The sequence below is a fragment of the Pseudoalteromonas sp. GB43 genome (assembly GCF_054923805.1).
The window spans coordinates 115,343-173,013 of the sequence record NZ_JBPCHJ010000003.1 but is presented as its reverse complement, the minus strand read 5'-3'; the positions used below and the strand labels follow the sequence as shown (position 1 = coordinate 173,013).

Annotated in this window: 42 protein-coding genes and 7 pseudogenes (1 of these 49 cut by a window edge); 35 read left to right on the top strand and 14 right to left on the bottom strand. The window is 37.8% G+C overall.

Going from position 1 to position 57,671, the window contains the following annotated elements; translation table 11 throughout:
- Positions 1–879 precede the first annotated feature (879 nt).
- The 6 genes from ACRWSG_RS22890 to ACRWSG_RS22865 all read left to right on the top strand — a co-directional run bounded on the left by ACRWSG_RS22890 (position 880) and on the right by ACRWSG_RS22865 (position 6,110).
- Positions 880–1,302 carry a hypothetical protein gene (locus tag ACRWSG_RS22890; protein ID WP_138602603.1) on the top strand — a complete coding sequence of 141 codons (423 nt, stop codon included), beginning with the start codon at positions 880–882 and terminating at the stop codon, positions 1,300–1,302.
- Between the two features lie 350 nt (positions 1,303–1,652).
- Positions 1,653–2,030, top strand: a complete 378-nt coding sequence (locus ACRWSG_RS22885) for a hypothetical protein (protein WP_462167659.1) — start codon at positions 1,653–1,655, stop codon at positions 2,028–2,030.
- Between the two features lie 1,415 nt (positions 2,031–3,445).
- Complete coding sequence (locus ACRWSG_RS22880; RefSeq protein ID WP_285222107.1) at positions 3,446–3,682, top strand: hypothetical protein; 237 nt, start codon at positions 3,446–3,448, stop codon at positions 3,680–3,682.
- Positions 3,683–3,820: 138 nt separating this feature from the next.
- Positions 3,821–4,045 carry a hypothetical protein gene (locus ACRWSG_RS22875; protein WP_138602738.1) on the top strand — a complete coding sequence of 75 codons (225 nt, stop codon included), beginning with the start codon at positions 3,821–3,823 and terminating at the stop codon, positions 4,043–4,045.
- Between the two features lie 448 nt (positions 4,046–4,493).
- Complete coding sequence (locus ACRWSG_RS22870; RefSeq protein ID WP_462167658.1) at positions 4,494–5,489, top strand: tyrosine-type recombinase/integrase; 996 nt, start codon at positions 4,494–4,496, stop codon at positions 5,487–5,489.
- 168 nt (positions 5,490–5,657) lie between these two features.
- The gene (locus ACRWSG_RS22865; RefSeq protein WP_462167657.1) at positions 5,658–6,110 is read left to right on the top strand and encodes a helix-turn-helix domain-containing protein; all 453 of its coding nucleotides are present in this window, start codon (positions 5,658–5,660) and stop codon (positions 6,108–6,110) included.
- A gap of 47 nt (positions 6,111–6,157) precedes the next feature.
- Here ACRWSG_RS22865 and ACRWSG_RS22860 read toward each other — a convergent pair whose 3' ends face one another.
- Positions 6,158–6,745: a hypothetical protein gene (locus ACRWSG_RS22860; RefSeq protein WP_138602728.1), complete on the bottom strand. Its 588-nt coding sequence runs from the start codon at positions 6,743–6,745 to the stop codon at positions 6,158–6,160.
- Between the two features lies 1 nt (position 6,746).
- Complete coding sequence (locus tag ACRWSG_RS22855; RefSeq protein WP_462167656.1) at positions 6,747–7,085, bottom strand: hypothetical protein; 339 nt, start codon at positions 7,083–7,085, stop codon at positions 6,747–6,749.
- A 633-nt stretch (positions 7,086–7,718) separates the two neighbouring features.
- On the opposite strand from ACRWSG_RS22855, the gene ACRWSG_RS22850 reads away from it, so the two are divergent.
- The 8 genes and pseudogenes from ACRWSG_RS22850 to ACRWSG_RS22815 all read left to right on the top strand — a co-directional run bounded on the left by ACRWSG_RS22850 (position 7,719) and on the right by ACRWSG_RS22815 (position 14,651).
- Positions 7,719–8,033 carry a hypothetical protein gene (locus ACRWSG_RS22850; protein WP_462167655.1) on the top strand — a complete coding sequence of 105 codons (315 nt, stop codon included), beginning with the start codon at positions 7,719–7,721 and terminating at the stop codon, positions 8,031–8,033.
- Between the two features lie 751 nt (positions 8,034–8,784).
- The gene (locus ACRWSG_RS22845; protein WP_462167654.1) at positions 8,785–8,934 is read left to right on the top strand and encodes a hypothetical protein; all 150 of its coding nucleotides are present in this window, start codon (positions 8,785–8,787) and stop codon (positions 8,932–8,934) included.
- Positions 8,931–10,823, top strand: a complete 1,893-nt coding sequence (locus ACRWSG_RS22840; RefSeq protein WP_462167653.1) for a two-component system response regulator — start codon at positions 8,931–8,933, stop codon at positions 10,821–10,823. The genes ACRWSG_RS22845 and ACRWSG_RS22840 overlap by 4 nt, the downstream gene beginning before the upstream one ends.
- Before the next feature lie 63 nt (positions 10,824–10,886).
- A complete protein-coding gene (locus tag ACRWSG_RS22835; protein ID WP_462167652.1) occupies positions 10,887–11,810 on the top strand; it encodes a GGDEF domain-containing response regulator in 924 nt (307 codons plus the stop codon).
- A gap of 83 nt (positions 11,811–11,893) precedes the next feature.
- Positions 11,894–12,357, top strand: a pseudogene (locus tag ACRWSG_RS22830) (twin-arginine translocation signal domain-containing protein); the annotation flags it as partial.
- A 608-nt stretch (positions 12,358–12,965) separates the two neighbouring features.
- Positions 12,966–13,478 carry a DNA replication terminus site-binding protein gene (locus tag ACRWSG_RS22825; RefSeq protein ID WP_462167651.1) on the top strand — a complete coding sequence of 171 codons (513 nt, stop codon included), beginning with the start codon at positions 12,966–12,968 and terminating at the stop codon, positions 13,476–13,478.
- Complete coding sequence (locus ACRWSG_RS22820) at positions 13,475–13,828, top strand: DNA replication terminus site-binding protein (RefSeq protein ID WP_462167650.1); 354 nt, start codon at positions 13,475–13,477, stop codon at positions 13,826–13,828. The genes ACRWSG_RS22825 and ACRWSG_RS22820 overlap by 4 nt, the downstream gene beginning before the upstream one ends.
- Before the next feature lie 73 nt (positions 13,829–13,901).
- Positions 13,902–14,651, top strand: a complete 750-nt coding sequence (locus ACRWSG_RS22815; RefSeq protein ID WP_462167649.1) for an RES family NAD+ phosphorylase — start codon at positions 13,902–13,904, stop codon at positions 14,649–14,651.
- A 1,829-nt stretch (positions 14,652–16,480) separates the two neighbouring features.
- On the opposite strand, the gene ACRWSG_RS22810 is transcribed toward ACRWSG_RS22815, so the two are convergent.
- From ACRWSG_RS22810 to ACRWSG_RS22785, 6 genes are all read right to left on the bottom strand, one after another.
- Positions 16,481–16,783: a hypothetical protein gene (locus ACRWSG_RS22810; protein ID WP_462167648.1), complete on the bottom strand. Its 303-nt coding sequence runs from the start codon at positions 16,781–16,783 to the stop codon at positions 16,481–16,483.
- Positions 16,784–16,955: 172 nt separating this feature from the next.
- Positions 16,956–17,135 (bottom strand): hypothetical protein, encoded by a 180-nt coding sequence (locus tag ACRWSG_RS22805; protein WP_462167647.1) that lies wholly within the window; start codon positions 17,133–17,135, stop codon positions 16,956–16,958.
- A 47-nt stretch (positions 17,136–17,182) separates the two neighbouring features.
- On the bottom strand, positions 17,183–18,313 hold the full coding sequence (locus ACRWSG_RS22800; RefSeq protein ID WP_462167646.1) for a conjugal transfer protein TraH: 1,131 nt from the start codon (positions 18,311–18,313) through the stop codon (positions 17,183–17,185).
- Positions 18,313–19,296 (bottom strand): conjugal transfer protein TraF, encoded by a 984-nt coding sequence (traF, locus tag ACRWSG_RS22795; protein WP_138602718.1) that lies wholly within the window; start codon positions 19,294–19,296, stop codon positions 18,313–18,315. Before traF ends, ACRWSG_RS22800 begins: the two co-directional genes overlap by 1 nt.
- A 10-nt stretch (positions 19,297–19,306) precedes the next feature.
- Positions 19,307–19,960 (bottom strand): hypothetical protein, encoded by a 654-nt coding sequence (locus ACRWSG_RS22790; RefSeq protein ID WP_462167645.1) that lies wholly within the window; start codon positions 19,958–19,960, stop codon positions 19,307–19,309.
- A gap of 2 nt (positions 19,961–19,962) precedes the next feature.
- On the bottom strand, positions 19,963–20,295 hold the full coding sequence (locus tag ACRWSG_RS22785) for a hypothetical protein (RefSeq protein ID WP_036973899.1): 333 nt from the start codon (positions 20,293–20,295) through the stop codon (positions 19,963–19,965).
- Between the two features lie 640 nt (positions 20,296–20,935).
- Between ACRWSG_RS22785 and ACRWSG_RS22780 the strand changes: the two genes are divergently transcribed.
- Both ACRWSG_RS22780 and ACRWSG_RS22775 read left to right on the top strand, forming a co-directional pair.
- Positions 20,936–21,367: a hypothetical protein gene (locus ACRWSG_RS22780; protein WP_462167644.1), complete on the top strand. Its 432-nt coding sequence runs from the start codon at positions 20,936–20,938 to the stop codon at positions 21,365–21,367.
- A gap of 298 nt (positions 21,368–21,665) precedes the next feature.
- Positions 21,666–21,881: pseudogene (locus ACRWSG_RS22775) on the top strand (tyrosine-type recombinase/integrase); the annotation flags it as partial.
- Between the two features lie 152 nt (positions 21,882–22,033).
- Here the strand turns inward: ACRWSG_RS22775 and ACRWSG_RS22770 are convergent.
- The gene (locus ACRWSG_RS22770; protein ID WP_462167643.1) at positions 22,034–22,531 is read right to left on the bottom strand and encodes a GGDEF domain-containing protein; all 498 of its coding nucleotides are present in this window, start codon (positions 22,529–22,531) and stop codon (positions 22,034–22,036) included.
- Between the two features lie 80 nt (positions 22,532–22,611).
- Between ACRWSG_RS22770 and ACRWSG_RS22765 the strand changes: the two genes are divergently transcribed.
- A complete protein-coding gene (locus tag ACRWSG_RS22765) occupies positions 22,612–23,559 on the top strand; it encodes an IS30 family transposase (RefSeq protein WP_074989424.1) in 948 nt (315 codons plus the stop codon).
- Between the two features lies 1 nt (position 23,560).
- On the opposite strand, the gene ACRWSG_RS22760 is transcribed toward ACRWSG_RS22765, so the two are convergent.
- A complete protein-coding gene (locus tag ACRWSG_RS22760; RefSeq protein ID WP_462167642.1) occupies positions 23,561–24,430 on the bottom strand; it encodes a CHASE domain-containing protein in 870 nt (289 codons plus the stop codon).
- 599 nt (positions 24,431–25,029) lie between these two features.
- On the opposite strand from ACRWSG_RS22760, the gene ACRWSG_RS22755 reads away from it, so the two are divergent.
- Positions 25,030–25,734, top strand: a complete 705-nt coding sequence (locus tag ACRWSG_RS22755; protein ID WP_462167641.1) for a hypothetical protein — start codon at positions 25,030–25,032, stop codon at positions 25,732–25,734.
- Positions 25,735–25,966: 232 nt separating this feature from the next.
- On the opposite strand, the pseudogene ltrA reads toward ACRWSG_RS22755, so the two are convergent.
- Positions 25,967–27,438, bottom strand: a pseudogene (gene ltrA, locus ACRWSG_RS22750) (group II intron reverse transcriptase/maturase).
- A gap of 828 nt (positions 27,439–28,266) precedes the next feature.
- Between ltrA and ACRWSG_RS22745 the strand changes: the two are divergent.
- Genes ACRWSG_RS22745 through ACRWSG_RS22730 form a run of 4 tightly spaced genes read left to right on the top strand, consistent with a single transcriptional unit; the run spans position 28,267 to position 34,789 of the window.
- Positions 28,267–31,617 (top strand): glycosyltransferase family 2 protein, encoded by a 3,351-nt coding sequence (locus ACRWSG_RS22745; RefSeq protein ID WP_462167640.1) that lies wholly within the window; start codon positions 28,267–28,269, stop codon positions 31,615–31,617.
- Positions 31,618–31,620: 3 nt separating this feature from the next.
- The gene (gene ribA / locus ACRWSG_RS22740; RefSeq protein ID WP_118845496.1) at positions 31,621–32,679 is read left to right on the top strand and encodes a GTP cyclohydrolase II RibA; all 1,059 of its coding nucleotides are present in this window, start codon (positions 31,621–31,623) and stop codon (positions 32,677–32,679) included.
- Positions 32,667–34,103, top strand: a complete 1,437-nt coding sequence (locus tag ACRWSG_RS22735; protein ID WP_462167639.1) for an asparagine synthetase B family protein — start codon at positions 32,667–32,669, stop codon at positions 34,101–34,103. The genes ribA and ACRWSG_RS22735 overlap by 13 nt, the downstream gene beginning before the upstream one ends.
- The gene (locus ACRWSG_RS22730) at positions 34,100–34,789 is read left to right on the top strand and encodes an arylamine N-acetyltransferase (RefSeq protein ID WP_462167638.1); all 690 of its coding nucleotides are present in this window, start codon (positions 34,100–34,102) and stop codon (positions 34,787–34,789) included. The genes ACRWSG_RS22735 and ACRWSG_RS22730 overlap by 4 nt, the downstream gene beginning before the upstream one ends.
- Positions 34,790–35,347: 558 nt before the next feature.
- Here the strand turns inward: ACRWSG_RS22730 and ACRWSG_RS22725 are convergent.
- Positions 35,348–35,895, bottom strand: a pseudogene (locus ACRWSG_RS22725) (DeoR/GlpR family DNA-binding transcription regulator).
- Between the two features lie 20 nt (positions 35,896–35,915).
- Between ACRWSG_RS22725 and tnpB (ACRWSG_RS22720) the strand changes: the two are divergent.
- The 12 genes and pseudogenes from tnpB (ACRWSG_RS22720) to ACRWSG_RS22665 all read left to right on the top strand — a co-directional run bounded on the left by tnpB (ACRWSG_RS22720) (position 35,916) and on the right by ACRWSG_RS22665 (position 51,076).
- Positions 35,916–36,089, top strand: a complete 174-nt coding sequence (gene tnpB / locus ACRWSG_RS22720; RefSeq protein ID WP_462167637.1) for an IS66 family insertion sequence element accessory protein TnpB — start codon at positions 35,916–35,918, stop codon at positions 36,087–36,089.
- Positions 36,028–36,597, top strand: a pseudogene (gene tnpC, locus ACRWSG_RS22715) (IS66 family transposase); the annotation flags it as partial. The gene tnpB (ACRWSG_RS22720) and the pseudogene tnpC (ACRWSG_RS22715), both read left to right, overlap by 62 nt.
- A gap of 284 nt (positions 36,598–36,881) precedes the next feature.
- On the top strand, positions 36,882–40,457 hold the full coding sequence (locus ACRWSG_RS22710; RefSeq protein WP_462167636.1) for a putative Ig domain-containing protein: 3,576 nt from the start codon (positions 36,882–36,884) through the stop codon (positions 40,455–40,457).
- A 228-nt stretch (positions 40,458–40,685) separates the two neighbouring features.
- Positions 40,686–40,982, top strand: a complete 297-nt coding sequence (tnpA, locus tag ACRWSG_RS22705) for an IS66 family insertion sequence element accessory protein TnpA (protein ID WP_462167635.1) — start codon at positions 40,686–40,688, stop codon at positions 40,980–40,982.
- A complete protein-coding gene (gene tnpB / locus ACRWSG_RS22700; protein ID WP_462167634.1) occupies positions 40,982–41,329 on the top strand; it encodes an IS66 family insertion sequence element accessory protein TnpB in 348 nt (115 codons plus the stop codon). The genes tnpA and tnpB (ACRWSG_RS22700) overlap by 1 nt, the downstream gene beginning before the upstream one ends.
- A gap of 86 nt (positions 41,330–41,415) precedes the next feature.
- A pseudogene (gene tnpC, locus ACRWSG_RS22695) lies at positions 41,416–42,899 on the top strand (IS66 family transposase).
- A 1,394-nt stretch (positions 42,900–44,293) separates the two neighbouring features.
- Entirely contained in the window at positions 44,294–44,785 is a 492-nt protein-coding gene (gene mobI, locus ACRWSG_RS22690; RefSeq protein ID WP_462167633.1) for a conjugative transfer protein MobI(A/C), read from the top strand.
- Entirely contained in the window at positions 44,775–45,518 is a 744-nt protein-coding gene (locus ACRWSG_RS22685) for a hypothetical protein (protein ID WP_462167632.1), read from the top strand. The genes mobI and ACRWSG_RS22685 overlap by 11 nt, the downstream gene beginning before the upstream one ends.
- A 42-nt stretch (positions 45,519–45,560) precedes the next feature.
- Complete coding sequence (mobH, locus tag ACRWSG_RS22680; RefSeq protein ID WP_462167631.1) at positions 45,561–47,804, top strand: MobH family relaxase; 2,244 nt, start codon at positions 45,561–45,563, stop codon at positions 47,802–47,804.
- The gene (locus tag ACRWSG_RS22675; protein WP_462167630.1) at positions 47,788–49,809 is read left to right on the top strand and encodes a type IV secretion system DNA-binding domain-containing protein; all 2,022 of its coding nucleotides are present in this window, start codon (positions 47,788–47,790) and stop codon (positions 49,807–49,809) included. Before mobH ends, ACRWSG_RS22675 begins: the two co-directional genes overlap by 17 nt.
- Before the next feature lie 50 nt (positions 49,810–49,859).
- Complete coding sequence (locus ACRWSG_RS22670) at positions 49,860–50,393, top strand: hypothetical protein (protein WP_462167629.1); 534 nt, start codon at positions 49,860–49,862, stop codon at positions 50,391–50,393.
- The gene (locus ACRWSG_RS22665; RefSeq protein ID WP_462167628.1) at positions 50,390–51,076 is read left to right on the top strand and encodes a DUF4400 domain-containing protein; all 687 of its coding nucleotides are present in this window, start codon (positions 50,390–50,392) and stop codon (positions 51,074–51,076) included. The genes ACRWSG_RS22670 and ACRWSG_RS22665 overlap by 4 nt, the downstream gene beginning before the upstream one ends.
- A gap of 734 nt (positions 51,077–51,810) precedes the next feature.
- Here ACRWSG_RS22665 and ACRWSG_RS22660 read toward each other — a convergent pair.
- Both ACRWSG_RS22660 and ACRWSG_RS22655 read right to left on the bottom strand, forming a co-directional pair.
- Positions 51,811–53,012, bottom strand: a pseudogene (locus ACRWSG_RS22660) (IS256 family transposase).
- 236 nt (positions 53,013–53,248) lie between these two features.
- Entirely contained in the window at positions 53,249–55,675 is a 2,427-nt protein-coding gene (locus ACRWSG_RS22655; protein WP_462167627.1) for a PAS domain-containing hybrid sensor histidine kinase/response regulator, read from the bottom strand.
- A 391-nt stretch (positions 55,676–56,066) separates the two neighbouring features.
- On the opposite strand from ACRWSG_RS22655, the gene ACRWSG_RS22650 reads away from it, so the two are divergent.
- Positions 56,067–57,671, top strand: partial view of a GGDEF domain-containing protein gene (locus ACRWSG_RS22650; RefSeq protein WP_462167626.1) — the 5' portion only. Its footprint extends 162 nt past the window's final position; the window shows 1,605 of its 1,767 coding nt (coding positions 1–1,605); its start codon is at positions 56,067–56,069; the stop codon falls past the right edge of the window.

The following is a 57,671-nucleotide window of genomic DNA, read 5'->3' as shown; positions in this document are numbered from 1 at the left end:
AATTCGGGGCTAAAAAAAATAACTATGAGAGAAAATGTGAATCCGATATAACAGTATTTAAGTCTGTTGGCACAGCGTTAAGTGATTCTTATAACTGCCCATTATATTTATAAGTCATTAAAAAAATGAGTAGCTTATTACTTTTATTATTAGGGCTTTGTTTCGTTATGTTGAGCTTACTAACATTTATAAGATGGCTCAGGATTCGTTATGATAAGCAACATTGGCGAGTTTGTAAAATTGTAAACATTAACAATGTAATTGATAATAACGTGCGCAATTTAGAGCTTTTGCACTACAAGAGGATGTTAGTCAGCTATAAATTCAAAGGTAATTTTTATAGTGTTTTTGTTGCTTTTGATCAGCAGCTTATAGCCCAGTTTAAAAATGGGATTGATTGTACAATTTTAATTGACTCTAACAATCCTAATGTCACTTATCTTAATAGTAATTGCTGGGTGAAATACTGTGGAGTTTGGCTTTTTTCGGGCATTATTTTTATAGCTTCAAGTTTTTTAACTTCTAATTAAATTGTAATGTCTAAGTTAGGTGGTTGGTTGAGTGTATAATTGTAGATGTCAACATACTTTCATCTCAAATGAGAATTGTTAGAGTATGGCTTTCATACTGCCGCATTAAAATTCGTGATGATGAACTGCGTTAGTGGATATAATAGAAATGGCAAAATTAGTTGGAAAGATGCTAATAATTATCAGTTAATGCATGTCTACTCAGCTTCTCATACTTGAAAGAAGTGTTGCTTGTTTTCTGAATAGTAATGAGCTATGCCAGTTGAATAGCACCATTACAAGTCTAAATACTTAGTATAGCTAAAGTTGTTAGTAATTTAGAAATTCATAATGTTTAAAATTTTAAAAATTGATCGTAGAATTAAAAAAATTCTGTGTAAGACACTTTAAACAAATGTCCCAAGATAAATACGTATCAATTACAGAAGCAGCAAGATATGCTCGAGAGAAAAAGTTATCCTCAATTAAAGAATGGCTTGAGGCCAGTGAAGGTGATGAATTTCCAGAGTCTATGCCTAAGCGCCCACCTAATGTATATGGCTGTAAATGGTCAGAAGTTTTAGCTCCTAAAAACTCACCTGGTTGTGGGCGATTCGTTGAGTTTCATGAAGCTTGTCGAATTGCTCGGACATTGGGTGTTGAGACGATGACGCAATTTAGGGAGTTGAGTAAAGAGGGTGGTAGGCCTGCTAATATACCATCAAATCCAAATCTTCATTACAAAAGTGAATGGAAAGGTTGGGTTCATTTCTTAACTGGAAAAACTGAGTAAAGATTTTAGCTGTTATTAGTATTAATCATCAGTCTTTTTTCAAATCTGTTTTTATTTCAAGCACGCAATGGAGTTGTAGTTAATACTTAGACTGTTAATGGTAGTATGTCATGTCGGAGTTTTGTCACCTAGCAGAGCCACTATTTTGGTTCGAGAATCGGAAAACCAAACCTTCAGCCGTAAAAACTAACTCCACTTTCCCTAAATTATCTGTCAAAAATAGATTTTTTTCAGGCATTTCTGAAATCCATTTCAAGTAAATTAATAATCTCAACTTAATAGATTTTCAAATTTGTACCAAATTCAAAAAGGAATTCTATTTAGAATAACAACTTACTTTGGGTTCTAAAATGCTATTTCGTAAACTATTACTACTAGCCTTGGTATATATATCTTTAAGCACTAAAGCTGAAACCACAGTACATGTTGATCCTGTAAACACCTTGTCTTCTAAAAGCTTACTAAGTAGTAAAACGGATGAGCCGTTTACAATAATAAAGGTACCAACATTGTATACCTTGGAGGGAAATAAGGCTTTTGGTGAACAGCAGATTACATTTAAGTTACATAGTGACGCACCAAGCTCTGTTGTTGTAAATGGAATTACTGTAACAAAAGGGCAAATTGTTCAATTTGATAAGGCTGTTAACTCAGCTGGCGGTCTAGATATTCCAATTTACCCAGGGAAGTTGGATCATCAGGAGCTGCAAATTATACCATCACTCTAAGTGTCAAAGGGGCAACATGTCCTGAAGGCTACATTTTATCTGGCGGAATGTGTTACAGAACCACGACTCAACCAGCAATTAAAGTATGTCCATCAGGTTATTTGTACAGTCTCAATTCGGGTGATTGTTCTAAAACATACACAGTAGACGCCACTAAGAACTGCCCTGCAGGTACAGCGTATTCAAATGGTGTATGTATGGGTTCATCTAGCTCGCCAGCAAGTTCATCATGCCCGGCTGGATATACGCGCTCAGGAAGCAACTGTTATAAAGATATTCAAATTGACGCTACTAAGAATTGCCCACCTGGTACCACATACTCAAACGGTTTATGTCTAGGTTCATCTAGCTCGCCAGCAAGTTCATCATGCCCGGCTGGATATACGCGCTCAGGAAGCAGCTGTTTTAAAGATATTCAAAAAAATGCAAACACGTCATGTCCTGCAGGTTCTACCCTGACAAATAACAAATGCATGATATTGACAACTTCAAACGTAATTCAATCATGTCCTACTAGCTACTTATTGGACGAAGGGGTTTGTACTAGAACGTCAGAAAGAGCCGCGATACCTTATTGTGATGAACCTCGTTGGCAACTCAATAGTGACAAAACAAGCTGTGATGATGTAGGTTGGGGGATGTATCCACAGCCAGTTAAGAATAAATGCGACGCGGGTTATAGCATTGTGACTTATAGAGAAGATTCAAATGATATCTTTTCAGCTTCAAAAGTTAAGTGTGTTAAGACCGAAAACACACCAATTACTCTTAAGTGCCCATCTGGATATAGTTTAGGTCCTGGAGGGTGTACGAGGCTAGAAGAAACAAACGAAATATACTACTGTGATAGCGGTTACTCTCTAAATGGTACATTATGTTATCAAAAGATTTCAGAGAATTTGATTTACTCATGTTCGGCTGGTGGTTCACTAAATGGCACCGACTGCGTTAGCTCCACATCTACCGCTGTGACATACTCTTGCCCGTCACAATATAGTTTGTCAGGGTCGAAATGTAATAAGAGAGAGAATGCGAGTTTAGTTTACTCATGTCCGGCTGGTGGCTCACTAAGTAGCACTAGCTGCGTTAGCTCCACATCTACCGCTGTAACTTACTCTTGCCCAACAGATTATATTTTATCAGGGGATCAGTGTAGTAAAACTGAAGAAGTTCCAAGTATCAATACTTGCCCTACAGGTTGGAACCTAGAAGGGGAGGAGTGCACCAAAACCGAATCAGTTTCACCATAACGCCTTTCGCCAAGTCCAATTTTAAAAATTGGACTTGGTTTAAAAACACTTCGACCAGAAACATTTTAAAAAATAGATTAAATTTAAAATTTGCTCTTTTTCCCGCCTTTTAATTAGAAACAAGCTGTAAATTATAAGTAGTTATTCGACCTTGGTATTTTACATATGTCATTGAAAGATATTAAAAATCAAATTCAAAAGGCTTTAAATGTATTTTTAATGCCTTATCCAGAGCTAATTAAAAATGGGGTTGGGACCAGTAAACAAGAGATGAATGACATTGGTTTTGCTATTTTCTCGGAGCTGAAATCGGCAATGGATATCATTTCTGAATTAGGAAAAACGCCAATCGTAGAGCCCATGAATTTAAACCAATTCACAATTCCTGCGATGTATTTTTAAAAAATGAAGATGTAAGAAACGCAATTCTAAAAAACAATCCTGATTTCACTTTAGAATCTTTAGCTGAAATGAACGTCCTATTTATAAACCCAAAAACAGGTGATGTGTTTAAGAAACATGCTCAGCTAAGGATTTAATATGGAACTAAATTTGTCAAAAGGCTTTGCTGAAGCAGAGAAAAACTTAAAGTCTGCTCAATCATTATTGCTTGCTAAGTATGATGTCTCTTGGATATCCAACCCGGGAAAAATAGATTTAGATCGAATAACGTTAATAGATAAAGAAACTTTAACCGAAATTAATGACGCTCTTGAAATGATTGCTCAAGCCAAAGATGCTCATGAATTAGAGAGGGAATTATGAAAACTCAGTTCTTAATTTGGTTTTTAATTGGAGTAATTATATTTCTTTTGGACTTCATTAAATTTGATACAGAAAATATAAAATGGCTGTTCGCTGTAGTGGTTGGTGAATTTATAATTGCCTTTTTTTTCTTATCAAGTAAAGTTGGCAGCTTTAAGTAATCCTTGTAAATCAGTTGCTTAAGTCCGACACTGGTTAGTATCGGACTAATCTCCCGATTCGAAAGTTAATATGCTCTTACTAATAACTCTCACTTAGGAACTAAAACATCCCCTTGTACCTAGATAAATCTTTTTAATTAATAGAGTCTAATTTCCCAAGATTCTATTTTACAGTTGATTTAACATAACATATTAATTGCATAAATGGGCATTTACACAAGTTAGCTTAAGGTGTATAAATGCACAGTACTTATGTATTCGTATGAATTTAAATTATGAACAGCAGATTGGAAAAGATTATCGATTTAAAACAGTCTCAATTACTGGCTACCAAGGTTAGTCAAAAATTAAATGAGATTTATGTAAACCCTAAATGTCCGATATTCAATTATGTTAACTCTTTGGCGGCGGATACATCCAAAGAGACCGTCACTCGATGCTTGCAAGCAATTGCAAAACATACTGGCTACGCAGATTTTTATGAAATTAATTGGGCAGAAATTACTTCAACTGATTTAAATAGCCTTATCCATAACCTAAAAGCCAAGGAACTATCTCCAAAAACGATTTCATTATATGTATCCGTTGTAAAGGGTGTATGTGAGCATGCCTATTTGTTAGGACAGATTTCTAGATTGCAGCTAGATGGTATTCTAAAAGTGAAAGGAGAAACCGGCTCTAGAATTAAAAAACATCAGGTAATTTCTCGTTCTAGTTTCCAAGGGCTTTTGGAGAGAATAGCAAGCTCAAACCCAACTAATAGAAATAAAATGCTTAGAGATTTGGCGCTTTTTCATATTTTAATTGGTACCGGGTTAAGAAGAAGTGAGTTGGTCACAATAGATATTTCATCATTAGTCTTAGAGCTTAGTAACGAAGATAGAGTTACAGTAAATACTCAGTATTTGAAGATTATTGGTAAAGGTAATAAGGAAAGATATGTTGCGATCCACCCTGTTACAAAAATTGCTTTAGAAGACTGGTTGAACGTTCGAGGTATAAAGCCAGGTCCGTTATTTGTCAAAGTGCCACGTAGTGGAAACATTGATGTTGAAAATAGTAACCCTTTAACTGGCAGCGCTATTTATGAACTTTGTAAAAAATATAACACTGTTGCTCCCCATTCTCTAAGGCGATCATACGCGACTTGGCTCGATGAAAAAGGCGTTAAGATAAGCAGAATTAGTAAACTTCTTGGCCACTCTAAAGAAGTTACAACTGCAATGTATATTGTAGATGAAGATTCAAAGGCATTTGAGGATGTGTTGAATAATTTGTTTTAATCTCAAATATTTTGTTCTTTGTTGTCTGTATTGGCTGCAATTTACTGATATATAGGATTTTATTACATAACAAGATGTGACAAGGAACAACATGATTTTATTTGTTCATTTTAAATTTATCTTTTTTTGTTAGAATATAAGTTAGTGATTCTATAAGAACAACCAAACATGGCTGATACATACTTTAAAAATCTAGATGATGACTCAAAGAAAAAATACGTCTCGCAAGTTTTAGAACGATGCAAACAGGTGTGGGGTGTTGATGAGCTACATGAAATTGAAGATGAGAATGGACGTCGAGCTTTAGGGCATAATGCGAGCACTATGAAAATGTGGTTGAGCCGCCCTTCTATGCCATGGGATTTTATTTTAACTACTGCGATTAAAAAAAATGTAAGCCTAGACTACCTTCTTCTGAACATAAATGAAAACACAAGTCTAGAAGATGTTAGACCTGAAGAGCTTCTTGAAACTGTAAATAAAGTAGTTGCAAGTTCGTTAGAAGAAAGTGCTGATTACGGAATTATTGACCCTACTTTTGTTCCAACAATTATTAAGAAGATTAAAACGTCATTAGAAGGTGCTTTAACAATTAAAGCCAAACCCTCCAAATCAGCCTAGGCAAAATCAAATTAGCAAGAAAATGACCAGAAAGACCTTGGCCATTTTTAATCCGACTGGCGTAAAAGAAATTTTTCCGTAAAAAGAAGTTTTACTTTGGTAATAAAAGTTGGTGCTAGAAATGCACAAAGTAATATCAAGTCGTTTATATTTACAGTAATAGAGTAAAAAAAGCCTAAAAAAGGGTTAAGGGAATTTTGCGTAATATAATTTAACATCAAAATTAGGTGCAAGACTGAATTTATCAAAAAGATACACATTGTGATTACTGAACCATCTGAGTATCCTTTACCCTTTCTTATAAAAGGAAACAGTAAGGCAATGATAAGCGCTGTAATGCTATCAAAAAGAGAGAACATCAAATACATATTGACTATACCATCTATAAAACCACCCGCTTCTCTTAAGTACTCTAAAGCCATTAAGTAATCTGTTGATAAATAGGATATTGTAACGAATGTTACTAAACACATGTGTGAGAATGATGTTTTTTTGAAGTAGGCTTTAATGATAGTTAGGCAGAAAACCATAAAAAGTAAGCCTGAAAAGCTCATCAAGTATTTAAAAAAGAAGTCACTAGCTCCTGCAGTAAATAACTTGTTATAAGAAACTACAAATGCATTTATATGTTCCATATTAAGCTCTGCGTTTGTAGCTGGCTAAATTAACAACATTTTTGAGCTCTATCTTGGATGTATAGGCAGGGGTAATACTACTCTTTTGAGGAAAGCCTTCTATTCCAGCAAGTTCAGCTTTAATTTCTTGAATTCTACGGAAGACAGCAGAACGCTCATCATTAACTGGCAGTCCTTTCATGTAGACCTCCAGTTGAATCGACTCTTGAACCAACTTTCTAACGCGCTGCGCTATTGCAAGAGAACGAATAAATTCACGCTTTAAGAATACAGCTAAAGAAATCACCCAAAATATGAAGCAGAATAATAAGCTCATTAAGGCTATAGGCGAAGCTCCCATACAAACATCCAACTCTAACTACTACATCGAATTTCATAATAATGTACTGAGAGTTTACCAGCAATAGTCCTTTATTATTGCTTTTATATGACCAACAGTTATCTTTTGCCTGCGTATTTGAGGAGAAAAATTTACATCTGTTTAGATGAGAAGGAGTCATAGTGTGGCGAAAATAGCACTAAAAACGCCATTAGCTTCATTAAAGTTATAATTTCTGGCAGTCTTTTCTCAGCAAGCTTACAAACTTTCAAATCCATTTGGCTTAAAAAGTGAAATTTTAATTAAAAACAGACTTAATATGTTCCATTGAAATTTATCATTGAGTGATGTTAATTGGAGGTTCAAATGTTACTCATTAAAAAAAAGCAAAGCCCAGTACGGGGGATATTTTACATTTCACTTTGTATTTCATTATCTATTGTAAGTTGCAGCTTGAATTCATACTTTCGATACGGTATGACTTTGCCGCTTGAATTTTACACTCCCTTAATCATTACTTTGATATTGATTCTATTGAGCTCAAAGCAAGGAACTGTCTGTTTCGGCCCAGTTAAATTGTTTAATTCTGGAAAATAGCGTGATTTAAAGAGTGTGATAGCCTTAGATTTAAATGCTCGATGTGGAAGACTTTCAATGCAAAATAGTACAGCACTAATATCAATAATCTTAGCGTGCTTATCTAGCGAAGCTACAGCAATTATCCATGGGGATAATACTGCATGTTATCCATTATCATATGATAGAGCTGCAATCGAAAAGCAAATAAAAGTGGATTTGTTTACTACGTATACGGCCTTAAACACTATAAGTGGAGAGGAAAAACTATTGAATGACACTTACTCAGCTGAACTTGAGAATATAAAAGTGGTATCTACTGAGTTTCAATATTTTAAATTTTCTTACTCTGAGCGTGATGGCCATCTTTGTGGTTCAATAATAAAAAAGTGATTAACCTAAAATAAGACGGTAAAGATGAAAGAGTATTACGTTATAGAAATTGGCTTTAATGGTGCTGGAGGTCTAGGGGCTGATGTAGCCAAAAGCTTTAAATAAGATAAAAACAAAGTTCATTGTTTTGCTGAAGTATTTTTCGAGCCTAAATACATTAGATAAAGAATCTAGTTTTGTAAAAAATATTGGCTCAGATAAAACTCTTTCTTTAGCGCTTTTTTAATATTACTCTGCCCCTTTTAAAAGTATCAAACTGCCTTTGCCATTAATAATTCAATTACCCCATCTAAGGCCTTCGAGTCCACCCCCTCGAAATCGACCTTCAGATGAAATGTCACCTGTAAAATTATGACTGTATTACGAATTTAATAAAAAGCAGATATGTGAGTAGAACAAAGTTTCATACTTAATTTTTAGCTTGAATCACACAGAGTACGCTGCCATTTATAAAACGTTATGCCCTAAAAGGAGTTAACCTAAATATTGTTTAGCTCTGTTTTGAGCGAAGACTTTGTGAAATCTGCTTCTTTCTTTAATTTCTTTAGCTCTAAGTTAGAAGTTGTTGAAGGTGAATGCGACTTTATTATTTTCTTATTCTCTGAATGTGCTGTTTTTCGGGCAAAGTAAATCAATCTAAAAAACTACTTAGAAAACTAAAAAAATATTTTAAGACTAATGAAAAAGTGTGTCGCAAATATACTGTTTTAGCGTTATTGTTAGTAGGTTCAAAGTATTGTAGGAAATTTAAATGGACAATTGCAGTGTTCTAATCATTGATGATGAAGAAATTAATACCTTACAACTGGAGCATGCTTTAGAAGGAATTGGAGATATTTCAACTTCTAACAATAGCTCTGAAGCAATACTGCTTATTGAAAAATTAAACCAGACATTTTGATTCTTGATTTAGAAATGCCTAAAGTCAGTGGTTTTGACATTTTAGAAGTGATACAGCAAAAGCCTACTTTGGCACAAACTAGAACTGTTGTTATTACGTCTCAAAGCGATCCTGCGATTGAAGAAAAAGCCTTATCTTTAGGCGCGATAGACTGTATTTCTAAACCGCTAAACCTCAGACTCTGTCGAATTCGTATTGAAAATCATATAAAAATCAGAACGCAAGAAAAGGTATTACAGCAAACACAAGAAGAACTATTTGCTGAAAAAGAGCAGTTGAGAATTACGATAGATTCGATTGCAGATGCAGTTATTTCTACTGATAAAAACGCAAATATTGTGTACATGAACCCTGTAGCACAAAGGCTAATAGGGTGGTCACAAACTGCAGCAAAAGGTCGCCATATTGAAGAAGTCATGAAGTTATGCGACGCGACAACTAAAAAACCGTCCATTAATCCTTTATCTGTAGCTTTAAAAGAAAATAGACCTGTCGCCATGGCTTTAAATACGCAATTGATTAGTAAGCAAGGAATTGAACATCGAGTTGAAGATAGCGCAGCTCCAATTCTTGATAAAAACCATAATCAATGCGGCGCTGTTATGGTATTTCAAGATGTGAGCGAAGCCTTAGCTATGTCGATGCAGATGACATATCTATCACATCATGACCAATTAACATCATTACCAAATCGAGTATTACTTCACGATAGGCTCACGCAGGGGATTGCTAGGGCTGCTTTTAATGGCACTAAGTTAAGCTTGATGTTACTTGATCTAGATAAGTTTAAGTTTATTAATGATGCCTTAGGGCATCATGTCGGTGATGAGATTATTGCACATATTGGTCACAGCTTGGACCGATTCGCATGTAACGATATTACAGTCGCACGTGTTGGGGGAGATGAATTTGCACTTGTTGTTTCTCACTCGGCTAATTATTTAAGTTTAGAGCCACTGGTTAATCAGGTTCTTAATGTTATTGGTAAGCCTTTCAGGTCAGGTGGTGAACAGCATGTTCTTTCAGCAAGTTTAGGTATAAGTGTGTACCCTGATGACGCTTCAAGTGTAGAAGAAATGCTTCGTCATGCATATTCTGCAATGTATAAAGCAAAAAACGAATCTGCAAACAGTTACTTCTATTTTAGTGATGATTTACAGGTTGAAATGAATAGGCGTCTTGAGGTTGGAAATAAACTTAGAAAGGCATTAGATGAAAATAATCTCGAAGTTCATTATCAACCTAAATATGATTTAAACACTGACACACTAGTTGGTGTAGAAAGCTTAGTTCGTTTAAAAGATGGACAAGGTGGCTTTATTTCTCCTGTTCACTTTATTGAATATGCAGAAGAAACGGGGCTTATTTTTCGCTTAGGAGAACAAGTTCTTGAAAAGAGCTGTATTGCAGCGAAAACTTGGCTTGATAAAGGTCTACCTATTAAAGTAGCAGTAAATATATCTGCTAAACAATTCTCAGATACTAAACTTGTAAATACTGTCGCCGAAATTCTTGAAAGAACCCAATTACCAAGCCGTTATTTAGAGTTAGAAGTGACAGAGTCTGCGTTGATTGAAAACTTTGATTATACTGTAAGTCAATTAAAGCTTATCTCTGGCATGGGGGTCAGTATTTCTCTTGACAACTTTGGAACTGGATATTCCAGTCTTTCATACTTAAGATTGTTCCCAATAGATGTACTAAAAATAGATCAGTCTTTTGTACGCGATATGCTTAACGATGAGCAAGCTCTCAATATTGTAACGACTATAATTGAACTAGCTCATTCTTTAAAGTTCCAAATTGTGGCTGAAGGGATTGAAACTTTACAGCAAAAAGAATCGATTGCAAGAGCTTGGCTGTCAAATAAACCAAGGTTATTTATTTAGTAAGCCATTGAGCTTCGACAACGCTGATAAACTAATTCAAACCAGTAAAGCTGAAGGAATATTATGTCCTTAAATTTAAAACCATTATCACAATGTAAAGTATTCATTGTTGATGACGATGAGATGGTCAGGTTAAGTCTAGGTGTTATTTTAGAAGATCATTTTTCCGTGGATGCATACTCTTCTGGTCAGGCTGTTTTAGAAGCCTGTGAGGACTCACTTCCAGATTTGATTTTACTAGATATTAATTTACCGGATATAAGTGGTCTGGATATTTGTAGGCGACTTAAGGCTAAAGCTACATTCGAAAATATCCCAATAATTTTCATCACTTCGACTTACGATACAGAGTGTCAAAATGCATGCTGGGTAGCCGGAGCTACCGATTATATTGGTAAACCCATCACAGCATCCACGTTGATACATCGTACAAAAAATCACTTAGAGAATAAGCTTCGATTAGAAAAACTAATAGAGCTTACCTATAAAGATCCATTGACCGGCTTATTTAATCGGCACTATTTAGACCTTGAAGTTGCTAATGTTTTTAAACAAACTTCAAGAGAGAAGAAACCGTTCAGTTTGCTAATGCTTGATCTAGATTTCTTTAAGTTATACAACGATCAATACGGGCACCCGCAAGGAGATGCTTGCCTGAAACTAATTGCTGATGTTATTGAGCGTTCTATTCAACGACCTCAAGATATAGCAATACGATATGGTGGCGAGGAGTTTCTTATCATACTGCCATACACTGACTTCGAAGGTGTTAAATTCATATGTGACCGTATATCAACTGAGCTAGAGACGATTAATATCCCGCATGTTAAGTCTATTTGGGGCCGCGCGACAGTCAGTATCGGTGGGGTTATCTATGAGCATCAAAATAAGGTGAGCTTTGATGAGCTAATTAATTGCGCAGATAAAGCGCTTTATGCGGCTAAAAGTGATGGGCGAAACTGTTTTAGGCTTAGTTTTTGTGATTGATTTAGGCTTTTCTTACTGCTTTTTGTAGAAACATCAGGAGCATAGCCTATACTTTGGAAATTGTTAACTTACCAAGAAATACAATGGAACATTCCCAAAAGCGTCGAGATTTTCTAAAAACACTCGGTGTTGGTGCTGCGGCATCAACACTTGCGTTTAAAGCCCCTTGTGTTTTTGCAAAAAACAAAGTAACCCTTCGTGTAATGGGAACACATGTTACGTTGCAAGAAGAGCTTAAACAAAGAGCAATGCGCGAACTAGGTATAAACATTGAGTTTTTACCTATGGGTAGTGCCGCAGTTTGCAAAAAGCAGCAGCAGACCCTAGTTCTTTTGATTTGTATGAGCAATGGTCTGACTCTGTTAATATTTTGTGGCACGCAGATGCCATTCAGACAATCGAGGTTGATAGACTCGTTTATTGGGATGAAATAAACCCACTTACCAAGACAGGCAAAATTGTACCGGATGCAAAGTTAGGTGCAGGCTATTCACCAAATAAGCTTCTTTATGTACAGCCGGATGGTTCGTTAGGAGCAACACAAACAAGGGAATAGTGAAGAAGTCCTTCAAATAGCGCATGCGTTAAAAGAGATGTGTGGTGAAATAAGCGCTAACAAATTAAGAGAGTTATTCTCTGATATTGAGGTGATAGCAGAGAAAGGTAATTTGGATATAGGCGCTCAACTAAACTCGAACAAATGGTTCCTAAGTTAGTAGAGGATGTTAAAAATAGTACAATTTCTAACAAGTAAACTCAGCTTAAGCCTTAGAGCGTCGAGTACTAATAAAAGCGTTACCACCTTATGAAATGATATAGAGCCGTCCTTCGCCTCTAACTAGCTTTTGCCCAAAAGTGTGTTTGAATGGGATCGATAAATCAGGATTCTCAAGACAGTCAGTATGGAACTTTATTCCTCTCCTACATCAGGTAAATCCATTCCTATACCATCATACTAATATCTTTAATGAATACTCACCCACCCTTAATGCCATTTAACAGCCCGATTGAGTTGCGACCTACTTCAGGAAGGTAAAAATAAATAAAAGAAAAATTAAATTAACTAAAGGACATAGACGTAGATGCTGAGGTGTATGCTTTATATACAATTAATGGTATGATGGTATAGAAATTAACAGCTTAAGTGAATTGCCTATGTCTTTGTATAATGATGTTGAGTTTGCATTTAACCAATTAGTTAATGCGACTGAAGTACTTAACCAATTCCTTCATGAATGTGAGGTGGTTCATGCTGAATGCTATAAGTTACCACCTTCAGCTGGTGACATGTCCGATACTAGTGGCTGGGAATTAGTAACCCCTGAAAAGCATACCGGCTTTACTGCATTAAGTATGGCAACAGGTTCTTTTGCTCGATTTACGCCAGATTATAACCACTCACCTAAATACCCTTTTAGACTACCTGGCTTTATCCAATTAGCGCCAATTCATTATCAATCAGCTTCACAGCTGGTGAATGCATGTAATTTACAAAAAGTGATAATAAAAGAGCTCATCAACAGCAGCAAACTCAATCAAGGTCAAAAGCGAGAGCTAATACAGTCAATTTGCCCTAACGCTATTACCTTACAAATATACAGGCTGATCAAAGTTGCTGATGACCAGTTAAACGAGTTGGTTTTACTTGGTGTAACAAAAACAGTATGAGAACTATTAACAAAGAAGAGTTTCTTACGTATTTAGCCGGCAGTAAAAATAACCCACCTTCAGGTAAAACTAGATCTGAATGGGCGCCATGGGTTGAAAAAGAAATTGAGTTAGTGAAATCAAAACCTGGCCAATTTATCAAGGTGAAAAGACCTTTGCCAATTACACCTAAGCTTAACGTTTCTTTCACTGATGACACTAACACGGTTATGTTTTATGGCCATGTACCTATCATTGTATTCGGTGATGAGCCTTGTAAGATCTCACCATTAAAGAGTTGTATCAGGTCAACAAATGAAGCTGAACAATATAATTACTTAATCAAGAGACTTTATGTAATGAATGAATGAGACCTTTTACTTGTTATACGCTTAATGTGTGAATTGAATAAATTGGGTACTTACTAATACCTGAAGGAATTTTATGAGTTTTAAATCCTGGGCTAGTTATAGTCAATTCAGTCAATCAGTAAGAAATAAATCAAGATACGTTCTAGACTGTGATTTACAGGACTTTTTAAAAGGCATTAAGGACACATGCACCAGTCGAGTTATGATTATCCCTCCAAGCTCAGAGCTTTGGCGAGCACAAATGGGACATAACACCAAACCTTATATGCAGGATAATATTGAAGTAGACAATATATTTGTTCCTTATCCAGAACCCCGTATGAGACCTTTGAAAGATAGCGCCACAGAGGGTAGAGCCAACCCCAAGGGAATTCCTTGTTTATATGTTGCCTCAGAGAGAGAAACTGCTATGTCTGAGATACGCCCTTGGATAGGCTCAACTGTTTCAGTTGCTAAGTTTTCAAATAAAAATGAGCTTAGACTAATCGACTTTTCAAAACATCCTAATGTTACTTTACCGCTTTTCTTTGCAGAGCCTGATGATGCTAAGAAAATAGAAGCTGTTTGGAAGCATATTGATAAAGCCTTCTCTGAACCTGTAACTAATAGTGACCAAAAATCAGACTATGCTCCTACACAAATTATTACTAAGTTAATAAAATCGTTAGGTTATGATGGAATCGCATTTAAAAGCTCTTTAAGCGAAGGGATTAATCTTGCTTTATTCGATTTGGATTGTGTCTATTTTATAAGATCCAATCTATTTAAAGTTAATGGGATTAATTTTTCATTTGTAAACCATGGTGATGAGCGTTACATGTAACAAACAAAAACTTTCGTTAAACTCAGGATTGCTCCAGAGCCTGCCATTACTGAGCTGCTATTTTTATAAAGTAAGAACTATTGATGTTTAGATACCCTATTTCAATTGACAAGTTCAATTCCTTATTTAAAAGGTTTGCCATCGAGTGCAAGTCACACTCCCAAAAAAAGGTATCAATTACAGAGCGTGTTTCACTGTTTATTCTGTGGACAATGAAATTATCGAAAGTCGAAATACCTCATTAAGTGTATTTTGCAATATTCATCCAAACCCCGGTGCTTAGTAAACTGCTCTTTAAAGTGTCAACAAATCACATGCCCTCTTTGTGATACTGGAAAAAGCTTCACACTTGAGCAACTACAAAATCTTATCCTTGAAAGCAAGACATTCCTGTTTAAATTGTTCGATAAATATCTAGCGAAGGTAGAGAACCAAAGCAACTTAATATTGGTTAGCAAAGATAAAATTGACCTAATATGCACAAAAAGTCTTGGCTCAGGCGTGAAATGCGGAAAAAAGTTTCACATAAACTGAGTAATATTAAGCATGCCATTCTAAAGAATAATACCCACATTACTTGCCAGGACCCCTGCGATTCAAAGTTAAAAGGTAAGTCCTCTCGACTAAGTATCATTGAATTAAAAGAACGGTTAATGTTGGCCAAGGGTTCGGAATATAGCCTACATTCATACAAAGGGGTTGGAGGCTACGCAATATTTAAGCACAAATGCGGTTTATTAATTAACAAGAAAATTCACCCCTTTTTAAATAAGGATAAAGTAACCCCTAGAAGCAATAAACACCTCACCGATTGTCCTGCGTGCGCCAAATCTATAAGCCCAAGCATTGTAAATCTCGAGCACTGGACATCACTAGTAACTAATCAGCAACTTGCATTACTAGATTTAAAACCAACTTTTTTATGTCGCTGCGGTAATGAGTTTCAAACTGGTTTTGAAATTATACTTAGCCAAAAACACCACGGTTGCGCTGAATGTTACAAAAAACATCACAAGAAAAGAGATATTTTCATTTTAATAAGCTTAGAGAAATTGTTAGTAAAAGAGGGTTTATATTGTCTCCACCGCTACCCAAAACATACAATTGTAATCTTCATGTAAAACGCACAGGAGATAACCACGAGTACCCAAATACCCTTAGCTTTCTTCAACAATTTCCAGCCAGTAAAGATGGATTTAATCCCAAGTTTGAAGTTAAAAACTCGCTTATGGCCGCTTTTCAGTAAATGATGAATGTTTTTCTAAAGAATCAATTGAAAGTGCGTTCTGGGCTGGCTTTATTGCTGCAGATGGATGGGTTGATGGTGATAAACGCATTGGCCTTTCTCAACACATTAACAATGAGCCCATTTTGATAGATTTTGCTAAGTATTTAGATTTTGGTAACACCTTAAGTTACCGGTTTTCTGCAAGTAACGCGGTTATGGTTGAACTTAGATTTACCTCTAAGGTAATTGCTAAATCACTAAAACAATTTGGCATTGTACGTAGGAAAAGTTTAACTCTAAGCCCACCTTAATTCTCTCAATCAACTAATGTACTGGCATTTATTGCAGGCTATATTGAAGGTGATGAGTGGGTTAGAAAATATTACCAAAGAAATAATAAATGCTTTTGTATTGGCTTATGTAGTGGTTCAAAACAGTTCATCGAATGGGCTCATAATGAAATAAAGAGCCAGCTGGGAATTACTGGATCATTTAGCACCAAACAAAATACAGTATCATTAAAATATTCAAACTCGGCTAGCATTACCTTGTTAGAGCGCTTTTAACCTGTCTCTAACCAGAATAGTAAGATTACAAAAGCTTATTCAGTATTGGCATCTACAACTGGCCATGACAAACTTGAAATTTCATCGTGATTAAAATAAAGCTTTGTTTCATCACTTTTCAAAATGTAGCTTTCCAAAGATATTGGATCTGTTCTTAATGTACCTTTGATATGACATTCAACTGATGTACAGCCTCGTAAAACTAATGTTGTATTTGGAGTACCATCACTGAGAAGAGCAACAACCCTATTTGTGAGGTAGGTATGCAAAAGATAAATTATACCTATAACAACTATCACCATATTCCAAAAGCTTCTAAGTTCCCTAGTTTCCACCATATTTCGCCTCCACTGTATTGATTTAACTCGCCTATTTTTCTAAGCGTACTTTTAATGGGTACCCTCTTTGCAATCCTCAATAAAAAGGCCTTAACAAACAAACTTTTCATATATTTGTTTGTTTAGGCGCTTTGACACAACAACTTAATCATACATGAGCATTAATTTTAAATTACTTCATTGCCTGGGTAACCGCATATGGCGTAGCAACCAACTTCAAATCTTCACCTATTTTGTATCGCATTTTATCAAGATCATCATTGAGCTTATCCAGTGATTCGATATATGGTTTAGCAACAGCCCCTTTTAGTGATACACCTACAGATGAATTTGACTTGATGTTATGAAGCACTTCCTGAAGTACCGTTATTATTTGCTGAGCTACAGCTTCCTGAGCTGTTAATGATAATGTCTTTGCGTTAACCGAGGACTTTTTAAAGCGCTAACTAACTCTGTAGCATTTAAATCTGCAATAGCTTGTAGTGCTATTTCATCTGCCGTCTGAGCTACATTCAGTCTTTTATCAATTTTGGCAACGAGCTTTTCTGCTATATCATCAAAAATGTACTTCAAGCCTCTGCTTGAGATAGTTTGTTCAATAGGGTTTAAACAATTTGGATCTGTGCTTTCACACTTCATTACTCTAATTGAGCCTGTATCAGACTCTTCGAAAATACCTCTTAATGAGACAGTTGCAGGTTTAGTTATTACATCAATCCCGGTATCGGTCGAGCTTGTGCTTCCAGACTTTCTAGAAATTGTTGTACCGGTTAACGACATGATCAGGTCTTTTAAGTTTGCTCCACCCAAACCTGAGATTGAGGAATGGGTATATGCACTGACATTTGCATTCACTAGAATATGATGAGCTGTATTAACTTCTACTTCGACACCATTTTTTTCTGCTTTAACAGCTGTATTATCTGTATCGCCTTTCGTAGCGTTTGCCTCACCTCTATCTGTTAACCAACCTGAAGCATCATTTGCGAGCCCTTCTAAAGCACCAAACTGCACTGAGCTCTTGAAAGTATCGACTGCATTTGTGCCGTCATCTAATTTCAAATCTCCCAAATATCCAACAGCCTTTTCGCAGCCATTAGCTGTCATTTGATTAAATTCATCAAGTTTTGTTTGAAGGTCTGACATTAACTTACTACATGAGGGACAAACTGAAGTTAAAGCCAAGTTAAAGGCGTATGATGGTACACCTTGTGCAATCGCCCTTCCCATTTGCACTAATTGGTCGGAGTTTATTAAACTAAAGCTTCCAGCAAAAAAGTCGATGCCACCACAGCCTCCAGATATTTTCGGAGGTTGAAAATTAACGACATTCGCTCTTATCCCTTTTACTCTGTAAGAAGCCCCACCAAAACTTATACCGTTTCTTGTTGGTGTACTGAATGAAGTAGCAGTTGTCGTTTGAAATGTTACAGCTTCATTAAAGACATCTTCCATCACAGTTGAAGCATGAATTGATGGAGACAAAGCGCTAAGTGCAATTAGCACTCTTAATTTATTAATTTTAAACATTACTGAGCCTTTGATGTCGTTGAAAGGTTAATCTCATTAAGCCGTTTTCTGAGTAGGTCAGATAGAATTGAAGGGTTGTCTTCTAACTTTTGCTTTTCAACTACTAAAGGCTCCTTTGACACAAGAATATCTTTTACTTCTTGTGTTTTAACGAATTGCTCTTCACTAATGAGGTTCATCCGTTTTGCTGCATAGAGTGCTCTTTGAACAAGTTCACTACCTGATGCCATGCCATATTTAATTGTTTGAAAGTGCTGACCATCATTTGAGACAAGCATTGTTGTAGGGGTAATGTTCACTTGAAACTTTCGAGACAAAGTCATGTTAGGGTCGATCACATGCTTAACTCCCGGGAACTCTTTATCTAAAAGAATGCCATCCATTGAGATTGCTAACACATCAACCCCCATAATCTTAGCTAAGGACTCCATCGCAGGAAATTGTTGGTGACAATACGGGCAGTCAGAACGATAGAACATCCACAGCCCAGCTTTATCAAATAAAGAATTGAACACTTTGGCTTTATCTTTATTTGTTTTTACTTTATGAGCAAATAACGCATTACTTGAATTTGGTCGGCGGTTACTCTCAGAAAGTTGCTCTTCAAACATAAAGAATTCTTTTGTTTGATCGCTAAATGCATTCGCTTTGTCGATAGCTAAACGCTGTGCGTAATAATAGTTTGAAATGTTCTCTGTACTAGGATCATCAATAGCTGTATTGAGTAATTTAGGAAGGTTTTCTTTCAACCACGCTGAATTAATTTCAACCATTTCTGGTTGTTTCTTATCATTTGGCTGTGCAGAAGGAGGCTGCGCCTTTGGAACTTCTTGCTTTTCCTCATCTACAAGCTCAGGATCTTCGTAAAAGTGCCATCCTCTACTAGGTTTTTCTGTTCCAGAAAACGGTGAGCTTCTAGCAGACACAAAACCTGCATTCATGACTCCCAATGCTACAATGATTAAACTTAAATAGAATCTCATTCCTTTCAACCTACGAAATTTTAGCTACTTGCGTGTGTTGTACTCGAACTGATTGCTCTTGAACGAAATGATGAAGATTTACTTTTTTAAGTTTGATTGTTTTCACTGATTTAGGATTAACACCACAACGACACCAAGGGCAAGAAGAAGTGAAACTTTGGGTTGTTCTTAAATAAAAGCGGTCACATGAGCATCTGTTGGGGTATAAGTCCTGCTTAGAAATTCCACAAAACAATGAATTCACTTGATTAATGTCAATTGGGTCGACCAAATCTTGGAAGCGCTTATTAAAGCTTATACAAACATTAACAAGCATATCTGCAAAAACATTGTCATTATCAAAATCAAAATTAGGGTACAGAACTTTAGCTTCATTAAATAGCAGATTCGCTATCAAAAAGCCTTCGCGGTTTGAATCAACCCATCCATAACCAACCGAATTTGCAATTTTCTTGAACTCAAATGGCTTAGAAGAAATAGTGTCTACTTCCCTTTTTATTTCTTTATAGCGTCCAATTTTGATATAAGGAAAGAGCTCTGCAACAAGAGCTGGCCTTGCATTAAGAGACATCAGCGTAACAATCAGTGAAATGTCTCTTGTTATATTATATGAAACACTTCTTCCATCCACTAAACCTATGAGTTCTGAACTAATTGCATTCATAATTAATTCCCCACCACAGCGATTGAAGTACTTGCAGCTAAGTTTTTAAGCTTGCCAAGTTTTGAATCATTATTCTCAGCACTTTTAATAGCATCTAGCATTTGTTTAATTCCATTCAAACCAAGCGATGCCGCGTTAATAACTGTTTTTTCTCTAGCTAGTCGTTGCAATGTCATTGTACTTGCATCACGTATAGCAACCACATCAGCTTCAGATTGAATACAGAAAAGGTGCGCAGCCAATTGAATATCTACAACTGCAGCTTGTTTCACTAGAAGCAAAGCACTAACTTGAATAGATATTGCTTCATCCAAAAATTGACTTCGATTTTCCATAACACAACCAATAAAAAATTATTAACAATGAAGCTACATTTTAAACAAAAGGTCACTAAACTGGCAACTACACAAAGTGTATATTTCACAATAAAATTTATAGAAAATTTAAACAGTTGATTTAATTAAATTTATTTTATTTATAAATATAAACTTTATGATTTAAAAATTAAACACAACCTCAACTACTAGCACTTTATAATTAGATAATTAGGTCGAGTACTGTTATCAAAAATCAAAGTTGGCCATTAACAATCGAAATGTAATACTCAATTCAGGTATAACTTTTAGGTTTTTAAATGAAATCTCTGTTTCACATTGCAAATAAAATTAATAAAATGCTCACAGAATATGAGCTGGGTAACCTTCAAGAATTGAGGAAAAATATTCATTCTTTATCACGAGTTCCCTCAAAGTATGTATTTGACCAAAGGGGAGTAAAAAAGATTGGGGAGCTCATTTCGGAGGTCGAGCCGAGCTTCAATTTAACATCGGCTTTGAAAATAATTCGTTTCGATACGGAGTAGCATTCTCCTTTCGCCCTAGTAGAGATCATCCAAACCTTAATGCTCTAATAGAGAAAATTAATTTATTCAATGAATACATCAATGAATTCGGAACTGAGTTTTACGATTTAAGCATGTGGCACTATGATGTTGAGCATGACGGCTCTAGAAGTGAAGACTTTCAGCCAACTATAATCAAGTCAGAATGGTGCAAAACTAATGCTTTTATTTTCCTAGGTGAAAAACAAAATCGTGAAAGAATTGATTATCAGCGAGTTTGTGATGTGTTAGATCGCTTACTACCTTTGTATCTTCACATAGAGATAGCATCAAATAGTGACAACCCTTCTACTCCCTCTTTTGTTTTCAAACCAGGTTGCAGAACAAAACTGTCATTTTCCAAAGCCTCCTATAAGAAAAATCAGCAAATAGATGTACGACTATTACACAATGATCTTCAACAGGCTTTGTATGATGAATTAGTGCAAGTCTATGGCAGGGATAACGTAGGCACTGAAAACTTTATAGGATGCGGAAGAGTTGATTCTGACTCTCCAATTGGGTGATAAGTACAGGTTGTATGAAATCAAAACAGCATTTAGTGCTAAATCATGCATACGGCAAGCAATTGGGCAACTTCTAGAGTATGCGTACTTTTATAAAGCAGGTTTCGTAGAAAAGTTAATTGTTGCTGGTCCTGTAAAATGCACAAGCGTTGAACATTCCTATCTGAATGAACTGCAAAGCAAGTTTAATTTGCCGATCGAGTATTATCAAATCAAAGGCCCATGCTTTGACTTTGATTAGGTTATAATTTCATTTTACTTTCTTAAATTGTATTTATGTTGAAAAACCCCGAAGTAAATTATCAGGAGTTGGGCTGAGCAGTTAGGGCTTGATTCTGATCTATATGGAAGTCACTCAATGCGAAGAACCAAAGCGACATTGGTTTATGCTCGAACCAAAAATATAAGGACCGTTCAGTTACTGCTTGGCCATACAAAAATTGATAACACCATTAGATATCTCGGAATTGAAATTGAAGATGCAATTAAGATATCCAGAGAGACGGATTGTTAATTTAATATAGCCAGTAACCCCAAGCTGCCTTTGCCCCTAAGTTTGCTAGCGTTGTTACTCAATAATTTTAGCTCAATGATTAAATCAATCAGTTTATATAATCCCTCAGCCCAAATTCAAACCCATATATAATTGATGTGCGATATTTCTTTTTAAATGAAAAACGCTATGTCTTTGTTCTTTGCAGATGATTTATTGAAGTACATGCTTTTATCTGCATTGGACAATACTTCATTGATAAGCTTTGGATTTGCCTTACTTTTAAAGGTGTAACTCCCGATACTTAATGAAATCCATATTTTTTGACTATTCCAGTGTAAAGGGCTGGACTCAAGGCAAAGATGCATCTTATGGATTACTTTATCCACATCCTCTTCATTTGATACTCGGTGTAAGATAACAACGAATTCGTCGCCTCCAACTCTTGAAATGAAATCAGATGAACGCAAGCAACGATTTAAGGATGAGGCTGTATGCTTCAAGACTTCATCACCAGCCTCATGCCCTAGGGAATCATTAATTTGTTTGAACTTATTTAAATCGATATTAAGAACAGTAAACTCAACGATTGAACCCTCTCTCGACATTATTTTAGTCATTTTTTGAAATAAGTAACGGCGATTAGGCCCGAATTCAGATAATAAGTGCACCACTCATGGTTAAACGGTGAGAAGAGATCAACTGCCTGTTGGTGGTACTCTGTAATCGCCAAAAAACAAGAGTAGATACCATGAGTTACAAGCAGTTGATCGAAGGGCAAAGATACCAGATTGAGGCCTACTTACGCGAGGGTTTTAGCTATCGAGAGATAGGGAAAAGGCTAAAAGTGAGCCACAGCACTATAAGTCGTGAAGTTAGGCGCAATAGTACTCGAAGTCATTACTTGCCTGAGGTTGCACATTCAAAGGCATGTAAACGAAAACATCTAGCTGCCAAGTATTCCATGCCAGCACTTACAATTGCGTTCGTTGAGTTTGGATTGGAGCAAAAATGGAGCCCTGAGCAGGTTGCGGGTGTAAGCAAAATTATCGGGCATCCTGTGAGTCATGAATGGATTTATGGCTATATTCAAAAAGATAAATTGAGTGGTGGCAAGCTATACAAACATCTGCGACAAGGGCACAGACGTTATCGTAAAGGCAGCCGAAGCAAACGTGTCATCATCCCAAATCGTGTTGGCATTGAACATAGACCTGCGATTGTTGACACTAAGACACGATTTGGTGATTGGGAAGCGGATACAGTACTTGGCAAGCATGGTACGGGAGCAATCGTTAGTTTAGTCGAGCGTACAAGTAAGTTTTACCTGATACGCAAAGTGCCAGCAAAAAGTGCAGCGCAAGTGAGCAGAGCAATGATAGGTATGCTGTGGCGCTATCGACGCCATGTTCATACGATAACCGCAGACAACGGGAGTGAGTTTTGTGAACATGAGCATGTTTCAGACAAGCTAAAAACCGACATCTACTTTGCTAACCCCTACTCATCATGGGAAAGAGGGTTAAATGAGAACTTTAATGGCTTGTTGCGTCAATATATTCGCAAAGGCACTGATTTACGAACGGTGACAGATAAGCAAATTGCGCACATAGAAAAGGCGCTCAATGCGAGGCCGAGAAAATGTCTAGGGTTTAGGCAACCAGCGGTAATATTCGATGAATTACGCAAAGCAGCCTAATTTAGCGAGTGGTGCACTTCGGACTTGAATTCGCGGGTAATTGAGTAAGCTCGTCATGTAATGACAAGTTTTGAGCACGTAAGTAGTTTTTGACTAACGCTATTAGAAGAAAATAGCCAATAGAAAAAGTTGCAATCCCAAAGGTCATGAAAATAATTTTAAATTTATATATGCTATCTATTTCACTAAAGTCTTTATATGAAGCAAATAAGGTCCAATTGTTATTTGGCAAGTATATGGGGTAGCTTATATCATAGTTCTCAACAGCAATATTGTTACCCTCAATAAGTCTATTACTCTCTCCATTTGAGTTGGTGGCAACTAGCGCAATGTTTGCGCCGATAACATCTTTTATTTTTGAAGCTTCTATTAGTTTGTCATAATTTATAACGACACTTAGGCCACCCCAGTAATTTTTGTTTTTAGGGGAGTCTGTAAATATTGGGTATCTTGCAATAAGAGCTCTTCCTCCTTGCACCAGTTCTAATGGCCCAGCTATGAAAACTTTTTGAGTATCTTTAGCTATCTGAACGGTTTCGTACTGATTTGGAACAGTTCTAAAGTCCAACCCAATCGCCTTTTCATTACCCTCTAAAGGATATGCATGAGATATGATGTCGTTGGGTGCTAGTCCGATATTTCTCACAAGCGCAGCTTTGGATAAAAATTGACTGGATATAGAGTTCCAATTTTTTGTTGCGAAATCAGGGTCTAATGACACCACCGACGCCAAGCTATCTGCAAGGTAAGTATCACGAAATATATTCGCTTCAATACTATATCTAACTAACGCTACTTCATGCTGAATTGTCTCTTTTACTTGTTGGATTTGTCTTTCGAGAAACTTATCCGTTACTAGATAGACAATCATATAACTAAAGACGCCATACATTATGGTTATTGTCCAAAACAACCAAGGGCTAAATTTATATTTATGTAACACAAGAACACTCACAACACCGCAATACAAGTTAATGGGTAACTTTCAGTAATCTCTATAGATATTAGACATAAAATTATGTATTAACTAGGCTTTATCGGTAAAATGATGAGAATAAATCAAGAAGCTACGAGCTGATTGGCTATACCCATGAATCGTCTTGGCCTCATGCCCCAACTTCATTACAAAACAACCAACAGGAAACAGCACAACAAAGTGCTAATCAACAGTTTATCTCTGGCCTTTTGTATTGATGAGGAAACGATAGCAAAACAAACAAGGCAAACGCTGATATAGCTACTTAGCCATTACTACCTCAATAACGATAATAGTATTCAACCCCAATCATGGACATACAAGCGTTTAAGGTTTAAAGATACTTTTACTAATCTGATGTTAGTGGTTTACCAGATGACGTGTAACTCACATTTGTCCAGTGACGAGTTAACATCCATCTAGGTGCAATTCAGCTTTAAAGAATTATAAAAATAGGCCGATACAAAAACATATCACTGAAACAGGGACGTGTTATGAAGGTTATTTCTGAAAATTTACCTCAGCCACTAAATAATCAAAATGTGACATTAGAATCACCCAAAGATGGGGGGGCTCTTTTAAATACTGAGCTGAAGAAGTTGGCGGATGACATATATCACAAAAGCGAGCCTCCTGAACTAGAGCAAACATATAGCAAGCCACTGACAATGACCGTGAGCAAAATAGACATGACTAAAACGGTTGATGACTTTATGTATGAACTTGGAATTGCGACTGGCGAATTATATATGCCTGGAGGGAGTGTGCCAAAGGCTGTGGAAAAAATGCTTTCTCCCTACGATGCATTACTCTCAGATATAAAAAATCAAGCCCCTTCATTGGCCTATAAAAATTGGGGAATATCAATAAACCAATCTGGTGCTTTAGAAGCGACAGGCATAATTACAGATTTTGAAAAAGAATTCTTAGAAGAAAAGCTAAATGATTCAGAGGAATTAGTAAGCACTATAGCTGATTTTAAATCTAATTTTTTAAAATATATTGTGCCTGAAAACCGAGGTTATGGAAGGTATGATGTTACGGCTGATAATTTTTCAGATGTCTTCGATTTTAAAGAAATGCTTGAAATTTCAAGGAGCAATAACGACTTCAAAAAGACATGGGAATACGAAACTAATTGGTTAAAATTAAATGATAATATCTTGTCACAGTTAAAAAGAAACGCCCCAAGTTATTAGGTTCAATGCATAAATGGTATTGTAATGTATTCACAACGTTCATTATTGAATACTACCATGTAGTAGCACTCTTTTAGGGCATAAATTACTCATGACATTAAAATACTTTAACGTATTTATGTCGGATAGACGACACCTGTTACCAAGTGTCGCCCTCCTAAGAACCGTACGTGCAACTTTCACTGCATACGGCTCAAGCCTTCACGAAGGCACCTAATTGGTACCCAGCAACTTATAAAGCAGCGAGATTAGGCTCATTCCAAGAGTTGCGGCATTGCCTCTTTGCTTTTCTCTTTGCCAAGTATTCTTGGTATAAAGGATCAAAAGGCGTAGCTTCACTCCTGATTTTCACATGTCTCTCTATTGGCACCTTAGCTATTTGAAATAGATTAAACTGACAATCCATATTCATGCTCTTCTGCCAACCGTGAAATTGCCATTAACATCGACGGTTGATAAAGTACTTCATGGCGATCTAAGTTTTTGATTTTGTTGGATGACGCCTTTTAGCCCAATGCCATAACGCTAGAAATAGTTTGTGGCTCACATATCCGAATACTTGTTTGGCAACGCAATGGCGATAGTAATTCGACCAACCCCTGAGTTTCGGATTTATCAACTTGATTAGATCGTTAACGGGGGTGGTTCCGTGCTTTTTAGTGAGTTCGCGCAAGTTACTCAGAAATATTAACGTGTTAGATTTACTCGGTTTAATGAGCAGCTTTCCTTTGTACTTCCTATGGTTAAAGCCTAGGAAGTCAAAACCACGGCTAATGTGAGTAATGTGCGTTTTCTCTTCGGAGAGCGTTAAGCCTCTGTGTGCTAAGAAGTCAGCAATCAACGGTTTGATATCGTTCTCCAGCACGTCCTTTGAAGTGCAAGTGACGACGAAATCATCAGCGTATCCTATAAAGTTGGCTCTCGCCCCATTTTTAAGTGCGGTGGACTTTATGTGTTGCTCAAGACCTGCAAGAGTCATCAGCATCAAGGTTGGAGATATGATCCCGCCTTGTGATGTTCCCTCGTCAGTGCGATAGAACAGCCCTTTGTCCATAAAACCAGACTTTAACCATTGTTCCAACATTCGTTTATCTACAGCTATATTATTCATAAGCCATTGATGCCCAATCTTGTCGAAACAGGCTTTAATATCTCCCTCAAGACCCATTGTGCGGATTGCTTTTTACTCAAACAGAGAAAACACTGAGCAATAGCATCAGCAGTACTTCTGTTGCGCCGAAAGCCGTAACTATTTGGGTCAGCAAGTGTTTCTGACACAGGCTCTAGTGCGAGAAGATGAAGCGCTTGCAGCGCTCTATCGACCATACACGGGATACCCAAAGGTCTGAGCTTGCCGTTTTTCTTAGGGATGTAGATACGCTTGAGCGGTTTGGCTTGATAAGCTTTTCTGCTCAATTGATTGACTGCTTTCATGCGGCGCGTATCCGTATTCCAGATGACGCCGTCTATTCCGGGCGTTTTACTGCCTTTGTTTTGTGATACTCGCTTAACAGCAAGAAGTTTTGCCGAATGCGAGTGAGTCAGTATCCACTGCAATGCTTTCGCTTTGCCGTGTTTACTTTCTCTTGTTGCTTTTGCAATACGCATCTGAAGCTTTAAAACGTGTGACTCAACAGTTTTCCAATTTATGGATTGCCATTGAGCACTGTCAGAAGAGGCACTAATCTCTTTTGAAATCATCATTTGCGTTTCTCCTTGAATAAAGTTCTTCAAATTCTCTTGCAACGGAAGACCAGTCGGAAGTCAGCTCACTTTCGTGCCAGACAGACGTCTGTATCTGCATCATTACAATCCAGCCTTTGCTTTCTCCAACATCCTCTACCTGCATCACTACCGGCTATATAAGCTTTCCCAAAGGGAGTGATACAGGCTTACCGTGTTCCGTATGTTGCGCAATGTCAGGTTAGATGCCCGCTATAGTGCGGAGAGTTCGGTGATCACGAAAGAGCATGGGGCAATCTCTTTCCGACTCTCGCGCCTTTTGGCTACAGCGTATTAACCACTTCCGCTGTTTCATCATATAACGCACCTTACGCGGATTCACTTATGTTCATCATACTGACTGCCTAGCACTCACCCGATTTGTGGTTATCAGGAGGATCGTCCTCTCACGATTAAGATCCCGATTGGCGCATACCAACCTTCGTTACATTGTCAGAGCCGCTAATTTATTCAGGCTCCTAGGATCATCTGGTGATACAGATGGTTCACTCATTAAGCGGTGAACAGCGCTTCATACGACTTCACGTCGCACGCCCCTTTATGAGTTTACGTAACAGAAAGGTGTTTTTGCTTAATAGAAAATTCCCCAATATTTCTTAATGACTGGTCATGCAAAACCGATGTATGGTTTATCCAAAAAGCGTTTACTTTTAACATTTCTAGTTTAGTCACACATTTGCATACCTATTCCTGAGCAGTTGAGATAAAATCCGGTTGATTTTATCAAGTTGTGGTAATTCATAAGGTCACTAGCATATTACTAGTTGTTCAGAAGTAACGGAGTATAGTTTGACGCACGCTTGGCAAGTAGCAGCAATTATTGCGACTAAAAACAGGTCTGACTTGTTGAAAAATAGAGCATTACATTCAATCTTGAACCAATCTAGATTGCCGGATTACCTTATTGTAGTAGATGACTCACCAGAAAATGTTCAACAACAGAATCGATACATTGTCGAATCTCTAGCATTAAGTAACTGCCACAAACAATATCTGATAAATCAGCGAACTCAAGGTGCTAGCGGGGCGTGGAATACAGCTGTAGACTACCTGTGTGCACAGCAAGGTAAATATTTTGACTCGTTGTTTCTGGCATTTCTTGACGACGATGATGAGTGGCATTCTGATTATTTGGAACGCTGTTTAGCGACAGCTAGTATGAAAAACTGCAACATGGTCGCCGCTGGATTTTATCGTTACGAAAGCAATGACCAACCGCCTATTGAGAGTTTACCCCCTACGTTTTTAGATGAAGACCTATTCCTGAGAGGAAACCCAGGTATTCAGGGTTCTAACTTGTTCCTGTCTCTTGATATTATGCTGATGGCCGGTTGCTTTGATGAGCATTTAGTCAGCAGTACAGACCGCGATTTGTGTATACGCCTTTGTGAGATAGGATCTCTTCAATATCACAGTATAGATGAAGTGTTGCTAAATCATTATGCAGATAGCTGCCGCCAACGTTTAAGTACACCAAATTCACCATCTAAGCAAAACGGTTTGTCTGCATTTTGGCAGAAGTACAATGGGCGGATGAATAACACACAGCATGACGCATTTCTTAAGCGTGCCCAGAACCTGTTTAATTGGCAGCCCAAATCACCCTTACTACCACAAGCAACATCAACGTCCGCAGTTCAATTTGGACTAACACTTGGAGTTGATTTAGGAAATATCTCCTTTGGTCAACTAAAGAATCTCATCATTAAAATTCACCAAGTAGATCAGCAGAACTTAGTAGGTTTTAACCTGATCTTGACCGCAGTAACTGAAGTATTGAATCTGAATGATTTGAATACATTTCTTGAATTTTTGGGAAGTCAGGGTATCACGTATTACAACTTATGCGATCAGCAAACATGTGTTGAAACGGCTACTGCAATTGTTGCCCAAGAGAACGTCGGTCATAGCGCATGGGTCTTAAAAAATAGGTGGCATCAAGAACAACTAATGGATAAAGGTGATAACGATATTTTAACACTGTTACGCCGGCTAGGCGCTTATCAGTTGAACTGCGTTACCTTTGATGATCAATTTAAAAAACAACAAAAAGAACTCGTTCAAAGGATAAAACAGTGCCGTGTTGAGGTTGCGCAATCTCGAATCTCAAAGCTATTTTGTATCGATGATCTGAAATTGCTTGGCACCGGTTCGGAAGCCATTGTAATGACCGATGGTAAACGAGTTTTTAAGTGCATCGATTACTGGAAAACTCGTATACCTACTAAGCAAATTAAGTTCCTACAACAGAGCTGCTCAAAATGGCATGACCTGCCCGGTTTATATGCTCTGAACGAAGTTTTTATCAATGGAACAAGCTTAGTCCTTACTTATCCTTACGAGGAAAGTATCCCATATCAAGGTGGTGACAGTGAACACGTTATTAACCTGCTTCACAGTTGCAGCAAAGCGGGTATTGTTTGTAATAATATCCATCCTAAAAACTTGATTAAAACCAAGTACGAGGTGAAGTTGATAGATTATGGCTCAGATATTCGACCATGGAATGAACTCGGTTTTGAACATATGGCACGGCGAGCATATCTAGCTATACATCATGCAGATAATCCTCGCCTTAAATCCTTAATGCGGCAGTCATTGCAAACTATAAACATGCCAGAAATGCAGGGTTATCAAGTTTTTCGCCAACGATTAGCTGGTATTGACTGCAATTTAGAGCAAGCAAATCGAGCGAGGCTCTCTCTGGCTCCGTCAGGACCAGTAACTCCTTTTGTGCTGACCATTGGTGTCATTACCGGAGATGCCTATAAATTGTTACCCTTGCTTAACAGCATTGCTGAACTAGAACAATGTAGTTACTTGTCCGAGGTAAACACTATCGTACTGTGTAACGGTTGCTCAACCAGAACCGTTGAAGATGTTCTTATGCATAGCAAGCGTCCATTGAGCACCATAAGAATAATCAGCGAAACACAACAAATAGAAGATACGGAAAATGGCTTATTCGGTCGATGTTTCACTAGTCGTCAGGCTGGGCAGGTAGGTATTGCACATGCTCGCAGTATGCTACAAAAGTATGTTGGTTTAGAGTGTGAAACGAAGCCAGGTAGCGTTGCTTGGATCCTTGATGATGACATGCGTTTAGATGCACGTGCGAAACAATACCTCCCTTGGTTACCAAGATTTAGGCAAAATGGTATTGATGTTGTTATTGGGCAATATGAAGGTTCCTCACCTAATCCGCCATTAAATGGGTTACGTGGTCAGTTGTTGGATCTGCTACATAACTTACGTTGGTTAGAGACTTTATCGAACGATATTGAACTTCCAGATCGAAGCAGTGAGAATACTATTCTTCGCACCAAATACCCTGATTATTACTATGATCTATCACGCAAACACTCAGGTCATGTTGAAGCCCCATTTTGGATTGAACCTGCTTATGTTGGTGAAACTGTAGCGGAAGCACGTGCTCGTTTATTTGCTTTTGCACCAATGTTAGTCACCGGGTTCCCGCTTACTCGCGGTATCATCCCGTCATGCACTGAAAATCCATTAATGGCCGCGAAAGACACCGTTAATCGCGGGGGAAATACCTTTGTTTTAAACCCTAAAGCGTTAACACAAGTACCCAACTTGATACCAATAATAAATGATCGTGAGGCCCGCCGTTCAGATATGCTTTGGGCAATAGCCAACAAGCATCATAATCGGCTGAACATTAAAAGCGCACCATTCCCTGTACAACACACTGGCCGTGTGCAAAATGAGAAAATATTAGATTTGGAGAAAGTACAGGATGAAATTATGGGTTCAGCGTTGTATGCAGGTTTACAAGAATTCTTGTCAGCAAAAGAACAACATAACCTGGTTTTTAATCCTGATGAGATCTCTGACGTCTGGCAAGCAACCAGAAATGCACGCAATACCCGTCTTGCACGCTTAACACTCAGTTATTACAGGATTAATGGATTGGCACAGGCGCTGTCCAAGTATCCAGAGCTTACTGAACTGAGTGAATATCTTGCACGCTCTTTTAATTTCAGTGCAATTGAGAAACTAAAAAATCAGGTTGAGCAAATGAATGAGCATCATATTTGCGATTTTTTAAACCAAATAGTGCCGCAAAGTGCCCGCTTTGCGAATGCGCATAAGAACACTTTTGAGATAGTTGAATAAAAAATGCCTTATAAAATTTACTGTGAGCTCCCTACACTACACGGTACATTTCGAATGTATGACACTGGCAATGAGTTGTTAAGAGTGGTTACCTTTGGCGATATCAACAACCTAGGTAGCAAGCCTATGGTAAGAATACACTCTTCATGCCTTGCCTCAGAAGTATTTGAAGCTCGAGATTGCGACTGTGCAGACCAATTACGCGAAGCTATGAAAGCCATGGCTCATGATGGAAGTGGAATTATTTTTCATTTACATCAAGAAGGAAGGGGGCAAGGTCTATCTAAGAAAATTCAGGCAGTGTACAAAATGCAGGCGGAAGCCCTGGATACAGCTGAATCATTTCAAGCTATGGGCTTAGACCAAGATATTCGAGATTACGGGCCAGCGATTAGTGTACTAAAAAAAATGGCCATCGAAGAAGTGCGCCTAGTCTCAAATAATCCGCGAAAACGAAGTGCTTTAGAACAAGCTGGTATTGCGGTAGAAGTTGTAAATACACATCCGCAAGTACGCCCTGAAAACGCAGGCTATTTGCAGAGTAAGAATGATAAATTGGGGCACTACCTGCCGTTAAGTGTTGAGAATGATAATTCCAGTCCAATTCATTTTTATCATTCAGACCAAACATGGGGAGAGTTTTCCAACTTTTCACAACATGCCGTATATATACAAGGCAAAATTTGGCGAACAACCGAGCACTTTTATCAAGCACAAAAATTTACTGATCCAGTACTACAGGAACGTATCCGCACAGCTGCGAGCCCAATGTTAGCCAAAGAAATAGCCAGTCAGTTAGAAGTAAAACACCTGCAAGAAGACTGGTGTAACAAAAAAGAGAAGGCGATGTGGCAGGCAATAACAGCGAAGTTTACTCAACACCCTGAACTCAAAGAATTATTGTTATCGACAGAGCAACGTAACATAGCAGAACATACGAATAATGATAGTTATTGGGGGGATGCAGAAGATGGCTCTGGATTAAACCGGTTAGGTGAGTTATTGATGCAATTACGTAGTCAGTTACTGGATAGCCAAGAACAGAAATTATGTGCGGAATAGCGCTGCTCTATGGCGATACTGCAAAGGATAAGGTATCTGCCACATTAACCAAACTTTCTCATCGAGGGCCGGATGATCGGCACTGTTGGATAAATGGACAACTAGCTATAGGGTTTGTCCGTTTGGCTATAAACGATGAAAGCACGTCTGGGCGACAACCATACAACGCTGGTGAAATGATTGGCGCAATTAATGGTGAAATATACAATGCTGATGCTCTTGCTAAACAATATCACCTCACGTTAAAAAGTGAGTGTGATACACATGTCGTCGTTCCTCTATTTTCTGAAATAGGTAATCAGGTCCTGGCCGAGTTAGATGGATTTTATTCAGGTGTAATCTACCAATCTGATACGCAGACTCTTTATCTATTGCGGGATCATATAGGGAAAAAGCCCCTATTTTATGGACGAGCAGATAATAACTTATTTGTTGTAAGCGAGCTCAAAGCACTGCAAGACATTGAATGGTTTGAGCAAGTCCCATTGGGAATTAGCCAGTTAGAGTTAACTTCTGGAAAGTTAACTCTAATAGCAGAGCACCCAGAATTAGTCACTACAAAGCTTAATCTTGCTATGGCAATGGAAAAAGCGGTGATTAAGCGTTTACCAAAGCAACCTGTCGGTATTTTTCTTAGTGGTGGTTTGGATAGTTCAATTATTGCAGCTTTAGCACATCAATATCATAAAAATATTACTTATTTTGTACTGGGAAATCCTGATAGCCCGGATGTAGTAATGGTTAAAAAGCTTGTTAATCACTTGGGAATAAAGCGGGTTAACTATATTCCACTGCCAACGGAACAAGAGTTACCTACTTTGATTGCCAAGATAGTACGCGCAACTGAAAGCTACAACCCATCGTTCATTAGCAATGGTTTAGCAACCTACTTATTAGCAGATTCAGCACATAAAGAAGGATTAAAAGTTGTCCTAACCGGAGAAGGTGCGGATGAGCTTTTTGCTGGGTATCACGAAATGCTATCAGAAGATGAATGGCAATCAATTCGTTCAAATCTGATAAATGATATGCGCTTTACTGAGCTACGTAGATTAGATAAATGCAGTATGGCGAATAGTATTGAAGCTCGTTGTCCATTTTTGGATCGGACGGTGAAGAGTATCGCTGATACCTTAGAGCACAAAAATTTTTATTCGTATGGCCAAAATAAGGTGGCACTTAGGGATACCTTTGGGCATTTATTACCAGTTGAAATTGCTGATCGCAAGAAAACTTCATTTGATGTTGGTAGTGGCATCCGCAAATTAGTCGTGGAGTACTTAACTCGTAACACTAATACAGAAATCGTCGAGCTAAAGAAAATTTGGAGTCAAACATTTACAAACAACGCTGACAATTCTTACTTTTTTAGTTACCCAACATTCGATAACGTTATTGCAAAACGTGGGGGGGTCCACAGATGACAGTACGGTTAGCCCAACAAATATTGCTCGAAAAGTTTCAACGAGAGCCGTTTCACAACTTCTATTTAATCAATGATATTCAGCCTACTACCTGGGTATACGGGGGGACCTGTTCAGATAAGACTCTGAGTTACTTAGAAGCAGTAAAAACTGCGGGGCTAGATGCGCATTTGCATTCTGCACGGATTGGAGGGAAAGAAATCCATCGACTGGTGAGACTTGAAATAGATAATCAGCGCTATTTTGCTGATATTGGAAATGGCTGGCCATCTATTCATCTCTTCCCTGTGGATACACCAATTGAGTATGAGTGTTACGGCATGACTTATAGAACAAAAATAAAAGATGGTGTTATCACTGTGTACCACAGAAAAAACGGCGTCGAAAAGCAACAGATGGATATAGATATTGCAGAAAAATCGGATGCGGAAATCCGTCAAAGGATAGCTAATCGTTTTTCAGCCAATATAAATTATCCATTTAGCAATCAGCTGAGATTTTCAATGATTGTTGGTCAACGTTTTTTGTTTATTCGTGACACTCAGCTAGAAATATACAGTAGTGATGGTTACGAGGAAGTAACCAATATCACTAAAAGTGACATAAAAACAGTGATAATGAAGTATTTTAACTACGATATCTCACCACTTGAATCATTCATTTTTAATAAAAAAGTTAACATATAAACAACGAGTAGCCCTCTATTATGATTAGTAAAGTGAGACGGAGATAATGAATGTATCATCGATAAAGTTGCATAACTTTATAGTGTTAAGTAGGCTGTTTTATCTTCTGCTTTGCCATTTTCTTGAATCTCATGCTATGCGACAAGCGGTGCCTTATTGCATTATGGGATACCAAAAGTTATCGATAGACTGGAAATTGGCACGTTGTTGTAACTCGGAATTGTCCATAGACAAGTTATAAATATAGCTCGCCGTTAACCCAAAATGCGTTAATGTGAGCCTTGAAGTGTATAGATTGAAAGGATGATTACGATTGTAGTTGCAATTCTGAGAGCTGCTTTGATATCAAACTCTTTGATGAGAATGACCTTTCTTTAATATACCCTCAATTTGATAGTTTCTTTACTAACCCTATTTTAAACTTTTAATGAGTGCAACAAGAGTTGAGAAATATTATGTTGTTGTTCGAGTTAATATTAATAATTGTTTTTCATTAAGAGAATGTCCATTAGGCTACACAGTATAGCCATTCAGGAACTTTAAAAAGAAGGAATTTGACTACGAAGCAAACACAAGCTGTAATTCTAATTTTCTAAATTCGGCTAGCTTTTCTTCAGTTACTGCAATTAGCACATTATTACTTTGTTTCACCATTGCTTGTTTAAATTGAGCATCTTCAATATCAAAAGTAGAAACACCGACTTCCAAATCGATTGCGCAAGCCCCTAAAATAGCTAAATCAAAGTGCATAGTTTGTAGTTGTTTAAGTGAGGTCGTTCCAATTTCAGCTCCCTGTTGCTTACTTATTTTTCCTCCCAACAAACAACATCACAATACTCATGAGATTGTAATGCAATCGCGACCGATGGTGTATGTGTTACAACTGTTAATTCAAGGTTTTGCGGGATCATCTTTGCGATAGCTAAATTAGTGCTGCCAGAGTCAATAAAGATGAATGCTTTTTCCTGAAAATAAGGGGTACAAGCCTTTGCTAAGATCTGTTTACGATCATCATTTAAGTCTAATCGCTGGACTAAACTACCATCATTTTTCGCGTTAAGAACGGCACCTCCGTAAACTTTTTTACATACACCTTGATTCGCCAATTACTGCGCGAGCTTGCCTGATGAAAATGTTTGTTGAACCTAAATGTATTTACTTATACCCCGATGCTGTGGATTTTCGAAAATCCATTGATGGCTTGGTCGCTATCGTTGAAGGCGAGCTTGAACGTGATGCCTACACTGGTTGCATGCCTTGCTCATATACGTCGTTACTTCATCGAAGCGAAAGGGAATAATAAGAAAACGGGTAAAGCGGATGTGGCACTCAAACTTATTGGCAAGCTCTACGGTATTGAGCAAGCCATTAAAGGTAAACCAACCACAAAAAAGTACTCTGTTAGACAACAAAAAGCCAAGCTCATTGTTGACAAATTATATCAATGGTTGCTCAAGCACAAAGATAAAATCCCGCCCAAAATGGCGCTAGGTAAAGCCATTAACTACGCGATAAATCAATTTGAAAAATTCCGACGTTACTTAGAGGATGGCAGGCTTAAAATTGATAACAATCGCGCAGAGCGAGCTATAAAACCGTTCGTGGTAGGGCGAAAAAACTGGCTGTTCTCAAATACCAGCAAGGGTGCACATGCCAGTGCGATACTTTATAGCTTTGTTGAAACCGCAAAGGCCAATGACCTTATAGTGCATGATTATATTTCTACTTGCTTACAGCACCTTATTGAGCAGCCTAATAATATTGAATCGCTGTTACCTTGGAACATTAAACAAGCTGAGTGTCGTTAGCTAGATGCTTACGTAGCTTCAGGCGTCAACCGCATTATCATGATAATATGGTTGCTGAATTTTTTTGCTATGATTAAAAAGCGAATAATTAAGTGTAAGAAATACCCACACGATAAGATGCGAAAGCTGGGAAGCCTAAGCCAACCTCAAAAACTAAATATTCTGTCGACGCTTGCTGTAAAAATTATACTGATATATTCTAATCAGGCTCCATGACGTCAAATAAAAGTTAGCTACATGTTTTTATTTAGGGGGTGTTTCATTATTGATAAAAAGGAATATTTATGGAATGTAATAAAGCTACTTTCGCGTCAACTTGCTTAGCTTATAGTCTTTTAGTCACTTCGGCCAACGCACAGACCAATCAACAAGCTTATAGTGAAGAGTTTTATTCTTCTTCACCAACTATTCAAAAACAACAATTCAGTAAACAAAACCAAGTTCAGGCAGAGGCACAGGAAGGTATAATTACCTTTTCAGAGTTTGCGACAAACACTTACATAACCGACCAATATGCTGATAAAGGAATTATTTTCTCTGGAGATACACCATTTATCACTTCAGATAGTGCTAACCCAACTACTCCGGTGTTATCGGGCTATCCAAGATTTAATGGTGCTATTGAAGGGCATTTTGTCGACCCGGCGGATCCAAGTAGAACCTTAACAGTAAATACGTTTGCCCTTGATGCAGGTTATTTTGATGACCTCAGCTCAACGGCTATTTCTTGGTATAACGAAAATGGCGAGCTTCTAGGTAAGCGTTTTGATTCCATCTATGGTATTGAGCGTTTTGAAATTAGTGGTGAGAACATTGCTAGCTTCCGTATTGCAATAGAAACAGAAGAGCGCGCCGGTTTTGCTATTGACAATGTCTGGTTCAACCAAACGCAATCTCTTTTTAATTTTGATTTTGAAACCGATAAAGTTTATCAAAAACGTGGCGCCAAGGTTTCAAATACCTTTACTGTTTATTTTCGTGATCTAGTTGCTAAAAGTGGTGGTGCATTAGAGGATATTTGTTCTCAGCACAGCTTTATCGTTCAAGATAGTAACCAGCAGTTACCTGGGGAATGTTCAGTTGACGCTGCTAAGAAGGCATTTAAAGTAGACTTCACCCTGAATAATGCACCTTATGTACTTAAAGATGCCAGCATGTCTATTTGTTTAGCTGAGCAGTGTGAAGTTATAAAGGATTTAAACAATTTGAGTGTTTATGGTACTTCATTTAATGTTGACCAACATGGTTATGCCTTTAAAAATGGTGGTTGGAGTGATGCCATGTTAGCTGACGGAGGCATTGCTTGCTGGGTGTTAGGAAACTGTTCATTCGAGCAACTTGCAGTGCATGGTACCCTACTTAATGTTGCTGATGGTATCACGCCTATTTTACCTGAACATCGTAGAGATGAAGCCTATGAAATTGTCGGTAAATATGACGGCATTGATAAAAGTGTTCGAGAAAATCGAAGTTTCGGTGGAGTGTGTTATGGATTAGCCACTTCAGCGGCGAGTAACTTTAATAACAGCGCACAAGCATCAGCTTGGGGTAGCTCAATTGTTGAGGGTAGCTCTGCGCAAACAATTACCACACTCTATAATGACCATTGGCAATACCGTGAAACGCAAACACCAAAACCGTTACCTAAAGACGTGAGTCAATATGTTGCAACGAACAATAATGATATTGTGCAAAGTATGGCGCAAATTGCTTATTACTTTGTTACCCAAGGCGCATACTCGGGGAGCGGAGCAAATAGTGGCGCCGGTAGTGCCAGTTTCTCACGTTTTAGCAATGTTGAGCAGCTAAGTAGCTATTATGCTAAACACTTCACTAATGATAAAGCATCCCCACTGGTGTTCTATTTCACTGTAAAAGGTGGTCATGCCATCGTGGCAACCCAACTAATTAAATATAACAACACTACCGTACTTGTAACGCATGATAATAACTTTCCAAACAGTTATAGCCAATTAGAATTTACTGGCGATGCGTTAAGCACTATCCCGCATTTTGTCGTTGACTTCAAAAAAACAGGCACAGTGCAAAACCAATTCGGTGATTTTGTGGCGTATAACCCGTATGCTAACAGTGGTTCAATGACCAGATTTGCTAGTGTTACTAATGATGAGTTACAGCTTCATAGCACTGCACAAGAAGCACAAAATGCATTTTATTTGAATGCTAGTAAGGAAGGTGTTACTGAGCAAAACGTGAAAGGAAATAGTAATAAAGCGGCTATTACTATGAACTCTTTAGTTCATACGCAAGTTGTCGTGCAGGGTGCTCGTATTGTTTCGGTGAAAAACAAGCAAACTGACGAATCAGCTCGTTTAATGCCTTTATCTGATCAAATGGCACAAGATGTAAGCTATGTCAGTCGCTCACTTATGTCTGAAAAGCTTTACTTGTCTCGCGCAAGTGAGTTTGAAGTAGAAATTGAACGTTATAAGCAATTCCCCAACGCTAGAGTCTTTGTAAAACGCACAACAGAAAGTGGCACACTAGAAGTAATAAACTACGAAGAGATACCTAGCGATGAGCGTTTTGTTATTAAAGTTAATAGTGATGTGCGCGTAGTTATCGACAATACCATTGTTGAGCCCACATATAGTGGTGAAACCGCTGTGGCCGTTCAGGCTATTAGCCATTTACAAGCCAGCTCAAACGGTAGCGATGTTCAACTTACATGGACATTACCTAACTTGCCAAATATTGCTGAAGTCATCACTGTAAGAAGCACAGATGATTTCCCTGTAAGTCCAAATGATGGCCTGAAGATTTGTGGTGAAGTTGCTAACGAATGTAATGATACTTCGGCATCTAGAGATACGATTTACTACTATAGTGTTTTTGTCATAACAGACGATGATCAAATCAGCACTGCTGAAAGTGTGGTAATTAATACACACCAAGCAAGCCTTATTGGACTTATTTCTGCTAACAGCCATGCAGTAGCTAATGTAGATTTATCACTATTCACGGCTGAAGGTATACAGGTTGATTTAATTAACACCACTTTAAGCGATCTTGCCGGGCGATTTTCCTTTAACGGTTTGCCTTTAGGTTTATATCGTTTAGACGTTTCAGGCGAAAATGTTGAAGCTCAATCTTTTGATATTACAATCGATAGTAAGCAAGTAATGTTTGATGTCGTCGTTGACATAGTACCAAGTATTTTAATCAACACTGAAAACGTTGTCTTTAATGGTGAAAACTTAAGAGTTTCTTGGGATGTTGCAGGACTAGACCAAAATGATGAGCTAAATGTCAAACTAGTTCATGCTAGTGGTCAATTAAATCTTGTAACTGAATTGGCTGCTCAAGCTGGTCAGATAATTTGGCCTGTTGATATTGCCGAGCAAACGGTAACTGTAGTGGTTGAGCTAGCTAATGATGAAACTGTTAATGCGAGTGCACAAGTTGTTGTTATTCAAAAGAACAGGGCACCCGTAGTCAACATAGCAATTCCAGATCAGGAAACACAATCGGGTCTTGCGTATAGCTTTACCTTTGATGCGCAAACTTTTACTGATGCTGATGAAGGCGATGAGCTGACTTATTCTGCAACATTAGAAGATGGTACAGAGTTGCCAAGCTGGTTGAGTTTTGAAGCAGACACTAGAACTTTTTCAGGTACGCCTGGTGATGAACATATTGGTACGGTAACTATTGCCGTATCTGTTACCGATGGTGAAATTTCACAGCCTGTAACAGAACAATTTAGCATTAATGTAGTGGCTGCACCTGTTGTTGAAAAACCCGTTGAAGACTCTAGTGATAATGATAGTGGTAGCTTAGGCTGGTTCAGTTTAATTTTAATTGTATTCGCTTTTACCCGCAGATTAGTCAACCGATGATCTAAATACGGTTATCACTGTTATATAACGATTTCTGTCGCGTTCTGAAATAGGTGACAGTTTTAATGAAAGGCTTGGGGCGAAAATTCCAAGTCTTTTTTATGCACTTGATTAGGTGTTTTGTAAACGTTTAACTGACGAAATAAAGGTAAGCATCTAGCAAAATACACCTACCAGTAACTCAGTAAAATGATTAAGCTATTTCCAAATTTCAATGAGGAGATAGTCATGAGAAAAGCGCGTAGCCTAGAGCAGTGGCGCAGTATTATTGAAGAACAACAAGCCAGTGATTTGACTATCACTGACTATTGCCAGCAAAATGCTTTATCAAAAACAACGTTTTATGCCGCGCGAAGTAAACTTAATGCCTCATCAGGCAGCTTTGTTCGAGCAAACGTCATGAAACACGTCGATATCCTCGAACCGCAACAGCCAATCATCCTCTCGATTAGTAAAGTAAAAGTCAGCTTACCACCCACAACGTCTGCATTTTATCTAAGCCAATTACTGCGCGAGCTTGCCTGATGAAAATGTTTGTTGAACCTAAATGTATTTACTTATACCCCGATGCTGTGGATTTTCGAAAACCCATTGATGGCTTGGTCGCTATCGTTGAAGGCGAGCTTGAACGTGATGCCTACACTGGCGCGTTGTTTTTGTTTTGTAATAAGGCGAAAGATAAACTCAAATTAGTTTACTGGAATAAAACGGGATTTGCACTGTGGTACAAACGATTAGAAAAGCACAAATTCAAATGGCCAAACAAAGCGAGTCAACAAGAGTTTAAACTCAGCCCTGAGCAACTGGATTGGTTGCTGTCGAGATATGATGTGCTTGGTCATGAAGAGTTGCAGTATCAATCTATGATCTAATTAACAGTAAACGATCATTGCCACACATCCTATTTTATCTGGCATGAAAACGAGAAAAGTGCATAAAGTTTTGTTAAATTGCAGGCATGAAACTCGATGCACACTCACTGCCTGACGACCCAGAACAACTCAAACGCATGTTGCTTGAGTTGCAATACATCGTTGTGAAAAAGGATGAAGAATTAGCTAAAAAAGATGCGCAAATTCACGAATTGCTGCAAGCTTACAACGCGAAACTTGCTAAAGAATACAGCAAAAAAATCGGAGAAGATGCCGGGGGCAGGCGAAGTATTCAATGAAGTGGAAGCAACGCTTGATGAGTATGATAAAGCGCTATTGGCAACATCCCCCTCAATAAAAAAAGAAAAAGCCAAACCTAAACGCCGCCCACTGCCAGCGCAGTAACCGCGAGTTGAGGTGGTTGTTGACCTCGATGAGGGCCAGAAAGTATGTGATTGCAGTCAAAGCCCCTTACATAAAATGGGTGAAAGCATCAGTGAAGCGTTAGAATTTGTGCCAGCGCATATCAAAGTAATCAAAACCATTCGTCCTAAATATGCGCGCCGTCACTGTGAGCGTGAAGGCATTGAATGTGTGGTTAAATCGGCCAGTTTGCTGAGTCAACTAATCACATGTAAATACCAGTTTGGCTTACCGCTTTATCGCCAAGAAACACTGTTAGGCGATATTGGTATTGAGTTGAGCAGACAAACCATGTCAAACTGGATGCTACGCTGCGCAGAGCTGTTTTCTCCTGTGTATCAACGCTTAAAAGAAGCGTTGTTATCGCAGGCGGTTATTCATGCTGATGAAACCCCGTTAAACATCATTAACGCAGATAACGTAACCAGCTATATGTAGCTATATTGTTGTGGCGATGATAAGCCGAGGGAAGGCACGAATATTGTCCTGTTTGATTATCATAATAGTCGTGCGGTCAATGTGCCGTTGATTTCCTAAATGGTTACAAGGCTACATGCAAGTTGACAGCTATAATGCTTACGAGCAAACTCAGGCAACACTGGTTGCATGCCTTGCTCATATACGTCGTTACTTCATCGAAGCGAAAGGGAATAATAAAAAAACGGGTAAAGCGGATGTGGCACTCAAACTTATTGGCAAGCTCTACGGTATTGAGCAAGCCATTAAAGGTAAACCAACCACAAAGAAGTACTCTGTTAGACAACAAAAAGCCAAGCTCATTGTTGACAAATTATATCAATGGTTGCTCAAGCACAAAGATAAAATCCCGCCCAAAATGACGCTAGGTAAAGCCATTAACTACGCGATAAATCAATTTGAAAAATTCCGACGTTACTTAGAGGATGGCAGGCTTAAAATTGATAACAATCGCGCAGAGCGAGCTATAAAACCGTTCGTGGTAGGGCGAAAAAACTGGCTGTTCTCAAATACCAGCAAGGGTGCACATGCCAGTGCGATACTTTATAGCTTTGTTGAAACCGCAAAGGCCAATGATCTTATAGTGCATGATTATATTTCTACTTGCTTACAGCACCTTATTGAGCAGCCTGATAATATTGAATCGCTGTTACCTTGGAACATTAAATAAGCTGAGTGTCGTTAGCTAGACGCTCACCCTCAATTTCATTTTGAGCTTGAAATCAAAAGCAGTATTCTAGTGAGTATGTACGTCCGCTTTATGGAGTAAGCTCCTTTCAATTCATAAACTAGTTGCTCACCTCCCCTACTAAATTACTAATTCAAGTGAATGGAAATGTATCGATATTGTTTTCCGTATTATGGAAGACGTCCACACCTTACAGACTTCATGATGCGGATTTGTCATCGAGTGATATTCGTTAGTCCAAAACTAACAATATTACTTATTGCGCTATTGTTCTGAAAATACCACCAGACAAAGTCCCTGTTCATATACGGAAGAATACTGGAAGCAGTTTTTCCATAGTGCGGAAATAACCAAACAGCAACGACATCCTTTAAGAGGAATAAGCTTAAGTTTACCATGGTTCATATGGCGGACTTTAAATGAGCCTATCTGAAGCTTCAAAGTACTTAAAACTCATAATGCATATGAAAGATGAGTTAAACATATAGCGAACAATTTAACCGCTTTGCGGAAAGTGATTTTTATCTTTTACTGGCTAACACTATCCACTATACGGATTGTGAGCACTTAACTTTAAAAGAGGGTTATTCAAGTTCTAGTTTTTAGGTAAGGCCCTTCACATTCTATAAAATCTAAAATTGCTATTCATGATACCAACGCTGCCTATAGCAACATGCTCATAAAATTATGGGTAACCCCTCTGTTAGCTAAGGCCAGGTTTTTCTAAGTAAATAAATCAACACACAAAAAGACGTAGAGTAGATTGATGATGTAAGCATCAAAGCCCTCAACTTTTAGATTTCAAGTAATTTAAGTTTGTTTGCTACATATATGATGCAAAATTTCGTTTTATTGCAGTAACCGTAAATAATATTTCTTTCCTTAACTATCCTCTTTAGAACCGTTTAAAACAAGGTGACTTAAAGCTCACAGGTATTCCGTTGCATAGATTATGATGCAACCATTCAACATTTACAGTCGGTTTGGCTACATGTTAAACCTGCCGCAATAGCTCCCCAATTTATAAATACGGTTTTTCTGCGTAGTTATGATGCAGAAAAAAGTTAATTTAACCAATGTCATTCAATGACAAGTTTTTGCGTATCTATGATGCAAAAAACAATCCCCCTTCACAGTGTTCCTTGGCAGTTTCGCAACGCAGAAAACTTTTATTTGCATCTAAATAGAGCAAGCCTTTTTATTGCTCTAGATTTATTTCCCAGTTACACCCTTGAGGTTTAGTTCACTTCAACTTTCGGTTCGCCACACTTAAAAACGTGCTTTGGCTAATTTTTTTGAATATACGTTTGAAAATTCGACTTTAGCTATCTTTTTGCAAAGCATAATTAAGTCTCAATTAAAGTTCGGAGTTAAAGATGCTGTCTACAAAAATAGAAGTGCTGAAATTAGTTTTAGAGGCGATCGAAGATGCTGAAAAAACAATTGTAGAAAGCGCGCAAGATATTTGTGATCAACACAAAAAAAGGAGAGTTCTTTTAGATCAAATTCATGGTGAGTCGGGCGATTTTAAAAAATCGACATTACAAGTAAAAGTTAGACAGCGAAAAAACTCTGAAAAATTTTACATCACTTGGGTTTCTCATGAGTACTCACCTATCAAGAAAATTAATAGGCATTGGGGGAAAGAAATTCCACCAACAAAAAAAGGATATACCGAAAAGCAACTGAGTAAAAATTGCGAGGATGGCCACGCAAAAATTAATTGGGAAACTGAAATGCAACTTGCTCCATTAAGGGAGTCACTTGAAGTTTTGCATTCATCCAGAGTTAGTTTGAAAAAGCAGATCTGCAAACTTTCTAAAACACTATTTACCGCTCCAGCTGAGGAAGAAAATCATGATCAATAATGACCAACTAATCCATAAAACATTTATTACTAATATCCAGTTCAAATCACACACCATCCATAACTTTTGGAAAAACGAAGGTGACCGGACATTAAATATTTATGAACGCATTGGTTCATTATTAATGCTAACCACTACAGAAAATGAGCTCTATTCGAAAGTAAGCGCTTGGGAGTCAGAGCTTGCTGATTGGTTTAACCAAGAAATCGAAAGTATACAAAAACAAAAAGAAGCATTTATGGAAAATGCCGGTTTAGAAGAATCACCAGAAGTTATGACACCAAGCTCTTACGAATCAAGCGTACCAGTTTGCTATCCAGTCACTTGGAAGTTACTAACTTTAATTCATACTTTAGATAATGAAATAGCAGAATTAGAAAATCTTTGGTTAACCGGTTTTGTTACAGATTTAGGTCGTCATGAAAACAGCAATAGAGCAATTGGTCTATTACGAAAATTAGTAGCAAAAATTAGCAACGCTACATCACCTGGTAAAGACAGAAGTGGAGGTCGATTTAAATCAATCCAACTAATTTCGTTAATTCGAGGTGGCCTAGAGTTGTATGTAGATGACAGTCTTATTTTAAAACAAAATGAAGAAATTAAAGCCAAAGCTTCAATTAAAAACAAAGAAAAAAAGACTGACTCAAAATCCACTTCATTAGATAGCCCTTCTGCAGACTCTAAGAACGAAATCGAACAGCCAAGCAACTCAAAAGTCAACGCAGCTTAAAATGACTAGGCGGGAAACCGCCTAATTTTTCCAGAGAGAAATATGAAGCTTTTACTTATTCCTTTTACTATTTTAATTAAGCTTTTTTTTAAAGTTCAGAAAAAGTATCTAATCGTTCAAAGTGAAAATGCCGCCCGCTTGATGAGAGATGACGCAAAGAAGTGCAATGTAGATCTTGATAGTTCGAATAGCCCAGAGTTAGTTAATCAGATCATTGATGATAATAAATATTTAATTGCTCAAACTCGCTACTGTTTTGGAAATTGCCATGATTGGGAAAAAGAGAACCTAACCTTTCAGGGTCTATTTATAGATACGATTAAAAACTACGCTAGATATTGTGGCAATCTTCCTGCTTCTGAGGGTTATCACCATGCTAAAGAGTTCGGCTTAATTGAACATAGTTTACAAGTAGCTGATTTGGCATTAAGGCAAGCAAAGTCTCAATTCCTCCCTCAAGAATTCCCTCTAGACATCGAGAGACAAAGAACAAAAAGATATCAGTACGCCGCATGGCTTTGCGGCTTAGTGCACGATGCAGGGAAGATGCAAACTGATATGGATATTTACGATAAAAGCAATCCAAATAATATCTGGATTCCAATTATAGAGGACCTTGTTAGTTGGAAAGAAAAAAACAAAATAACAAAAGTTGGCATTAGATGGAGAAAAGACAGAATCCATAAGGGTCATGAAGTTTCTCCACAACCCATATTTCAACAAATCCTCACTCCTGATGCAAAGAGGTACATAGGCACATGCCCAGGCAACTTACTTGAAGACATAAGCACCACCCTTGCAAACTATCAAGGTATAGATGGCTACTTACAAAGAGCGGTTCGCTCAGCTGACTATGTTTCAACTGCCAAAGACATTCAAACAACTTGGGACAACGACCTTGGCGCAAGGAAGTCAGCGTTACACGAAAAAATCCTCAAGCTAATGCAAGATAAAGCCAAAGTATGGCTAACAGAAGGTAAAGCTATAGCTATTGATAACGAGATATACCTTCGGTGGCCTGAATGCTTCAATGAGTTAGCAAAGGAAATGCATCAATCAGATCCAACCGTTCCTAACAACCCAAGTCTTTTGCGTGAAAAAATGATGGATAGGGGCATTCTTCGTAAGCAAGAAAAAACTGATTACGCGCTCTTTTTTGAAACTGTTACTAACCTGTCTGAGGGTATTGATTTGCTCATCAGTAAAAATCTTAAGGGCGGTATTGGCGTTATTCGTCTGGAGTGGCCTTTATTTTTGCTTAAAGGTGAAGTTATTCCACCAAACCGTTACGGCCTATTAAAACTCGACATGGGGCTAAACGCAGTCATCTACTCAAGTGAGGGTTACCGATACATAAGCGAAGAAAATGTTATTGCTCATGAGGCTGCGGCTCACTTAAAAGCTAGTAGTGATTCTCTAGAAATGAAAGTTGAGCATTCGGCAACAAAGAGTCCGCAAAAAAAAGGCAAGCCTAATACCAGTAAAGCCAAAGGAGAAGCTACTGCGGAAGAGCCCATTAAGCCTAACAATCCATCTGAAAAGGCAAAAGCAGCTCAAAAGGATAGCCCGAACAAAGATAAACCTAAAAAGGAAAAACCAAGGAACACTAATGGTGGGCTATTTGCTCCAACCAACCAACAAAGCGCAAAGGTACCGGAAAAGCAAAATAACGAAACAACACTTAAAAAAGCAGCACCAAAACCAAAGAGTGGTATTAAGGTGACTTCAACGACCAAAGCCATTGAGTTCATAAAGACCTTAGAGCCGATTTTAATCGATGATCAAAACTACTACCTTGTTGATGATAAATGGAAAGACAACCTTGACGACAATCTAGAAAACGAACTTGAAAAAGCGGGGCTTATCGAAAGAAAGCCACCAGCATTAATTCGTTACTTCATCATCAATAAGCGTAAATACGTTAAAGCGAAGTCGCTTGAATCAAGTCAAAACCAAAAAGCTAAAAAAAAGCCGAAATCAAATGAAAATCAGGATAGTTCAGATGTAACCGCGGCTGATAATACATCTCAGAAAGCAAAGTTAGATATTGAATCTCTGCTTGCTGTTGGCTTAACCCCTAAGACTGCTGAATTATTATTTGGAAACATTATTCACGAAAAAGTTGAGTTAAGAGACGGCTTTTTAATTGCACCTATAAGAGATAAGAAAACTCTTGTTAATGCCGTCACAAACAGCAAAGCCAGCGAAACAAATATCTTGTCGAGTTCAATCGTACAAGATAAGAATGACATCCATATTAAGGTGAAACATGACGCAGGAACGTAGTAACCCATTATTCCACGAAAATTTATACCGACCTGTATATGAATTAAATAAGGCTTACGTCTCTTTAGCCGCTGGTGTTGTAACCTTTACCTCAAGCGTTATTGAGAGTGAAGGCCATATCGGTATGGTGGGTTTTGGAATCACTACAATACTCACCGCTCAATGTGGACACTACACTCTAAAGGCAATTCCACTAGTCAAACGCCAGTGCAAAATCTTCTTCAACAAGATTGAATTCGAGGATATAAAAGCAATACGTCAAGAGCACATGGCTAAAGAGAATATCCTAAATCCAAACAACAAAAAGAAGGGAAAGAACAAGATATTCATTGGAAATGGATTTGAATGGGGCGTGGAGCATGCAAATCGCTCATATCAAATACAAGGGTTATACTCTGACAAACAAGAGGTGAAGCTTCCACTATTTCTTAAACCATTCGTTAAAAAATGGCGTAAAGAAACGTTAAAGCTTGGCGGTAAGCCATGGATTGATGGTGTCGGGGATGCCGAAAGGCAATACGTAGATGCTGAAACGTTCTTTGGTCACTCTATGATTATGGGCAATGTTGGTACCGGTAAAACAACAATGTTCATTTTGCTTAGCCTCGCAATGATCCACAAAGGCTATACCGTCATTGTATTAGACCCAAAAAACGATTCATCGTGGCGCAAAGCCCTACAAGCGGAAATGAAACATTTTGGTAAGGGCGAGCACTTCCACTACTTTCACCCTTCTAAACCATCTACATCTTGCACAATAGATCCGATTAAAAACTGGAATAGACCGACTGAGATAGCTGAGCGTATCGCATCCATTATGGTTGAGTCGGGTAAAGAAGATAGCTTCATTCGATTCAACTGGAACGTCATAAACTCAACAGTTAACGCGATGCTTTATGCGGGCATACAACCACAAATCAAATCAATTGCTCGTTATGTGACAACAGGCAAAACCGCCTTAACTCAAAAGTGCCTTGAAAGACACTACGCTAAATGCTTAGGGGAAGATTGGGTGACTCAACTTAGCGCCAAAATAAGCTCTTTCGGGAAAACTCGTTTAGAGCAAATGCTAAATTACTATCAACAAGTTATATCTCAACAACATCAATCACCAGAAGTGGATGGCATAATTCAGTTGCTTACGCACAACGCCGAGCATATGCAAAAGATGACAGCTAATTTACTTCCTATTTTTAGCGTCCTTACATCTACACCTATGGATGAGCTTATATCACCAGAAGAGGCGATAGCTGAAAGCTTAGATGCGCGTGATGAGGATACTAAATACGATACAGCTGAAAGTGAAAGTATAGATTACACATCAAATCACATTGAAGGTGTATCAAAGAAATCAGGGAAAATAAGAGAGAAAGACAGTCGTTATGTAGACACTTCAGACATCGTTGAAAATGGAGGACTACTTTACATGGCGCTTGATTCTCTCAGCGACACAAAGACAGCTGGTTATTTGAGCAAACTTGTTTTAGCTGACATTGCTGCTGTAGCAGGTTCACGATACAACTTCTCAGAAGGGAGAGGCCGTCGAGTAGCGGTGTTTGTGGATGAAGTACATGCAGCGATTGCTGGGAATGATGCCCTTTTGAATTTATTAGCCCAAGGTCGTGCAGCATTCATGCAAATGTTTATTGCAACCCAAACTAAAGCTGATATTGAAGCTAAAACAGACCCAGCTACTGCAAACCGTGTATTAGGTCTGTGCAACAACTTCTTCTCTATGAGAGCAAACGACACATCAACTCAAGAATATGCTTCCAGCCAATTTGGTGAAGTGCCAATAACCAGCCAACAAATCACTTTAGGTCAAAGTTCAGGGAACACAAATGACATGACTGACTTTGGTTCTTCATACGCTGAGAGGCTTACACGACAAAACGACAAAGCATTTAACGAAAGCCTACTTGGTTCGCTACCTATTTTACAATATGTAGCACGACTTGCTGACGGCAGAACAATCAAAGCTAAAGTACCGGTAATACAACGATGAGCAGAGAAAAAATATATAAAATCCAAAGTAGATGCTACAAAAAAAGCAATGTGAATAATTCACTTTCAGAAGATAACAAGCACATATACTCGGTCATCTACAAGAAAGCACCTGCTGTGGAAGAAACTCTTCGATATTTGTTAGAATTTATTGGGGATGAATTGAAGCATCCTCAACAAGATGTAGATCTATTTAATCACATCATTAACAAAGCTGGTCTGTACTCTCTTGTACATAATTCACATCTGAGCCGAGCAGAGTTTTTTAAAGCCTTTCTCTTCACGGTTACAAGTGAACTTACAGCTGTACTCGATGTTATGGTCTACACAGGGGGTTCAGGCTCGTGTATTGCAGTATGGGACCCACTCTTAGAGACAATCAGCCAGTTTCTCATCACGCACAAGAACTCAGCAATACGCGCTAAACCAAACTTGATTGAAAAAGAGTTAAATCAAGAATCATTATTGATGATACAGCACTTTCTAATGGGCAAGATTGTGAAGCGTTCACACCTGTTCTATTTCGGCATTCCTAATTTCGATGAAACTAAAACCCTTGCATTTAAGGAGGTGTTTTCGTCATGATTCATGAAAATGACAGCGAAGACCTTTATAAGGATAAGTCTGGAGAGCAAAATAGAAAAAAAGAATACTCAAAGTTATTCATCTTTATTCTATTTGCGCTGGCAGCACAGGTTTTTGCTTTAAACCCCACTAGCTTTAACAGAATGCTAGAAAATGAAGTTAAAGCGAGCTACAAGACCATCGGTGAAAGAAATTGGCTTAACCTTACAGATGCATCGTATAGACACTACAACACAATCATTGTGAGGTCAGGATTTAAGCAGTATTTTTTGGACAAGGTAAGTCGAGATACAGACGATAAAAACCCTTTAGCCAGGCTAACAGCAAAGCTTTTGCCTTTAGTGAAAAGGGTAACAAGCAACATACAAACGCTTACATACCAAATCTTACACAGAGCAAACCTTTTAATGATTTGGCTTTATATTCTAGTACCTTTCGCACTTTCACAACTAGTTATTGGTCTTTATAGCTGGAGAATTAGGGCTTATACATTCGGTAACAAAACTAAGACTCGTATGTTAGTTATTAAGAAACTAATCAAAGGTATTTTAGTAGGTATCATTGTCTATTTCGCCCTACCCAACTTTTACCCCACAGCTGGGGCATACATACCTTTTATTGCTTTATTATTTGCATCATTCCTAACATCTAGATACATAGCAACACTGCAAAAGCATATTTAGAACTAAGGGTGGGACTCTAAAGGAACCTGTATATAACGGAGCATGTAACAGCTTCGTTAGTGTTACTGGTGTATTCTAAGCAGCGAAGTTTTTCATCGCTCTCGCTGATTAAAGCGAAACTTCAACAGCTGTTTAACAGATACCAAAGCAACATAACTATAACGCAGAAGTTTCTTGTTGGAGCTATACACCCCTCATATCTATATGATTTTGCCTAAGAAACTGTTGCCAGTTAAAAAAGTCTGATAATTTGGGCAAGTGAACACTAAAAAGTACAATCAATGACTCATTTTTCTATAAAAAATTTCATGATGAACATGCCTTCTCAGCGAATGCTGGGAGGGATGGGTTGCGTATTCTAAATTATTCATTCACTGCACCAGAACGTGAGCTGATCAATAACAATACCTGTCCAGTACACAAACGACTAGTAATTGATGTTGAAGAACAACCATCAACAATCCCCTCCATTATATACAGAAAAATTGGTTTCATTTACAGACACTATCAAACCTTTATGGCGATTATGACTTATAAGATGTCTACAAATTGTCTTAATGTATTGGTTTTAGGTAGTAGCAGTTGCTACAAACTTACTCTTAATAGGTGGAGGAGATTTTTTTAATTAAGCGAAAAGACTATTATTGTTATTTACTAGAAATTACTCATGTTACCTTGCAAAGCGCTTTAGTTACACGAAGCTGACCCTGTAACAGATTCTGTGTAACTGCCACTTAGTTAATATGTCTTTCGAGGCGTTCCTCGAACTCGATGATAAATCGACTCATCGCCTGACGCCAGTTTTGAATGGGCATTGTCCATTTTTTACTGGCATCTTGAATTGCAAGGTAAACCATCTTTCTTGCTAAGTCATCACTCGGGAAGACTTTTCGCTTCTTAATCGCTTTCCTAATCACACTGTTAAGCGACTCTATCGCATTGGTTGTGTAGATTGCCTTTAGAATATCCTCAGGATAATTAAAAAGCGTATTTAGATTTTGCCAATGATTGCGCCATGATTTTGTAGTCTGCGGATACTGGCTATCCCAGGCATCACCAAAGCGCTCTAATTCAAGTAAGGCTTCATCTTCTGTGGCTAAGCGGTAAACGCGCTTGAGGTCTGCTGTAACGGCCTTGTAGTCTTTCCATGAAACATGCTTCAATGAATTTCGCACCATATGCACAATACACAGTTGAATGTTGGTTTGAGGGAATAATGTGTTGAAAAGCCTTTTATATTATCAACACACGCTATGAGGATGTCTTCTACACCACGCTGTTGAAGTTCGGTCAGCACATTTAACCAGAATTTGGCACCTTCATTCTCGGCAATCCACATTCCCATCAACTCTTTATGGCCTTCGGTATTTATTCCTAATGCAAGAAAAATGGACTTGTTGATAACCCGTTTATCTTGGCGAACTTTAACGACGATACAGTCTAGGTAAACAATAGGGTAAACAGCGTCTAAAGGGCGAGATTGCCATTCAATTACCTGCTCAATAACCGCGTTCGTGACACGAGACACCAACGTAGGCGATATCTCAGCACCATACCATTTATCCAATGCACTGACGATTTCACGGGTACTCATACACTGCGCGTAAAGCCAGAGGATTTTATCGTCCATGGACGTAAAGCGGGTTTGGTTCTTTTTGACCAACTTTGGCTCAAAGGAGCCTTCACGGTCACGAGGAGTGTCGAGTTCAAATTCACCATCTTCAGTTTTAACTCGTTTAGTACTTTTACCGTTGCGACTGTTTGTAGAAGTTGATTTATGGTGCTTCTCATAACCTAGATGCTCATCCATCTCTGCATTTAGTGCCGCTTCAACGGTGATTTTCTTGAGCATCTGGCTAAATTCGTTTAGGTCCTAAGAGGATTTAATCCCTTTGGCGGCTTCTCTTGCGAAAGCTTCAAGTTCTTTCTTATTCATGTTCATCTGCCTATCCTTAACCCATCTATAGGGTAATTTGAGATAGGCAATTACACAAAATTAGTTACAGTCTCACGAAGCTTGAATTTATAATTTTATTAATGAAAATCAACAACTTAAACTTGTTTCATTATTTTTTATGAATTCTCAGATCTTATGCCTTTCTTAGTTAGTTTGAAAAAGCCTAACTTGTTCTCAAAGTATTGAGACTCTCCCAATTCTTAACTAGGAAGTGGTCAACTATCAAGGATATTCTTCAACGAACCATACAAATCATTAATATCGATAGGCTTGGCGATGTGGGAAATGAAGCCTTGAGCTAAATAGCCATCTACATCTTGTTTCATAACATTTGCGGTTAGTGCTATTACAGGTAGGCTAGGTTTTAAATCACTGATAAGCCTTTGAGCTTCTGGACCATCCATGACAGGCATATGGATATCCATCAAAATTAAGTCATAAGTACCTTTTTCAACCGCATTCACTGCCAATTGGCCATTTTCTACTATTGTTAATTGAGCCTTTGTTGATTTCAGCATCGACTCTATCAATATTTTATTAATAGGATTATCCTCTGCTATTAATATTTTTTTATCGGCTAAATTGGGTGCTGATGGTGACTTTTGTGTTTTCGGTACCTTTACCATATCAACAGGCTTTAATGGTAATGTAACTTCAACCTTCGTTCCAACTCCCTCCGAGCTAGTAATTTCAATATTACCATCCATCATCTTTATCAGACTTAAAGCGATAGACATACCTAGCGTCGTCCCCCCATACTTCCTTGTTGTAGAAGTATCCGCCTGAGTAAATCTCTCAAATATTTTGGAAACAGCTTCTTCATTCATACCAATGCCGCTATCTATCACTTTAACAAGAAATGCGGACTGTTGACCTTCTCTATGACTGCTAACGCTTATTTTTACGCCTCCGGCATTAGTAAATTTAACGGCATTGGAGACAAGGTTTAAGAGAACCTGTTTTACCCTAACCAAGTCACCTACCCAATAATCAATGAAGCTATCATCCTTTTCGATTAAAAATTCAATTCCCTTACTAATCACAAGTGTTTCCATATCATACTTTACGGAATCTAAAACTTCTGATAATGAAAATTGCTCCTGCTCAAGAATCACATTATTAGATTCAATCTTTGAATAGTCTAAAATGTCATTGATTATAGTTAATAAAGACTGGGCTGAAAAAGTAGCATTGTTGAGCACTAGCTTTAAATCAGATGGTAACTCAGCATCCTTAAGTAGCTGTAATCCACCTAGTATTGCATTCATTGGAGTTCGTATTTCATGACTCATATTAGCTAAAAAATCGCTTTTAGCTCTTGCGGCACTTTCAGCTGCTTCCTTAGCGCTTGATAAAATCTGCATGGCAAGGGTTTTATCAGTAACATCATAATTAACACCAACGACTTTAATTGCATTACCGAAACTATCTCTTAGCACTTCTGCACAAGCTTTTAAATTCCTAATATCACCATTTGGATGAACCACTCTAAATTCTGGTTCATACACCTCAACGCCCTCAATCACAGCCTCTAACTTTGACTTAATGCACTCGATGTCGTCGGGGTGAACTCTGTTTATCCAAGTTTCTTTAGTACCTATTTCTTTTACACTGGCTTCTGTTGTTCCATAAAGCCTATACATCCACTTATCCCAGTCTAACTCTCCTGAAATTAAATCCCATTCCCAAACTCCAATCCCTGCGGAGTCATTAGCAAGTTGAAGCCTCAATGCCAAGCTCTCAGCTTTTTCTTTAGAAAGTTGTATCTGTGCTTCAATTTCTTTTTGTGCTGACATATCTTGCACAATTGACCAAATAGAGGCTTCACCGTTGCTATGACTAATTTTTATGCCTGATAACAATATAGGATAAGTTACGCCTGATTTATGTATGTATTCTTTAGGGTAAGGCCCATAACGACCAGTCTCATTTAACAAATCTAATTGCAAATACTCTTGCTCTTCATACTCTTTAGGAGTGAGTTGCCAATAATCCATTTGATTCAGTTCATTGATACTGTAGCCTGTGATATCACTGAATGATTTGTTTACAAATTCAAAACTACCGTCTTCAATTGAGTTTATAGCAATGCCTATAGGTGCAAGATTAACGAACTTCTCAAACTTTTGCTTTTCTTCTAGATAAGCTAGCTCAAACTCGCTTTTCTTGATTGACGCTTCGTGTAACTCATTTTGGGTATTTACCAGCTCAGAGATATCTCGACCAATTGCTAGAATTAATTGTTTATCCCTAACTGACAGTGCAGTTAATGAAACTAAGCATGGGAAAGTAGAGCCATCAAGTCTAGCATGGGTCCACTGGAATAGTTGTGGTCCATCTGACATTGTCTTCATAATATACTTGTTAGCCAGCTCATCTGAACAGTTACCGCAGGGTTGAAACTTAGGTGATAACTCAGATGGGCTTAAGTTTATAAAATTATGGCAACTTTCAACACCGTGCATATCGATAGCCGCTTGGTTACACTCTATAAACTTACCCGTCTTCAAATCTATTATAGATAACGCATCACCCGAGACTTCAAATAACTTCTTATATTTATCACGCTCACTGGTAATTTGATCGAGCATATTTTTTAGTGCTTTATTTTCCGCCTCTAAATCAGATCTATTTGAAGCCACTTTGATTCCTGTTGTACTCATTGAAAAGTTCAAAAACAGTATAGCTGTGCGATGTAAATGTATAAAGCATAAGAGTTAAGTTGTAGCTACATGTTTGAATGCTCGATTAAAATGTTAAGATTTGTCTTTTAGATAGAGGGAAGAAAGAATAGCTACATGTTGTATTAAGTCGAACGACTGCAAAGGCAGGTATGATGCTAGGCAAAAATTATGCAACGCTCAAAACGCTTGGCTTGTAAAAAATATAGTTAAGTATTTCCTGATTTTGAAAATTAAGGCGCTATAAATCAAACATAGAAGTTAACTTGAATGACGATACGCCTTATACTAACTTAGGATGAATGAGCCAGAGCATCTCCTCCTTAAGTTCCAAGAAAAGAGCCAATAAAGTATGAGATTGAAAATATCCCAGACAGCAGCAAGCGTGCTTTACAGTGCCATTATGAATTTCTTCTTAATTCTGCCTGTACTAGGATTGACGGAATCTCTTCTGAGCAATAACGAGCTGATGTATGTTACAACGCCAATGACAGCTCTTATTTCTGGTATATGTTATTTGATGCTTCACTTCTTAAAGAGTGCGAAGCTAAATAAAAAAACTCAAAGAGCCTTAATACCACTGATTTTAACTCTTTGCCTAGTATTTACATTTCTTCAGCTTGCTTTTTGGCTGCATATGGATGTCGAAACCCCTTTAGGTCCCATAGATAAAAGTCCATTCGCTTTATCTCTAGCACCAGTCTTTATGTTTGCTATTACTTCTGGGGTGTTTATCAAGCTAAAGTTTTCTAACGTAAGGAGTAATGAACTTAGAAGCATTCAAACTATATCACTCTTCATACTTACTTTGGGATCAGCTGTATGGTATCAGAGCTCATTTTCTATCATTAAAACAGAAGAAGCAAATGCAAGAGAAAAAGTTAAATTAATTGAAATAATGCTAAATAAGACTCTTACAGACCAACAAAAAGCTTTTAATCGAATAATAGCAAGAGCTGAAAGTCTTAACTCAACTGATTTCAATAAATTAATTAAAACTGATACACACCATTACACTGCAGACTACGATATGGTAAAAGGGCTCTTGGTCTTAGATGATAATCTCAAACTAGTTTACGGAAATGAATTTGCAGAAAATTTTTACAACAGAGGTAAACTTGAAAAGGCAACTATAAAAAGTTGGTTGTTAGAAAAATCAAAAGTTACAAACTTTGCGGCCAACTCTCTGACCCTTAAAACTGAAACGCCAGTACTAATGTTTCATGCCATAACTAACCTTGATGAAGATGAGGTTAGACACATCATTATGCTAGTTGACCTGAATCTACTATTCGAAAAGAGTTACCTAGACTACCTAAGTAAATACGACACTTTTATTGAATTAACTCCAGAGTTATTTTTCTCTATCGACATTGAAAATAGCACAAAAGAAAAACTTCAGGATATCAAAGCGAAGTATAATCACTTCATTACCGATAAGATTACTATTAAGGAACTTATCACACACCGGGTATTTAGCTTTATCAGTAATTATCAAACAATCCATTTCAATACTGTTATTACTCAGCTGATACTATGGCTTACGTTTTTATTTCTATTTGTAGTTATTTTAATAGCCGACGCATCAAGAGAATCTGCTTTAAGAGCTAAGTTTGATGAAGTCACTGGCTTATTAAGATTGAACTCTCTTCGCGATGAGTTAATAGCATTTAAAGGCATTGAGCAATTTTCAGTATTTATTTTGAAAATAGATTTATTTGAATCAATTATCAGCTCCTTAGGACATGAAGTTTGCGATGAAATTTTAAGAGTAGTTGCCTGTAGGATCAAAGCAACCATGCGAGGTAACTTTCTTTTATCTAAAGGCTTTGGGGATTCATTTGTTATTTACTTATTTGAAAAGCCGAGTGACAAGAACAGTGAATGTTTAACACAATTACTGAATGAAATATCTAGAACATATGAACTCAATAATTTAAAGATTAATCTTACAGCT

Excerpts from the sequence above, each read along its gene's own strand:
- ACRWSG_RS22885 (WP_462167659.1), top strand. The coding sequence starts at position 1,653 with ATGCTATTTCGTAAACTATTACTACTAGCCTTGGTATATATATCTTTA.
- ACRWSG_RS22780 (WP_462167644.1), top strand. The coding sequence starts at position 20,936 with ATGTGGCACTATGATGTTGAGCATGACGGCTCTAGAAGTGAAGACTTT.
- ACRWSG_RS22765 (WP_074989424.1), top strand. The coding sequence starts at position 22,612 with ATGAGTTACAAGCAGTTGATCGAAGGGCAAAGATACCAGATTGAGGCC.
- mobI (WP_462167633.1), top strand. The coding sequence starts at position 44,294 with ATGCTGTCTACAAAAATAGAAGTGCTGAAATTAGTTTTAGAGGCGATC.
- traF (WP_138602718.1), bottom strand. The coding sequence starts at position 19,296 with ATGAGATTCTATTTAAGTTTAATCATTGTAGCATTGGGAGTCATGAAT.
- ACRWSG_RS22735 (WP_462167639.1), top strand. The coding sequence starts at position 32,667 with ATGTGCGGAATAGCGCTGCTCTATGGCGATACTGCAAAGGATAAGGTA.
- ribA (WP_118845496.1), top strand. The coding sequence starts at position 31,621 with ATGCCTTATAAAATTTACTGTGAGCTCCCTACACTACACGGTACATTT.
- ACRWSG_RS22865 (WP_462167657.1), top strand. The coding sequence starts at position 5,658 with ATGGCTGATACATACTTTAAAAATCTAGATGATGACTCAAAGAAAAAA.
- ACRWSG_RS22880 (WP_285222107.1), top strand. The coding sequence starts at position 3,446 with ATGTCATTGAAAGATATTAAAAATCAAATTCAAAAGGCTTTAAATGTA.
- ACRWSG_RS22685 (WP_462167632.1), top strand. The coding sequence starts at position 44,775 with ATGATCAATAATGACCAACTAATCCATAAAACATTTATTACTAATATC.
- ACRWSG_RS22730 (WP_462167638.1), top strand. The coding sequence starts at position 34,100 with ATGACAGTACGGTTAGCCCAACAAATATTGCTCGAAAAGTTTCAACGA.
- ACRWSG_RS22800 (WP_462167646.1), bottom strand. The coding sequence starts at position 18,313 with ATGTTTAAAATTAATAAATTAAGAGTGCTAATTGCACTTAGCGCTTTG.
- ACRWSG_RS22760 (WP_462167642.1), bottom strand. The coding sequence starts at position 24,430 with ATGATTGTCTATCTAGTAACGGATAAGTTTCTCGAAAGACAAATCCAA.
- ACRWSG_RS22860 (WP_138602728.1), bottom strand. The coding sequence starts at position 6,745 with ATGGAACATATAAATGCATTTGTAGTTTCTTATAACAAGTTATTTACT.
- ACRWSG_RS22875 (WP_138602738.1), top strand. The coding sequence starts at position 3,821 with ATGGAACTAAATTTGTCAAAAGGCTTTGCTGAAGCAGAGAAAAACTTA.
- ACRWSG_RS22845 (WP_462167654.1), top strand. The coding sequence starts at position 8,785 with ATGGACAATTGCAGTGTTCTAATCATTGATGATGAAGAAATTAATACC.
- ACRWSG_RS22665 (WP_462167628.1), top strand. The coding sequence starts at position 50,390 with ATGATTCATGAAAATGACAGCGAAGACCTTTATAAGGATAAGTCTGGA.
- ACRWSG_RS22820 (WP_462167650.1), top strand. The coding sequence starts at position 13,475 with ATGAGAACTATTAACAAAGAAGAGTTTCTTACGTATTTAGCCGGCAGT.
- ACRWSG_RS22825 (WP_462167651.1), top strand. The coding sequence starts at position 12,966 with ATGTCTTTGTATAATGATGTTGAGTTTGCATTTAACCAATTAGTTAAT.
- ACRWSG_RS22835 (WP_462167652.1), top strand. The coding sequence starts at position 10,887 with ATGTCCTTAAATTTAAAACCATTATCACAATGTAAAGTATTCATTGTT.
- ACRWSG_RS22815 (WP_462167649.1), top strand. The coding sequence starts at position 13,902 with ATGAGTTTTAAATCCTGGGCTAGTTATAGTCAATTCAGTCAATCAGTA.
- ACRWSG_RS22785 (WP_036973899.1), bottom strand. The coding sequence starts at position 20,295 with ATGGAAAATCGAAGTCAATTTTTGGATGAAGCAATATCTATTCAAGTT.
- ACRWSG_RS22855 (WP_462167656.1), bottom strand. The coding sequence starts at position 7,085 with ATGGGAGCTTCGCCTATAGCCTTAATGAGCTTATTATTCTGCTTCATA.
- tnpB (WP_462167634.1), top strand. The coding sequence starts at position 40,982 with ATGAAAATGTTTGTTGAACCTAAATGTATTTACTTATACCCCGATGCT.
- ACRWSG_RS22790 (WP_462167645.1), bottom strand. The coding sequence starts at position 19,960 with ATGAATGCAATTAGTTCAGAACTCATAGGTTTAGTGGATGGAAGAAGT.
- ACRWSG_RS22810 (WP_462167648.1), bottom strand. The coding sequence starts at position 16,783 with ATGGTGGAAACTAGGGAACTTAGAAGCTTTTGGAATATGGTGATAGTT.
- ACRWSG_RS22850 (WP_462167655.1), top strand. The coding sequence starts at position 7,719 with ATGCAAAATAGTACAGCACTAATATCAATAATCTTAGCGTGCTTATCT.
- mobH (WP_462167631.1), top strand. The coding sequence starts at position 45,561 with ATGAAGCTTTTACTTATTCCTTTTACTATTTTAATTAAGCTTTTTTTT.
- ACRWSG_RS22755 (WP_462167641.1), top strand. The coding sequence starts at position 25,030 with ATGAAGGTTATTTCTGAAAATTTACCTCAGCCACTAAATAATCAAAAT.
- ACRWSG_RS22675 (WP_462167630.1), top strand. The coding sequence starts at position 47,788 with ATGACGCAGGAACGTAGTAACCCATTATTCCACGAAAATTTATACCGA.
- ACRWSG_RS22710 (WP_462167636.1), top strand. The coding sequence starts at position 36,882 with ATGGAATGTAATAAAGCTACTTTCGCGTCAACTTGCTTAGCTTATAGT.
- tnpB (WP_462167637.1), top strand. The coding sequence starts at position 35,916 with ATGAAAATGTTTGTTGAACCTAAATGTATTTACTTATACCCCGATGCT.
- tnpA (WP_462167635.1), top strand. The coding sequence starts at position 40,686 with ATGAGAAAAGCGCGTAGCCTAGAGCAGTGGCGCAGTATTATTGAAGAA.